Genomic DNA, 57433 nt, shown 5'->3' with positions numbered 1-57433 from the left:
CTCCGCGACGACGCCGTGCGCGAGGCGTCCCGGGGTGGTGAACACGACCGCGGACTCGCCGAGTGCGGGGAGTACGCCGCCGACGTAGTGCACGAACCCCGCACTCGGCCCGACGACGAGCACGCCGCTGCGGGCGAGCCGGTCGCGGTGGGTGTAGAGCAGGTACGCGATCCGGTGCAGCGCGACGGCCGTCTTGCCCGTCCCGGGGCCGCCCTCGATCACGACGGTGCCCGACAGCGGCAGCCGGATGATCTCGTCCTGTTCGGACTGGATCGTGGTGACGATGTCGCGCATGCGGTCCCCGCGCGGCGCGGTGAGCGCGGCGAGCAGTGCCGGGTCCGACGCCGACGCGGGGTCGGCGTCGACCGGGACCGCATCGGTGAGCAGGTCGTCGTGGTACGCGGTGACCCGCTCGTGCGGTGCGGTGCCCGTGACCTCGTAGTGCCGGCGCCGGGTCACCCCCAGGGGCGAGACCGGGGTGGCGCAGTAGAACGGCCGCGCGGCGGGTGCCCGCCAGTCGACCAGGGCGCTCTCGCCGTCGGCGGGGTCGGTCAGCCCGATCCGGCCGACCCGGGTCGGGTCGGCGCCGTCGGCGTGGTCGAGCCGCCCGAAGCACAGGCCGGAGCGGGCGGCGGTGAGCGCACGCACCCGCTCCTGCCAGCGGTGCACCGAGACGTCGCGTTCCCAACGGGCGCTGAGCTCCTCGCCGGCCCGGGTGGCCTGGGCGCCGCGGGAGCGTTCGGTGGCCGCGGTGAGCTCGTCGTCGAGCAGGGCGTGCAGCCGGCGGAGCCGGTCGGTCTCGGCGGCGAGTTCGGCCTCGTACGGGGAGCGCGGACTTGACGGGCGGGGGGCTGGTGTGTCCTTGCCCCTCGTGTTATGGTGAACGTGCACGGATGTGTTCTCGGATTCGAAGCGCACCCCATAGGTTAGCGCGTCTCCGCCCTCCTGTGCACCTTTCTCGCGCGATGGTCGTGTACCAGCGCTGCGGTTGCCGTCAGCGCCGCCCCGGCGGGCGCGGTCGGGGGAGCCCGACCCCATCGGCGGGGCGGGTTACGGTCACCGCCATGACGCTGCCCGAGCCCCGGCGGATCACCGTCCCCGGCACGACGCTGCCCGAGATCACGCTGTCCGTGCACGACACCGGCGGCGTCGGCAGCCCCGTCCTGCTGCTGCACGGCTGGCCGGACCGGGCCGCCCTGTGGGCCCACCAGGCCGCGGCGCTCGCCGGGGCCGGGTACCGCGTCGTCGTCCCGGACCTGCGCGGTTTCGGCGACTCCGACCGGCCCGCCGAGGTCGAGCACTACCGGATGCGGGCACTGGTCGCCGACGTCCTCGGCGTCGCCGACGCGCTCGGGATCGACCGGTTCGCCCTCGCCGGGCACGACTGGGGCGCCTCGCTCGGCTGGGCCGTCACCCTCGCCTCGCCGCGGGTGACCCGCTACGCCGCGTTCTCCGTCGGGCATCCCGCCGCGTTCGCCACCGCGGGGTTCCGGCAGAAGGCGATGTCCTGGTACATGCTCTGGTTCCAGTTCCCCGGCGTCGCCGAGCAGGTGATGCCGGCCGAGGACTGGCAGTTCCTGCGCGGCTGGCTGCACGCGACGCTGCCCGACGGGCACCCGATGGCCGCGCGGCACGTCGCCGACCTGTCCCGGCCGGGTGCGCTCACCGCGTCGCTGAACTGGTACCGCGCCAACGTCGACCCGGCGAGGTTCGTGCCCACCACCATGCCGGAGCCCCCGCGGATCACGGTGCCGACGATGGGGGTGTGGAGCGACGGCGACCTCGCGCTCACCGAGGGGCAGATGCGGGGGTCATCGGCCTACGTCGACGGCTTCCGCTTCGAGCGCGTCGAGGGCTGCGGGCACTGGATCCCGGAGGAGGCGCCGGAGGCCGCGAGCGCGCTGCTCCTGGACTTCCTCGCCGGCGGCCGGGAAGGGTGACCGAGGGGACAGCCGTCCCTCGCTGCGCGGCCGGTAGCCGCGGGCCAGGATGGGTCGGGTACAGCGGCGTCGCAACGACACGGAGGAAGCACTGATGGCGGAGAAGAGCCGGATCGGGGTCACCGGGCTGGCGGTGATGGGAGCCAACCTCGCCCGCAACATGGCCCGCCGCGGCTTCCCGGTGGCGGTGCACAACCGCACCACCTCGAAGACGACCGAGTTCATGAAGGACTACGGCGACGAGGGCGCCTTCACCGGTGCCGAGTCGCTGAAGGAGTTCGTCGACGCGCTGGAGACCCCCCGCAAGATCGTCGTCATGGTGAAGGCCGGCAAGCCGGTCGACGCCGTCATCGACGAGCTCGCCCCGCTGCTCGACAAGGGCGACATCATCATCGACGCCGGCAACTCGCACTTCCCCGACACCGACCGCCGCGCCGCGTACTGCGCCGAGCGCGGGCTGCGCTTCATGGGCATCGGTGTGTCCGGCGGCGAGGAGGGCGCCCTCAACGGGCCGAGCATCATGCCCGGCGGCCCACAGGAGGCCTACGCCGAGGTCGAGGAGATCCTCACCGCGATCGCCGCGAACGTCGACGGCACCCCGTGCTGCACCCACGTCGGCCCCGGCGGCGCCGGGCACTACGTCAAGATGGTGCACAACGGCATCGAGTACGCCGACATCCAGCTCATCGCCGAGGCCTACGACCTGCTCACGCACGTCGCCGGGCTGTCCGCGCCGGAGATCGGGAAGATCTTCGAGGAGTGGAACACCGGTGATCTCGAGTCGTTCCTGATCGAGATCACCGGCATCGTGCTCGCCAAGACCGACGAGAAGACCGGGAAGCCGCTCGTCGACGTCATCGTCGACCAGGCCGAGCAGAAGGGCACCGGTCGCTGGACGGCCATCGACGCCCTCGACCTCGGCGTGCCGCTGACCGGCATCACCGAGGCGGTGTTCGCGCGGACGCTGTCCAATCTGCGCGACGAGCGCAAGGAGGCGTCGACCACGCTCGGCGGCCCGACCCCGGGCTCGGGCGCGAACCGCGAGGAGCTCGTCGAGGACATCCGCCAGGCGCTCTACGCGTCCAAGGTCGTCGCCTACGCCCAGGGCTTCGCGCAGATGCGTGCCGCCTCCCGGGCCAACGACTGGGACCTCGACCTCGGTGCGATGGCTCGGATCTGGCGCGGCGGCTGCATCATCCGGGCCCAGTTCCTGAACCGGATCACCGAGGCCTACGAGTCGCACCCGGACCTGGACAACCTGCTGATGGTCCCGTACTTCACCGAGGCCGTGGCGAACGCGCAGGACGCGTGGCGGCGGGTCGTGGTGACCGCGACCGAGCAGGGCGTCGCGATCCCCGCGTTCTCCTCCAGCCTGTCCTACTACGACGGCTACCGGCGCGAGCGCGGCCCCGCCAACCTCATCCAGGGGCTGCGCGACTACTTCGGTGCGCACACCTACGCGCGCACCGACGCCGAGGGCGCGTTCCACACCCGCTGGAGCCAGGACGGCAGTGAGGTCGCCACGGGCTGACCCCGCGGTCCCCGCCCGGGCTCAGCTCCGGGCGGGGACCGGGACCGCCACGTCGGCCTCGTCGTCGACGTGGTGGTACTTCCCGCCGCGCAGCGCGCTCGCCACCGCGGCGACCAGGCAGGCGACGGCGGCGAACCCGAGGGCGAGGGTCAGCCCGTCGGCGAACGGGCCGGAGATCAGCTGCGGGAAGAACTGCCGTCCGGTCAGGTACGCCGACTGCGTGGGCGTCAGCGCCCCGAGGACCTGCGGGCCGAGCAGCGTCGCGATCGGGTTGTAGCCCAGCAGGGCCGCGAACAGGATCCCGACCGGCGGCAGCGCCGCGACCCGGTCCGCCGCGAGCTCCGGCACGCCCTGGGCCATGAGCCCGTCGTGCAGGGACGCGGGCAGCGTCGTCGACAGGCCCGCGATCAGCAGGGAGAAGAACACCCCGATCGACAGCACCGTCGCGGCGTTCTGGAACGTCGAGGTCATCCCGGCCCCGGCACCGCGCTGGTGTGCCGGCAGCGAGTTCATGATCGCCGCCCGGTTCGGGGAGCTGAACAGGCCCATCGCCAGGCCGTTGAGCGCCAGCAGCACCGCGAACGCCCGGTAGTCGAAGTCCACCGGCAGTGCCAGCAGCGCGAGGAACGTCGCGGCCGCGCCCACCATCCCGACGGTGGCGAAGGCACGGGCGCCGTAGCGGTCGGACAGGACGCCCGACACCGGTCCGGCGACGAGGAACCCGATCGTCAGCGGGACCATGTAGATGCCCGCCCACAGCGGCGTCGTCTCGAACGGGAAGCCGTGCTCGGGCAGCCAGATGCCCTGGAGCCAGATGATCAGGATGAACTGCAGCCCGCCGCGGCCGAGCGCGGCCAGCAGGCTCGCGAGGTTGCCCGCGGTGAACGCGCGGATCGAGAACAGCGAGACGTGGAACATCGGCTCGGCCACGCGACGCTCGATCCAGGTGAACAGCGCCAGCACCGCGATCCCGCCGCCGATCAGGCCGAGGACGAGCGGGCTGGTCCAGCCCATGACGTCGCCGCCGTAGGGCTGGATGCCGTAGGTGATGCCCATCAGGACGGCGACGAGCCCGACCGCGAACGTCAGGTTGCCCCACCAGTCGATCCGCGCCGCGCGACGGGCGCCGGTGTCGCGGAGCCGGGCGTAGGCCCAGACCGTGCCGAACACCCCGACCGGCACCGACACCAGGAACACCAGGTGCCAGTTCACCGGGGCGAGCACCCCGCCGACGACGAGCCCGAGGAACGAGCCGGCGATCGCCGCGACCGAGTTGATCCCGAGCGCGAGCCCGCGCTGGTGGACCGGGAAGGCGTCAGTGAGGATCGCGGTGGAGTTGGCGAGCAGCAGCGCACCGCCGACGCCCTGCAGCACCCGCATCGTGATCAGCCAGACCGCGCCGGCGTCGCCGTGGAGCCAGGTGGCGGCCAGCAGCACCGAGAACACCGTGAAGACGGCGAAGCCCAGGTTGTACATGCGGGTGCGGCCGTACATGTCGCCGAGCCGGCCGAAGCTGACCACCAGCACCGCCGTGACGACCAGGTACCCCATGATCAGCCACAGCAGGTAGTCGATGTCGTCCGGCGCCAGCGGATCGATCCCGATGCCGCGGAAGATGTCCGGCAGTGCGATCAGCAGGATCGACATGTTGATCGTCACGATCAGCACGCCCATCGTGGTGTTCGACAGCGCGACCCACTTGTACCGGTCGACCGGCCCCGTGTTGTTGAGCATCGCTAATGACCGTACTCTCCGGCGCGGGTTCGCGCCACGGTCTCGCCCGGCTCGTCCCGTCCGTCCCGATCCTCCCTCGGGTAAAGGAACTCCCAGGTCGGGCGGGGTCTACAGTCCCCGCATGGCTAACGTCCGGTCCGACGGTCCGACGGCCACGACGCCCGCGGCCCGCCGTACCGAGCAGCTGTTCCGCGTCGCCCTGGTCGTGAAGGGCATCGACGGGGCCGCGGAGCTGCTGGGCGCCGTCGCGCTGGTGCTGGTGTCGGGGGACTGGCTGCACCGGGTCGTCGCGCAGATCCTCGCCCGCGACCTGATCGGCCCGCCCGACGGCACCCTGGCCCGGCACCTGACCGAGGGCGTCGACCGCTTCGCCGGCGGGGACCGCACCTTCGTCGTCGTCTACCTCGGGCTGCACGGGGTGCTCAAGCTCGGCCTGGTCGCGGCGCTGCTGACCCGCTGGCGCCCCGCCTACCCGCCCGCGGTGGCGATCCTGGCGGTGTTCGTCGTCTACGAGCTGGTCCACGCCTGGCACGCGCACTCCATCGTGCTGCCGTTCCTCGCCGCGCTCGACATCGCGATCATCGTGATGGTCGTCCGGGAGTACCGGCTGCTCGGCCGGGAGGCCGACGGGTCAGGCGCCGGTCGCGACGGGTAGCCGCGCCAGGACGTCGCGGGCCGCCGCGCGACCGGCCCGGTCCGCGCCGATCGTGCTCGCCGAGGGGCCGTAGCCGACCAAGTGCACCCGGGGGTCGGCGACGACGCCGGTGTCGAGCGGCTCGCCCATGACGATCCCGCCGCCCGGCCCGCGCAGCCGCAGCGGCGCGAGGTGACCCAACGCGGGTCGCCAGCCGGTCGCCCACACCAGCACGTCCGCGGGCACGCGAGCGCCGTCGGACCACTCCACGCCGTCCGGCACGACCCGGGCGAACATCGGCCTGCGGACCAGCACACCGCTCGCGATCCCGGCCCGCACCTCCGGCGTGCGCGGCAGCCCGGTCACCCCGACGACACTGCGCGGGGGCAGCCCGGCCCGGACCCGCTCCTCGACCCGGGCGACCGCGGCGCGACCCTGCTCGGGCCCGAACGGCGTGTCGGTCCACTCGGGCTCCCGGCGGGTGACCCAGGTCGTCGCGGCCGCGTACGGGGCGATCTCCAGCAGCAGCTGCACCGCGGTGATCCCGCCGCCGACCACGACGACCCGCTTCCCGGTCATCGCCTCCGGGCCCGGGTAGGTGCGGGCGTGCAGGCTCGTGCCGCGGAACGTCGCCAGGCCCGGGTAGGCGGGGACGAACGGGCGGGTCCAGGTGCCGGTGGCGTTGACCAGGTGGTCGGTGACCCAGGTGCCGCGGTCGGTCTCGACGGTCAGCAACCCGCTGGTGTCGGACACCCGGTGGACGTGCACCGGGCGCACGACCCGCAGGTCGAGCTCGCGTTCGATGCGCGCGAAGTAGGCCGGCACGGCGTCCCGCGCGGGCAGGTCGGGGTCGGCGCCGGGGTCGTCGAAGCCGGAGCGGATCCCGGCGACGTCGTGGATGCCGTTCACCGTGCGCATCCGCAGCGTCGGCCAGCGGTGCCGCCACGCGCCGCCGGGGCCGTCCTCGCCGTCGAGCACGACGAACCCGGGGCCCGGTTCCAGCCCGCCGCGCCGCAGCCCGGCCGCCGTCGACAGGCCCGCCTGGCCTGCGCCGATCACCACGACCCCGGTCCGCTCCACGCCCGCGTCAACGCCCCGGACGCACGCGGTCATCCCGCGGTGATCGCCGGTGGTGGAATGTCACGCCCGCCTCGCGGACGCTGCGCTCCACCACCGGTCATCACGGCTGCGCGGCGGCGCGGACCACGTCGGCGACGTCGGCGTTGGCGCCGCAGACCACCAGGGCGAGCCGGGCGTCCGGGTGCCGCTCGACGATCCGGCGGGCGGCCGGGACCAGACAGCCCGCGGCCGGCTCGGCCCAGATCCCGGCGTGCTCGGCGAGGGCGAGGGTGCCGCGGACGGCCTCGGCGTCGTCGACGACGAGGACCTCGTGCACCAGGGCGCGGGCGTGGTCGTAGGTCAGCTGCGACACCGACGGCGCCGAGAGCGTGGTGATCGCGGACGTGATCGTCACCGGGGTCGGGCCGCCGGCCGCCAGCGCCGTCGACATCGACTCCGCGCCGACGGTCTCCACCCCCCAGACCCGGGTGCCGGGCAGCAACGCGCGGACCGCGACCGCGATCCCGGAGACCAGCGCCCCACCGCCGACGGAGACGAGCACGTCGGTCGGCGGCTGCCCCAGGGCGACCGCGTCGTGGGCCAGCTCCAGCCCCACGGTGCCCTGCGCGGCGACGATCACCGGGTCGTCGAACGGGTGCACCAGCGTCCGTCCGGTCCGCTGCAGCTCCCCGGCCAGCGCGAACGCGGCCGCGATGTCCGGGGTGAGCCGCACGTCGGCCCCGGCCGCGCGGGCCGCGGTCACCGAGCGGGCCGGCGCGTTCTCCGGCATCACGACGACGGCGTCGACCCCGGCCGCACCCGCGACCTCGGCGACGGCGAGCCCGTGGTTCCCGCCGGAGACGGCGACGATCCCGGCGGCGCGTTCCTCGCCGGTCAGCGACGCGAGCTTGGCCAGCACCCCGCGCGGCTTGAACGACCCGGCCCGCTGCAGGTGCTCCAGCTTGAGCAGCACCGGGGCGCCGAGGGCCGTGGACAGCCCGGGGGAGGGGACGGTCGGGGTGCGCACCACGCCCCCGGCGATCCGCTCCGCCGCCGTCTCGATGTCTGCGATGCTCACCTGGTCCGCCACCGCCGCAACGTAACCCCGGCCCCTCGGCCCGGTCAGGTGCGGGGGCGGAAGCGGTCGGCGAGCTGCGGGTCGTCCTGCCACCACAGCCGGGACGGGGCGGGCTCCGCGGCGGGGTCGGACCCGGTGACCTCGGCGGCGCGGGTCCGTGCGGCGCCGAGCTCGGCGGCGCGGGCCTCGGCCGCGTCGAGCTCGGCGTCGGTCGCGCGGGCCCGGCGTGCGTCCTCCCGGGAGAACAGCCACAGCGCGACCCCGAGGAACGGCAGCCCGACCACGTCGCCGCCGATCCACAGCACCCCGGCGCCGAGCACCTGGTCGGTGTGCGGGTCCGGCCCCCAGCCGCGGTGCAGCCCCAGGTAGTACGCCGCCGCGAGGGTCGGGCCCAGCCACAGCACGATCCCGAGCACGGCGTCGCCGACCATCTCGGCGATCGTGAGCACCAGGGTCACCGGGTACGGCGTCGACGCGGGCGTCGGGTCGATCCGCAGCCGGGTCCAGAAGTAGACGAACCCGCACACCACGAGACCCGCTCCGACGGCACCGGACACGACGCCGTCGCGCAGGGTCGCGACGTAGAGCGGGGTGAGATACAGGACCATCAGGGGCGCGACGAGCAGTACGGTCGCCGCGAACGGGCCGGTCAGCAGCCGCGCGGCCCGGGAGCGCAGCACCCGGCGCCAGGCCGGCCGCCGATCCCGGGGCACGCTCGCCGCCAGCAGCGTCAGCGGCGCGCCGAGCGCGAGCAGCATCGGTACCACCATGAGCAGCAGCAGGTTCTGCACGGCGCGCACCCAGAACAGCGTGTCGTCGTACACCCCGACGAACGACGACCCGGCCAGCACGGTGACGACCAGCCCGGCGCCGAACGCGACGGCACGGCTCCGGGACCACCCCGGGCGGGACCGGGCGGCGACCCCGTAGCCCACCGCCGCCGCGGCGGTCGTCCCGAGCAGCAGGGGCGCGAACCGCCACGTCGTGAACAGCCGGAGCGCCGTCAGCGGCGGCAGCAGCGCCGCGGCCGTCACCGTGGGATCGCGGGGGAGCGGGTCACGGCGCCATCCTGCGCCGACCCGGCTGCCGGCGGAAGGGACGGTGGGCGGGTCGGCACGCATGCGTCGAACCCGCCCGGGATCCGTTCGGCGACGTTCGCCCGGGTCGTCCCGGCCGCCGCCGCCCCGGTGCCCACGGGCCGTCGTGCCCGGGGCTCAGCCCATCGTCCGGGCGCCGTCGATCGCCTCGCGGATGATGTCGGCGTGGCCCGCGTGCTGGCTGATCTCGGCGAGCATGTGGATCGCGACCCGGCGCACCGACCAGGAGGTGTTCGGCTCGAACCAGGGGGCGACCGGCAGGGCATGTGCGCTGTCCAGGTCCGCGGTACGCAGGACCTCCTCGGTGCGTGCGGCGACCTGCTCGACCCGGGCCCGCAGGTGCTCCAGGGTCTCGTGGTCGGCCAGGACGAACCGGGTGTCCACCCACTGTTCGCCGGAGGCGGACCAGTCGCCGCCGTTGGCGTCGGCCTCGGCGTCGACGGCGTCCCAGTCGACGGAGTCGTTGTAGACGTCGACCTCGCCGAACGCGGCGGCGCCCTCGACGGCGAAGCGGAACCACTGCTCCTCGGTGTCCGCGACGTGCTTGAGAAGCGAGGCGATCGTCAGTGCGCTGACCGTGCTGCGGGTGCGCGCCTGCTGCTCGGTCAGGCCGTCGGCGGTCTGCAGCAGGAAGCCACGGTGGCGCTCCAGGGTGGCGATCAGCTCGGCACGTTCGCCGGTCAGGACCTGCTTCTCGTCGGTGGCGTTCATCCGGGGCCGCCTCTCGGGTCCGCGGACCGGGGCGATCCCGGTCCGACGGGAACGACGATAGGACCGATCGCGGACAGGTCCGGTCCTCGACAGGGCCGTCCGGGGAATCAGTCCGCCAGGTCGCGCAGCGCGGTCTCCCAGCGTTCGCGGCGGGCGTCGTCGTCGAGGTCCCACCAGGGGGTGCCGCGCTCGCCGAGGCCGTGCTTGGCGGCGGACACCCGCGTCCTGGGCGGCGGCGACGCGGTCGTCGTCGCCGTCCGCCGCCCCGCTCCGATCTCGGCGCGGGCCTTCCCGAGGTGCTGCTGCAGCGCGGACCGCACGTCGTCGGGGATCGCCGGGGGGCGCGCCACCGGCGGCCCCGGACGACGATGTACCGCCCGTCCGGGGTCCGCTCGGGTTCGCTCACGCGAGGACGGCGGTGCTCAGCCGACGACCGGGACCACGTCCGGCGCGCCGAGGCGGGCGGCGTCGGCGGTGGCGTCGTCGGGCATCTTCTGGCTCTCCCGCTCGGCCTCGACCCGCTTGACGTAGTGGTCGACCTCGCGGGCGATCTGCTCGTCGTTCCAGCCCAGCACCGGGGCGACCAGCTTCGCGGTCTCCTCGGCGGCACCCACGCCCCGGTCGAAGGTCTCGATCGAGATCCGGGTGCGGCGGGCGAGGATGTCCTCCAGGTGCCGCGCGCCCTCGTGCGAGGCGCCGTAGACGACCTCGGCCCGCAGGTAGTCCTCCGCGCCGGTGAGCGGCTCGGCCAGGGTCGGGTCGGCGATGAGGAGGTCGAGGACCTCGTCGATCAGCGAGCCGTACCGGCCGAGCAGGTGCTCGATCCGCACCGGGTGCAGACCGCTGCGCGCGGCAGCTGGTGGGTCGAGTTGCGCAGCGCCGTGAAGCCCTCGGCGCCGAGCAGCGGGACCTTCTCGGTGCAGGAGGCGGGCACCTTCGCGTCGAGCGAGTGCACGGCCGCGTCGACGGCGTCGCGCGCCATCACGCGATAGGTCGTGTACTTGCCCCCGGCCACGACGACCAGCCCGGGAACCGGGGTGGCGACGGCGTGCTCACGGGACAGCTTCGAGGTCGCCTCGGACTCGCCGTGCAGCAGCGGGCGCAGGCCGGCGTAGACGCCCTCGACGTCCTCGTGGGTCAGCGGCTGCTCCAGCACCTCGTTGACGTGCGCGAGCAGGTACTCGATGTCGGCCGCGCTCGCCGCCGGGTGCGCCTTGTCCAGGTCCCAGTCGGTGTCGGTGGTGCCGATGATCCAGTGCCGGCCCCACGGGATGACGAACAGCACCGACTTCTCGGTGCGCAGGATCAGCCCGGCGTCGCCGCGGATCCGGTCGCGCGGGACGACCAGGTGGATGCCCTTGGACGCGCACCTTGAACTGGCCGCGCTCGCCGGCGAGGCCCTGGGTGTCGTCGGTCCACACCCCGGTGGCGTTGATGACCTCCTTGGCGCGGACGTCGAACCGGTCGCCGGACTCCAGGTCCTGCACGGTCGCGCCGATCACGCGGCCGGAGTCCTTCAGCAGCCCGACGACGCGGGCCGGGTCGCCACGTGCGCGCCATAGGCGGCCGCGGTACGGGCGATCTCCATGGTGTGGCGGGCGTCGTCGACCTGGGCGTCGTAGTACTCCAGGGCCCCGACCAGGGCGTCCTTGCGCAGCGACGGCACGACCTTGCGGGCGCCGCGACGGGTGAGGTGCCGGTGGTGCGGCAGGCCGCGGGCCCGGCCCGACAGCAGCCCGAGCGAGTCGTAGAGCGCGACGCCGGCACCGGCGTAGAAGCGCTCCCACACGTGGTGCTTGAGCGGGTAGACGAACGGCACCGGGCGGACGAGGTGCGGCGCGAGGGTCTGGATCAGCAGCCCCCGCTCCTGCAGCGCCTCGGCCACCAGGCGGAAGTCGAGCATCTCCAGGTAGCGCAGGCCGCCGTGGATGAGCTTGGAGGAACGGCTCGACGTGCCGGACGCGAAGTCGCGGGCCTCGACCAGTCCGGTCGACAGACCGCGGGTGGCCGCGTCGAGGGCTGCACCGGCGCCGACGACGCCACCGCCGACGACGAGCACGTCCAGTTCGCGGTCGCCCATCGCCTGCAGCGCCGTGGTACGGGCCTCCGGGGAGAGCGCCACCGATTTCATGATCAGACCTTCCTGAGTGGTTCGTGCTCGCGGCTGTCCTGCCGGGGGACTACCCGGTGAACACCCGTCCGATCGCGGGTGTGCCCGGTGTCGCCCCCACGTGTGGTGAGGGCGACACCGGGCGGGGGGTCCTACTGGACGTCGACCCAGTCCAGGGTCCGCTCGACGGCCTTCTTCCAGCGGCCGTAGCCCTCGTTGCGCTGCTCCTGGACCAGGTGGGCTCCCAGCGCCGGGCCTCGTTCCAGTTCTCCCGCAGCTCGTCGGTGTTCTTCCAGAACCCGACGGCCAGCCCGGCCGCGTAGGCCGCACCGAGCGCGGTGGTCTCGGCGACGACGGGCCGCGAGACCGGGACGCCCAGCACGTCGGCCTGGATCTGCATGCACAGCTCGTTCTGGGTGACGCCGCCGTCGACCTTCAGCGTCTCCAGGGTCACCCCGGAGTCCTTGGTCATGGCGTCGCTGACGTCGCGGGACTGGTAGCAGATCGCCTCCAGCGTGGCCCGGGCCAGGTGCGCGTTGGTGTTGAACCGGGACAGGCCGACGATCGCGCCGCGGGCGTCGGAACGCCAGTACGGCGCGAACAGGCCGGAGAACGCCGGGACGAAGTACACGCCGCCGTTGTCCTCGACCTGGCGGGCCAGCGACTCCGACTGCGAGGCGCCGGAGATGATGCCGAGCTGGTCGCGCAGCCACTGCACGGCCGAGCCGGTGACCGCGATGGAGCCCTCCAGCGCGTAGACCGGACGCTCGCCCTCGAACTGATAGCACATCGTGGTGAGCAGGCCGGACTCCGAGCGGACCAGCTCGGTGCCGGTGTTGAGCAGCATGAAGTTGCCGGTGCCGTAGGTGTTCTTGGCCTCGCCGGGGGCGAAGCAGACCTGGCCGACGGTCGCCGCCTGCTGGTCGCCCAGGTCACCGGTGATGGGGACCTCGCCGCCGAGGGGGCCGTTCGCGAGGGTTTCCCGAACGCGGTCGCCGACGACGACGGCTTGATCTCCGGCAGCATCTGCCGCGGGATGCCGAAGAAGCCGAGCAGCTCGTCGTCCCAGTCGAGGCTCTCGAGGTCCATCAGCATGGTGCGGCTGGCGTTGGTCACGTCGGTGACGTGCAGCCCGCCGTTGGTGCCGCCGGTGAGGTTCCAGATGACCCAGGTGTCGGTGTTGCCGAAGACCGCGTCGCCGTTCTCGGCGGCCTCGCGGACGCCGTCGACGTTCTCCAGGATCCACTGGATCTTGCCGCCGGAGAAGTAGGTGGCGGGCGGGAGACCGGCCTTGCGGCGGATGACGTCACCGCGGCCGTCGCGGTCGAGTGCGGTCGCGATCCGGTCGGTGCGGGTGTCCTGCCAGACGATCGCGTTGTAGTACGGGCGCCCGGTGCGCCGGTTCCACACGACGGTGGTCTCACGCTGGTTGGTGATGCCCAGCGCGACCAGGTCGGACGCGGACAGTCCGGTCTTGGTGAGCGCCTGCTGCAGGCAGGTGTTGGTGCGCTCGATGATCTCGATCGGGTCGTGCTCGACCCAGCCGGCCTGCGGCAGGATCTGCTCGTGCTCCAGCTGGTGGCGACCCACCTCGTTGCCGCTGTGGTCGAAGATCATGAAGCGGCTGGAGGTGGTGCCCTGGTCGACGGCGCCGACGAACTCGGCCATGAGTTCTCCTGTGTGTCTCGAGCGGGTGGTTCGGGGGTGGGGGCGGGTGCGGTCAGCGCACGTCGCCGACCTCCTGCGGAGCGTCCTCGACGGGGATGTAGCGGTCGATCAGCAGCTTGAACAGGCCGCCGCCGACGAGGGCGCCGACCAGCGGCGCGACGATCGGCAGCCACCAGTACGGCGTGCCGTCACCGTGACCCACGCGGTCTCGTACCCGGTGATCCACGATGCCAGGCGCGGGCCGAAGTCGCGGGCCGGGTTGATGGCGTAGCCGGCGTTCGCGCCCCAGGCCATGCCGATGCCCACGACCAGGATGCCGATCATGAACGGGGCCATGTTGGACAGCGGGCCCTTGTTGCGCGGGTGGACCAGCGCGAAGATCACGAACACCAGGATCGCGGTGCCGACGACCTGGTCGAAGAACGCCGTCGTGATCGTCGTCGGGTCGCCCGGCGAGGTCGAGAAGATGCCCTGGGTGTCGGTCAGGTTCGGGTCGACCGAGCGGATGAAGTCGGCGTAGACGAACCGGACGATCAGCGCGGCGACGAACGCACCGAGGGTCTGGGCCAGCACGAACGGCGCGACCTTCCGCCACGGGAAGCCCTCGTAGACGGCGAACGCGAGCGTGACGGCCGGGTTCAGGTGGGCGCCGGAGATCCGGCCGGCGACGTAGACGCCCAGCATCACGCCGAAGCCCCAAGCCCAGGCGATCGAGTCGTAGCCCGCCCTTCGAGCCGTCGGGTGTGGTGACGACCTGCGCGACGACGCCGACGCCGAAGAGGATCAGGATCATCGTCCCGGCGAACTCGGCGCTCAGCTCGCCGATCAGCGACGGCGCCTTTCGCCGTCGCCGGGGTCGTGCGTGTGGTCGTTGCCGCGGGTGCGGGATCGCCCGCGCTGTTCTCGGAGCTCGTCATCGAACCCCCTCCTGGTGAGTCCCCCTCACGGGACCGGGCGGCCCCGCCATGTGCTGCGCGACGCTAGGAGCGTGCGCGTCGGTGGGCAACGCGATCCGTTCGACGATGCCGAACGTTGCGGGTCGATCGGCCCATGATCGAGTCCGTCGGGCGCCCGGACGGCCTACGATCGCTGCGTGGCACGGGCGATCCAGTCGGTGGAGCGGGCGGCGGCGCTGCTGCGGCTGCTCGGCGGCGCGGGGCGCTCCGCTGGCACTGGCCGAGCTGGCGGCGGCGCTGGATCTGCCGCGCCCGACGGCCCACGGGCTGCTCCGCACCCTGCGGGAGGAGGGCCTGGTGGCGCAGGAGTCGTCGGGCCGCTACCTGCTGGGCGAGGGGCTGGGGCGGCTGGGCACCCCGTGGGACCGGCACGACCTGCGCGCGCGGTCGATGAACTGGGCCGACGCGCTGGCGGCGGGCACCGGCTGCGCGGTCTACCTGGGCGTGCCGTCCGCCGACGGCGCCGGGGTCGACGTGGTGCACCACGTGTTCCGGCCCGACGACACGCCGCAGCGGTTGCGGACCAACACCACCCAGCCGTTGCACGCGACGGCGTGGGGCCGGTGCCTGCTCGCGTTCGCGCCGGCGTCGGTGCGGGCGGTCGAGCCGCTGGCGGCCTGGACCCGGGCGACCGTGACCGATCCGGCGGCGCTGGCCCGCGAGATGACCGCGACGCGGCGGCGCGGCTGGGCGGCCGACGCCGGCGGCTGGGAGCCGGGCGTCGGCGGGCTCGCGGTGCCGGTGCGCAGCGGGGGCGGGCTGACCGTCGCGGCGCTGGGGGTGGCGCCCCGGTGGAGGAGCTGTTCGCCGCCGACGGCCGCGCCCGGCCGGAGGTGGTCGTGGAGCTGGTCTCCGCGGCCGCCGAGATCGCCGACGGGCTGGAGGGGCTGACGTGAGCGGCCTGTCGGCGGGGGAGCGGGTGGTGGCCGCGATCGACCAGGGGACGACGTCGACGCGCTGCCTGCTGTTCACCCGCTCGGGCCGGATGGTCGCGGTCGCCCAGCGCGAGCACCGGCAGCACTTCCCGAGCCCGGGCCGCGCCGAGCACGACGCGTCGGAGATCTGGCGGGCGGTGACCCGGGTGGTGCCCGCGGCGCTGCGCCGGGCCGGCCTGGGCCCGGAGAACGTCGTCGCGCTCGGTATCGCCAACCAGCGCGAGACGACGGTGATCTGGAACCGGCGCACCGGGATCCCGCTGGCGCGGGCGATCACCTGGCAGGACACCCGGACCACCGACATCGTCGCCGGGCTCGCCGCCGACACCGACGCCGCCCGCTGGGCCCGGATCAGCGGGCTCGGTCCGGCGACCTACTTCGCCGGACCGCGGTTGCAGTGGCTGCTCGACCACGTGCCGGGCGCGCGCGAGGGCGCGGAACGCGGTGAGGTCCTGTTCGGGACGATGGAGTCCTGGCTGATCTGGAACCTCACCGGCGGCCCCGACGGCGGCGTGCACGTCACCGACGTCACCAACGCCAGCCGCACGATGCTGATGGACCTGCGCACGCTGGAGTGGTCCGACGCGCTGTGCTCGGCGCTGCGGGTGCCGCGGGGCATGCTGCCGACCATCGTGCCGAACGCGCGCGTCTACGGCCGGTGCGCGGGCCTGCTGGACGGGGTGCCGGTGGCCGGTGCGCTCGGCGACCAGCAGGCGGCGCTGGTGGGCCAGACCTGCTTCGCACCCGGCGAGGCGAAGTGCACCTACGGGACGGGCGCGTTCCTGCTGAAGAACACCGGCTCGCGCATCCCGGGCTCCGAGGCGGGGCTGATCCCGACCGTCGGGTACCTGTTCGGTGACCACCCGGTCTACGCACTCGAGGGCTCCATCGCGATGACCGGCTCGCTGGTGCAGTGGTTCCGCGACGCCCTGGGCATGATCTCCACGGCGGCCCGGATCGAGACGCTCGCACTGACCGTCCCGGACAACGGCGGCTGCTACGTCGTCCCCGCCTTCTCCGGTCTCTACGCCCCGCACTGGTACCCCGACGCCCGTGGCGTGATCGTCGGCCTGACCTCCTACATCCACCGTGGACACCTCGCCCGCGCGGTGCTGGCGGCGACCGCGTGGCAGACCCGCGAGGTGCTCGACGCGATGAACGCCGACTCCGGCCTGCCCGTCACCCGCCTGAAGGTCGACGGCGGCATGACCGCGAACCACCTGCTCATGCAGTGCGTCGCCGACGTCCTGGACCTCACGGTGGAACGTCCCCTGGGCTCGGAGGCGGTGTCGCTCGGCGCGGCCTACGCCGCCGGCCTTGCCGTCGGCTACTGGCCGGACCCGGAGGTGCTGCGCCGCAACTGGCACAGGGCGGCCGCCTGGGAGCCGACGATGGACCCCGGCCTGCGCCGCCGCGAGCATGACAACTGGCGCCGCGCGGTGCAGCGGAGCACGGGGTGGGCGCGGTCGGACTGAGCAGCGACGGTCCGGAGCCCCGGTGTCGTCCCCCCGGGTGCAGTGCCCCCGGTGTCGTGAGACCGGGTGTCGTGCCTCCCGGTGCCGTGTCCCCCGTGCCGCGGGCCTCAGAGCGTGTTTGGAAATTCTAGTGGGTTGAGGGTGTCGTGTGTTTCTGCTGGCGGGTGGCGGGGTATCCACGGGCGATGCGGCGGGTGATGGTGTTGATCGCGGCCCAGCGGATCATGGCTTCGGATGTGGTGGGGTGGCGTTCGTAGTCTCGGGCCAGGCGTCGGTGTGCGGTGAGCCAGGCCAGGGTCCGTTCGACCACCCACCTTCGTGGGAGGACGGTGAATCCGCGCTGCTCGGGTGGCTTGCGGATGATCTCGATCGTTGTCTGCAGGATCGTGGCGGCCCAGTCGAGCAGTCGCCCGGCGAAGCCGGCGTCGGCGTAGACGAACCGCACCCTGGTGCGCAGGTAGAGGTTGAGCAGGATCGGCTTGGCGCCGTCGCGGTCCTGTACCGAGGCCGAGCACACCATCGTGGTCAGCAGCAGACCGAGGGTGTCGGTCACGATGAACCGTTTCCGTCCGCCTGTCTTCTTCCCGGCGTCGTAGCCGCGGGAGTCCTGGCCGACGGTGTCGGCGCCCTTGACCGACTGGGAATCGATGATCCCCGCACTCGGCTCCGGATCACGGCCCTCGGCGATACGTAACTGCCCCCGCACGACCGGGAGGATCTTCTCGGTGACCTTCTGCTGTTCCCACTGGTTGAAGTACCAGTAGACGGTCTGCCAGGGCGGGAAGTCCACCGGCAACGCCCGCCAGGCACACCCGGTCCGCACGACATACAAGATCGCGTCCAGCACGTCCCGACGAGCATGAGCAACAGGCCGCCCCCGCCGCGCGAGCGGCGGTAACAACGGCTCGATCACCACCCACTGGGCATCACTGGTGTCCGAGGGGTACCGGCGCGGTCGTTCCTGCATGCCGACCACGATGGAGCACCCCAGCCGTGTCGACCATCCCGACACACCCACCATTTCCAAACACGCTCTCAGTGTTCCGCGGCCCGCTGCTGGTGCCGCCGTCGTCGGACCCGGTCCCGGTGCTCGCGGTCGCGCATCTCCTGGGTCCGGCGCACGGCGACGTCGAGGAGCCGCCCGGCCACCGGCCGGAACCAGTCGACCCACTCCGCCGGGACGCCGGTCACCATCCGCCGGGCACCGGTGTCGGTGACGTCGTCCCAGAGGATCTCGTGGGCCCGGGTGGTCACCAGGACGAGCAGTCGGCGGCCGTCGTCGGGGTCCGGCTCGCGCTCGATCAGGTCGCGCTCCTCCAGCCGTGCGAGCAGCCGGGTCGTGCCCCCGGTGGCGAGTCCGACGGTCTCCGCGACCTCGGCGCCGGTCATGGTACGGCGGGCGAGCAGCAGCTCGGCGAGCACCGTGTACTCGTGCACCGTCAGCCCGAAGCGCTCGGCGACGGATCGGATCCGGTAGAAGCCGAGCAGCTCCGCCCGGGCGAGGAGCGGTCCGAGCGCCTCCGCGGTCTCGGCTCGCGTCCGTCGGTCCTCCTCCGGCCCGGTGGTGGGGCCGGGGCTCACCGGAGGGGTCTCCCGCCGAACTCGCTTACCGGGTAAGCGAACTCGGTCGGCCTCCTCACCGGGAGGCGGGGTCGGCGGGGGCTCCGCGCCTGGCCGTTCAGTCCCGGCCCCGGCCCCGTGACTGCCGTGGCCGCCGTGGCCGCGTGTGGCGCCCGGATCCGGTGGCGCCCCGCCGTGCGACCAGGGCCCCGGCAAAGTCGTGATGGGTGGGTCCTGAGCTGCGGTGATGTGGGGGGTGGGGGTGGGTGCGGACACAGGCTTGGCGTGATCATGAGGGTGTCGAATCCTTGCTCACGTCAGGAAGCCTGTGTCCGCAGTGTCAGTGTCTCCGATCGTTGCTGCTCTGGAAGGCCTGGAGGTCGGTCCTGACGCGGGGAGAGCCGCGCCGGTCGGTGAGGCGGCGGGGTTGTCGCTGGTGGAGGCCCTGTCGCGAGTGCCGGACCCGCGGAAACCACGCGGTGTCCGCCACGGTGTCCTCGCGGTGTTGCTACTGGGGGCGTGCGCGGTGTTGGCGGGGGCCCGGTCGTTCACCGCGATCGCCGAGTACGCCCATGACGTCGGCCGCGCCGTGCTGGACGTGCTCGGGGTGGGCGCGGTCGCTCCGCACGAGTCGACCATCCGCCGGGTCCTGCAACGGGTCGACGCCTCGGCGCTGGAGGCGGCGTTGCAGTCCTGGGTGTTGCCCCAGCTCAGCGCCCAGCCGGCCCCGGAGGGCACACCCCGGCGAGAACAGCGCCGCGTGCTGGCCTTGGACGGCAAGACCCTGCGCGGCGCCCGCGTCCGTGCCGCCGACGGCAGGGTCTGGCTCCCGCATCTGGTGTCGGTGCTCGACCAGACCAGCGGTGGCGTGCTCGGCCAGGTTCAGGTCGCAGAGAAAGGCAGCGAGATCACCGCGTTCACCGCGCTGCTCGACCCCCTCGACCTCGACGATGTACTGGTCACCGCGGACGCTCTGCACACCCAGCGAGCCCACGCCGACTACCTACACCGCCGCGGCGGGCACTACCTGATGACGATCAAAGCGAACCAGCCCACGCTGCTGGCACGGGTACGGGCGCTGCCCTGGACCCAGATCGGCGTCGCTGATCGTCAACGCGGGCGTGGGCACGGCCGCGTCGAGACCCGCACGATCAGCGTGGTCAGCCTGCACCCCTGTCCCGACCTGGGCGCAGAGTTCTTCCCCCACGCATCCCAGGCGATCAAGCTGGTGCGCCGGCGTCGCCCACTGCGGCCTGGCGGGAAGTGGAGAACCGAGACCGCCTACGCGATCACCAGCCTGACCAGCACCGACGCCGATCCAGGACTGCTCGCCCGCTGGATCCGTGGGCACTGGTCGATCGAGAATCGCCTGCACTGGGTCCGTGATGTCTGCTTCGACGAAGACCGCGCCACCGCCCACACCGGTCACGCCCCGCAGGTCATGTCGGCGTTGCGGAACCTCGCGATCACCGCGCTACGCCTGCACGGCGTCAGCAACATCGCCGCAGCACTCCGCCACCACGCCCGCGACCCCCATCGACCACTGACCACCTACAAGATCATCTAGCGACTTTGCCGGGGCCCTGGCCGTGCGACGGCTCCGGGGACCCTGTTCCCCGAATTCGCTTACCCGGAGGCTTATTCAGGATGATCATGAAGCAAGGCGCTTCCCCAGGCCAGCGTCTCAACGCAGCAGTCTGTTGAGCGTCCCTGAATAAGCCTCCCGGTAAGCGAGTTCGCGGAACAGGGGTGTCCCTCAGGTCCCGGCCGGGTCCGTCGCCTGGTGTGGAGTCGTCGGTGTCGCGGGAGTGGTCCGTGTCGCGCTGCACGGGCGAAGCGGTAGCAGCCCGGTCGGGCCGCCGCGGCGGATTCCGCGTGAGCGGTTCGCGATCGTGGCGCCGATCAGCGGGTGAACGCCCCGGCGTCGGCCGGACGGCGTGACGTGCGCTCAGCGCCCCTTCCGCGGGGTGATGACCCAGGTCCGGTCGCCCGTGAGCTCGCGCAGCTGCGCGACCCTGGCGACGACGTTGCGCAGCTCGACGTAGAGCGGGGAGAGCAGCAGGTACCCCAGGAACCAGCCGGGCCGGCGCAGCTCCGGCGGCGCCGCCCGCCAGGCGAGCAGCGTCTGGCCCGGGCCGACGGCGAGGGTGTAGACCGTCGTCGCGAGCAGCAGCGGCACGACGTCGCCGGGACCGTGGTGGTGCAGGCCGAACGCCAGCACCGGCACCATCGCCAGGGTCACCCACGGGCACAGCTCCCGCCAGCCCAGCAGGAACAGCAGCCCGAGCCGGGCGCGTCCGGGCAGCCCACGGGTGCGCAGCGCGGTGCGCAGGTGCCGGCGCGAGACCTGGAACCAGCCCTGTGCCCAGCGCAGCCGCTGGTGCCACCAGGCGCGCACGGTCAGCGGGGCGAGCTCGCGCGAGAGCAGGCCCGGGTCGACGACGCAGCGCCGCCCGGCCAGTAGCGCGCGGACCGATGCGTCGATGTCCTCGGTCAGCATCTGCGCCTGCATCCGGGTCGCGCGCAACGCCTCGGTGCGCCAGTACCCGTTGGAGCCGCAGAACAGGCCGAACCCGAACAGCCCGGCCCGCCCGGGGTGGCTCACGCCGTAGATGCAGGTGAACTCCACCAAGACCGTCCGGGCGACCCAGGACGCCGTGCCGTTGCGGACGCTGCAGTGCCCCTGCACGACGTCGGCGCCGTGCGACAGCGCCCGCCAGGCCCGGCGCAGCGCGTCGGGTGCCGGGTGGTGGTCGGCGTCGAGGATGCCGGTGACCTCGCCGTCGGCGGCCCGCAGCGCCGCGTTGACGTTCTGTGCCTTCGTGGTCGAGTCCGCCACCTCGACGACGACCAGCCGCGGGTCGGCCGCGGCGAGGGTCCGCAGCTGCGCCTCCACCGGCTGCGGACCGGGGGTGTTGTAGGCGACGACGACGGTCAGCGGGCCGGGATAGTCCTGGGCCAGGGCGTGCGAGACGGTGTCGAGGATGGTCCCGGCCTCGTTCGGCAGGTACGCCGGGACGACCAGCACCGCGGGCGGCCACGGCGCGGCGGGCGCTGCCGGGGGACGGTACGGGCGCAGTGCACGCAGGCCCTCCAGCCACACCGTCGTCGCCGTCATGACCAGCGCCGCGACGACGACCAGGTACGCCGGCCCGGTCAGGTCGGTCCCGAGCCGCCAGGCCGCGTCCAGTGTCAGCAGCGGGAGACCGACCCCGGCCGCGGTCGTCGCGAGGATCTGGACCGGGGTGCGGAGCAGGTCGCGCAGCCGTCGGCGGGCCACGGGCGCCGGCCGGTGCGCCGGGCGCCGGCCGCCGTCGGACGGGACCGGCGAGACCGGCAGGACCGGCGGTGCGGCCGGTCCGGCGGGGCCGGGCGCGGGGAGCGGCGGGTCGGCGGGCCGGTCGTCGAGGGGCGGGGGCATGGCCCGGCCACGCTAGCCGGGAGACACTTTGCGTGATGATCATGTCACGCAGAGTGTGTCCGTGTGGGTGAGCCGGCACTGCTCGGCATCCTCAGATCCTCCCGACTAGCGTCGCGGTCATGAACGACACCGCCGTCGCCGCCGGGCGCCTCGCCCGAGGGCTGGAACCACTGCACTCCCAGGTCTACTTCGCCGCCGAGGCCGAGCCGGCCTACACCGCCGCGGGGCTGGAACCGGGCCGGATGAGCTACTTCGCCCCGCGCGCTGCGCCCATGGGCGCGGTCGGGCCGTCGGTGGTCACCGCGACGTTCTACAACTTCTCCCCGAGGCTGGTCGCGAAGTCGGTCCCGCGGGCCTGGGAGCTGGCGTCCCCCTCGGATCTGCTCGACGTGCGGTTCGCCGTCGCCGACGCCTCGCTGCGCCGCACCCTGGGCGACGACGCCGTCGCCTCGCCCGAGATGGCCGAGGCCGCCGGGCTGGCCCGGACCGCGGCCGAGGCCGTCACCCCCGACGGGCGTCCGCTCGCCGCCGGGCACCTCGACGTGCCCTGGCCGACCGCGCCGCACCTGGTCCTCTGGCACGCGTTGTCGATCCTGCGCGAGCACCGCGGCGACGGGCACATCGCGCTGCTGGTCGAGGCCGGGCTGTCCGGGCTGGAGGCCCTGGTCACCGCGACCGCGACGGGCACCGGGTTCACCGTGGCCTTCGCCCGCGGCAGCCGCGGCTGGTCGGCCGCCGAGTGGAACGCCGCCGTCGCCGGACTCGCCGACCGCGGCCTGCTGCAGCCGGCCGACACGGCCGAGGACGACGCCGTCGAACCGGCCCTGACCGAGGAGGGCACGGCGCTGCGCAAGCGGATCGAGAACGACACCCACCACCTCGGCGCCGCGCCGTGGACGGCACTCGGCGCCGACGGGGCCGCGCGGCTCGGGGACCTCGGCGGGGCGTTCGTCCGGACTGCTCTGGCGAACGGCGCGTTCCCCGCCGAGGGGGTCTTCGCGGCGCGTCCGAAGGGCTGATCGTCGTCCGCGCCCGGCCTCACGACGGGCGCGGTGTCCTGACTGCCCGATATGGTGCGCTCCGCGACCGGCCACCGTGGCCGGTGCGGTGACCTGCAGGAGGACCTCCGGTGCTCGAGATCAGCGGCCTCGAATGGGCCGTCACGATCGGCGTGATCGTCGCGCTGCTCGCGTTGGACCTCGTCCTGGGCTGGCTGCGGCCGCACCGGGTGGGATTCACCGAGGCCACCGCGTGGTCGGTGTTCTACATCGCGATCGCGATCGTGTTCGGGTTGGTGTTCGCGACGATGCACGGCTGGGACTTCGGCACCCAGTACTTCACCGGCTACATCGTCGAGAAGAGCCTGTCGGTCGACAACCTGTTCGTCTTCGTCGTGATCATGACGACGTTCGCGGTCCCGGAGGAGCACCAGCACAAGGTGCTGACCTTCGGCATCGTGCTCGCCCTGATCATGCGTGCGATCTTCATCGCGGTCGGGGCGACGCTGCTCAACCTGTTCTCCTTCATGTTCCTGGTCTTCGGTCTGCTGCTCCTGTGGACCGCGGTGCAGCTCTACCGGCACAAGGACGAGGACCCCGACATCGAGGACAACATGGTAGTGAAGGGCGCGCGCAAGCTCTTCCCGGTCACCGAGGAGTACCACGGCGGGAAGCTGTTCACCCGGGACAACGGCCGCCGGGTCGCGACCCCGATGTTCATCGTGCTGGTCTCGATCGGCGGCATCGACCTGCTGTTCGCGCTGGACTCGATCCCCGCGGTGTTCGGGGTGACGCAGGAGGCGTTCATCGTCTTCACCGCCAACGCCTTCGCGCTGCTCGGTCTGCGGGCCCTGTTCTTCCTGGTCAAGGGTCTGCTGGACCGGCTGGTCTACCTGTCGGCCGGGCTCGCGGTCATCCTCGCGTTCATCGGCGTGAAGCTGATCCTGCACTGGCTGCACGTCGACATCTCGCCGGCCGTGCCCGAGATCCCGACCATGGTCAGCCTCGTCGTGATCCTGGGGATCCTCGCGATCGTCACCGTCGCCAGCCTGATCAAGACCAAGGGCGACCCGACGGCGACCGCGCACGCCGGGTCGCTGCGAGCCCGCAAGGAGTGCCCCGAGCAGCGCGACTGAGCCGGTCCGGCCGGCCCGGCGCTCAGCCGGGCAGGCCGGCCAGACCGGGCCCGCCGAGCGGGGTGACCTCGATGTAGTCCGGCGGCGCGGTGAGCAGCGCCAGCACGTCGCCGAGCCCGCTCTCGCCGATGTCGCGGCTCAGCGCCGCCTCCGACGACGCGGCGTCGGACCACATCTCGGTGACCCAGACGACGTCGGGCTCGTCGGGGGTGGCGTTCACGACGTAGGCGAGGCAGCCGGGCTGGGCGGCCATGTCGTCGGCGACCCGCAGCAGCGCGCCCGCCAGCTCGGTCCCCTGTCCCTCCAGGGCCACCATCCGCACGTACCGGCCGACCGCTCGCTCGTGTCCACGGCGGCGACCGTAGACGGCCGGTCCGGGCACCCCGGGGTCGGGGCGGGCTCGCCGACCCGCAACCAGGACAGGAACCGACCGCGATCGGGGGCACACTGGTCGTCGTGATGGGGACATCGGCGCGGCTGCTGCGCCTGCTCGGGCTGCTGCAGGTGCCGCGCGACTGGACGGGGCCCGCCCTGGCCGAGCGCCTCGAGGTCGACGTGCGCACCGTCCGCCGCGACGTCGACAAGCTCCGCACCCTCGGCTACCCGGTCCACTCCACACCCGGGGTGACCGGCGGCTACCGGCTCGGCGCCGGGGCCGCGCTGCCACCCCTGCTGCTCGACGACGACGAGGCCGTCGCCGTCGCGGTCGGGCTGCGGACCGCCGCGGGCGGGTCGGTCTCGGGCATCGAGGAGACCTCGGTCCGGGCCCTGGCCAAGCTGGAGCAGGTCCTGCCGAACCGGCTGCGCCGCCGCGTCGCCGCGCTGGGCACCGCGACCTCGACACTCGCCGCGCGCGGCCCGACCGTCGACGCGGACGTGCTGTCCGCGCTGGCCGCCGCCTGCCGCGACCACGAGGTCCTCCGGTTCGACTACGTCGCGGGGGACGGGACCGAGACCCGCCGGATCGCCGAGCCGGAAGGGCTCGTGCACACCGGGCGCCGCTGGTACCTCGTCGCCTGGGACACCGGCCGCGACGACCGCCGCACCTTCCGGGTGGACCGGATGCGCCCGAAGCTGCCGGCCGGGCCCCGCTTCACCCCGCGCCCGGAACCAGAGGGCGGGATCGCCGCGTTCGCCCAGCGCGGCATCTCCTCCGGCGCCTACCCGCACCGGGCGCGGATCGTGTTCCACGCCCCGGCGGAGCGGATCGCCGAGCACGTCACCCCGGCGTCGGGGATCGTGACCGACCTGGGCGGGGACCGCTGCGAGCTCGCGGCCGGGGCCTGGACGCTGGAGTCGCTGGCGGTGTGGCTGTGCTTCTTCGGCGTCGACTTCGAGGTGGTCGAACCGGTCGAGCTGGTCGAGCACCTCGACGCGGTCGCCGCCCGCCTCGGCCGGGCCGCGGACCACGCGCGTACGGGCGGCGCGGGCTGACCCGGTGCCCGCGCAGGAGCGGGGGCCGGGGTGTCCCCGGAGCGGGGCGGGCCGCTCAGAGCAGCGCGCGGACCGCGCCTACGGGCGTGCCGTGGCCGAGCACATCGGTGCGGGTCGCCCCGGTGAGCGCGGCCGACCCGGCGCCGAGGAACTCCAGCACCGCGCGGGCGACGACCGGCAGCGGCCGCGGCGACCCGTCCAGCACGGTGACGGCGAACGCCCGCCCGTCGGGCAGCGCCGCCGCCAGCACGCCCTCGGCGCCGTCCTTGGCGACCAGGCCCGGCACCGCCCCGGCGAGCCGGGTCACCGGCCGGTCCGTGCCGCCGACCCACCACGGGTGCGCGCGGACCGCGGCCCCGACCCGCCCCTCGACGGTGTCCGGGGCGGCCGTCGCCAGCGTCGCGAAGGCCCGGGCCAGCCCGGCCGGGGTGCTGCCGAACAGCGGCGCGCCGCAGCCGTCGACGGTGGTGACCCCGACCGGCACCCCGGTCAGCTCGGCGACGGTGTCCCGGACCAGCCGCTGCAGCGGGTGCGCGGGATCGCGGTAGCCGGCCGTCGGCCAGCCCGCGGCCACACAGGCGGCGAGCATCCCGGCGTGCTTGCCCGAGCAGTTCTGCAGCACCGGCGACGGCGCCGTCCCCGCCGCGCGGGCGTCCGCGGCGGCCGCCGCCCCCAGCGGCAGGTCCGGGGTGTTGTCCAGGTCGGTCTCGTCGAGTCCGGCGCCGGCGAGGATGCGCCGCACACCGTCGACGTGGCCGGGCTCGCCGGAGTGCGAGGCGCAGACCAGCGCGAGCAGCTCTCCGTCGAGGTCCAGCCCGGCCCGCAGCATCGCCACCGCCTGCACCGGCTTGAGCGCCGAGCGCGGCAGGAACACCACGTCCGGGTCGCCGCGGCCGGTCACGGTGCCGTCGGGGTGGTGCACCGCCACGGTGCCCAGGTGCACCGACTCGACGGTGCCCTGCCGCTCGACGACGGCCAGCGGGACGGCGGCGGCGACCCCGGGCGGGACGACCATGTCAGCTCGCCGAGCGAGTGTCCTGCCCGCCGAGGGAGTTGAACTGGGGGAGCGGTCGCCGGCACAAGAAGGTGCGGGCGGGCGGCGGGTTGCGCCACTCGGTCGCGGTCTCCACGACCTCGTCGAAGTGGGTGTCGAGCAGGTCGCGCAGCACCCGCACGCGGTTCGGCAGCGCCATCCAGGTGATGATCATGCTCATCACCCCGCCCGGGGTCAGCCGGCGCGCGATCGTCCCCATGACCTGCAGGCGCAGGGTCTGCGGGAACACCGCCCACGGCAGGGTCGAGACGAACGCGTCGACCTCGGTGATGCCGGCCTCGTCGAGGATCCGGTCCAGGTCGGCGACGTCGCCCTGCACGACCTCCAGCCACGGCTTGTGCCGGCGCAGGTGGGCGACCAGCTCCTCGTCGATCTCGATCGCGAGGTAGCGCGCGTGCGGGCCGAGGCGCTCGCGGATCGGCTCGGCGAGCACGCCCGGCCCCGCCCCCAGCTCGACGACGACGCCGTTCGTGCCGCGCGGCACCACCCCGGCGAGCTGGCGGCACAGCCGCCGCCCGGTCAGGAACGGGGTCGCGAGCTGGTCCATCTTCGAGAACGAGCGCTTGAAGAAGACGGCGTGGTCGGGTCGGGCCATGCGCACCATCGTGGCGGCCGCGGGCTCCGCGGTCATGTCGGGGCGACCCGGGTCACTCCGCCGCGGCCGCGGCGACCGTGTCTCCTGCCGTGTCTCCTGCCGTGTGTTCCTGCTGTGTGTTCTGCGGTGTCGGTCCTGTTAAGCGCGACGGCAGGGGCTTTCGTACACGCTGGATCCACCGTATACAGAACGCATGGCATCGGATGACGCGCTGGTCGACGCCCTGCGTCGCGCGATCGTGGAGGGCGTGTATCCGCCCGGTCACCGGCTGGTGCAGGAGGAGCTCGCAGACCGCTACGGCGTGAGCCGCATCCCGCTGCGGGAGGCGCTGCGCACCCTGGTGGGGGAGGGGCTGCTGCGCAGCGAGCCCGGGCGCGGCACCTTCGTCACCGAGCTGGACCTGGCCGAGATCGACGAGATCTACGACCTGCGCCGGATGGTCGAGCCCAGCTTCGCCCCGCACGTCGCGGAACGGGTGTCGCGGCGCGACGTCGCCCGCTTCGACGGCATGGCCGGCGAGATGGACCGGGTCACCGACACCGGTGCCGCCGCCTGGTCGCGCACCAACCTCGCGTTCCACCTGGACATGTACCGGCTCGCCGGGCTGCCGCTGCGCTACGAGCTGATCTCCCGGCTCTACCACCGCCTGGAGCCGTACTCCCGGTTCTACGTGCACGGCACCGGCGCCTACGACCGCGTGCAGGACGAGCACCGCGGGATGGTCCAGGCACTGGCCGACGGCGACGCCGACGAGCTCCGCCGTCTCGTGCTCGCCCACATCGACGGCGGCCAGGACGGCCTGCACGCGGCCTGGTCGGCCGCCCGCGGCGAGCTGTCGGCGTTCTGGGCCGTACGGGACGCGCGGTGATCGCGCTGAACACCGACGTCGGGGAGGGCTTCGGCGCCTGGGTGCCGGACGACCGACCGCTGCTCGACGTCGTCGACGCCGCCAACGTCGCCTGCGGCTTCCACGCCGGCGACCCGGACGTCATGCGCCGCACCTGCGACGACTGCGCGGCCCGCGGCGTGGCGGTCGGGGCGCACGTCTCCTACCGCGACCTCGCCGGGTTCGGCCGCCGCTTCGTCGACGTCGCCCGCGACACGCTGGTCAACGACGTCGTCTACCAGATCGGCGCGCTCTCGGTGTTCGCCGCGTCCGCCGGCACCCGGGTCGGGTACGTCAAGGCGCACGGCGCGCTCTACCACGCCACCGGCACCCACCCCGACCACGCCGACGCCCTCGTCGAGGCGGTCCGGCTCGTCGACCCGGGCCTGCCGTTGCTGTGCCTGCCCGGCACCGAGGTGTGGGACCGCGCGCTCGCGGCCGGTCTCGGGCCGCGCGCCGAGGCGTTCCTCGACCGCGGCTACACCGCGGCCGGGGGTCTCGTCCCGCGCGGACGGCCCGGTGACCTGGTCCGCGATCCCGCCGAGGCCGCCGCCCGCGCCGTCTCGGTCGCCCGCGACGGGACGGTCACCGCTGTCGACGGGACTGTCGTCAGCGTCCGCCCGCCCGGCGGCGCGGTCGCCGCGCTGTGCGTGCACGGCGACACTCCCGGCGCCGACGCACTGGCCCGCGCCGCCCGCGACGCCCTGTCCGCCGCGGGGATCGGCTGCGGTGCGGCCCCGCTGGCCCCGTTCGCCGGGGCGGCCCGGTGACCGCGCCCGCCGTGCACCGCGCCGGCGACCGGTCCTGGATCGTGGACTGCCTCCCCGGGACCGTGCGCGCGGTCGCCGACGGCGCCGTGACCGACGGCTGGGACGCCTGGGTGACCGACGTCGTCCCGGCCGCGGCCACCGTGCTCGTCGTCGCGCGCCCCGGCACCCGGATGGCCGCGCTGCGCCGCCACCTGCGCACCCTCGCCCTCGGCGCGCCCGACGTCACCGCCACCGTCACCGACGCGGGCACCCCCGTCCCGCCGGCCCGGACGGTCGAGGTCGGTGTCCGCTACGACGGCGCCGACCTGCCCGCCGTCGCCGACCGGCTCGGGACCACCCCGGCCGGGGTCGCCCGGGCGCACGCCGCCGCGACCCACCAGGTCGGCTTCTTCGGCTTCGCCCCCGGTTTCGCCTACCTCGACGGGCTCCCCGACGCGCTGCGGCTGCCGCGGCTGTCCACCCCGCGGCCCCGGGTGGAGGCCGGCGTGGTCGCGATCGCCGGGAACCAGACCGTGGTCTACCCGGGTGGGACGCCCGGTGGCTGGCACCAGATCGGCACGACCACGGCGGTCCTCTGGGACGTCGACGCCACCCCGCCCAACCGGCTCGGGCTCGGCGACCGCGTCCGCTTCGTGGAGGTGCCCGCATGACCGCGCTGCTCGACCCGCCCGCCCGCGCCGCCACCGTCCCGCCCGCAGCGGGACCCGGCCCCGGCCCGCGGCTGCGGGTGCTCGACGCCCGGCCGGGCGCCAGCGTGCAGGACCCGGGCCGCCCCGGGCTCGCGCATCTCGGCGTCACCGCGTCCGGTCCGGTCGACCGGGCCGCCTTCGCCACCGCGAACCGGCTGGTCGGCAACCGGCCCGGAGAGGCCGCCGTCGAGGTCACCCTGGGTGGTCTCGCGGTCGTCCTCGACGTGCCGCGCTGGGTCGCGGTCACCGGGGCCCCGGTCCCGGTCACCCTCGACGGCCGCCCGGTCGCCGACCCCCGCTGCGTGCGGGTCCCGGCCGGCGCGCGGCTGCGGCTCGGCACCCCGCCGCGCGGGCTGCGCAGCTACCTCGCCGTCGGCGGCGGGATCCGACCCGCCCCCGTGCTCGGGTCCCGCGCCCGGGACTCGCTGACCGGGCTCGGCCCGCCCGCCGTCGCCCCGGGCGTCGACCTGCCGCTCGGCCCCGTGCCGGGCGAGCCGCCCGCCGTGCCGGTCGAGCTCGCTGCGCCCCGGCTGCCCGGCCCCGCGACCCGGGTCCGGTTCCACTGGGGCCCCCGCGACGGTGTCCTCGGTCCTGCCGACCGCGCCCTGCTCCGGCGCGCGCCGTGGCGCGTCTCCGGGCACTGCGACCGGGTCGGTATCCGGCTCACCGGCGCCACCCTCGCCGTCGGCGACCGGTCGCTGCCCAGCGAGGGCGTGCCGCTCGGCGCCGTCCAGGTCCCGCCCTCGGGCGAGCCCATCCTGTTCCTCGCCGATCACCCCGTGACCGGCGGCTACCCGGTGGTCGGCGTCGTCGCCGACGCCGACATCGACCTCCTCGGCCAGCTCCGGCCCGGGGACCCCCTGCGTCTGGACGCCATCCCGTCCGGGCGCGACACCGAAGGATGAGAGGTACCCCTGTGTCCGCACCGACCACGGAACCCGCCGCGATCGTCACCTCCGTGCGCCCGCCGTTCCACCTGGCGATCCCGGTGGACGACATCGAGGCGGCCCGCGAGTTCTACGGCACCCTGCTCGGCTTCCCCCGCGGCCGCTCCGCCGAGCGCTGGACCGACTGGAACGTCGCCGGCCACCAGGTCGTCACCCACCAGGTCGGCGAGCCGTCGGACACCCCGCGCGCGGGCGTCGCCGGCACCAACCCCGTCGACGGCCACGACGTGCCGGTCCCGCACTTCGGGCTCGTGCTGAGCGTCCCGGAGTTCCGCGCGCTGGCCGAGCGGCTGACCGCCGCCGGCACGCGGTTCGTCATCGAGCCGTACGTGCGGTTCGAGGGGGAGCCGGGGGAGCAGTGGACGATGTTCTTCCTCGACCCCGCGGGCAACGCGCTCGAGTTCAAGGCCTTCGCCGATCCCGAGCAGCTGTTCGCCGTCTGATCCCCACACGGTCGCGGCCCGTCCCCGGACGGGCCCGCGGCCGGGGTCATCGGCGGGATGCCGCCCGCCGATGACCCGCTGTGCCACCGGTGTCGCCGTCTCGCGCGCGCCGGGTCTGCTCCGCCCACCACACCGCGATCACGCCTGCCCGCAGCAGCGGGATCCCCACCGGGAGACACCCATGACCCTATCAAGCGACGCCCCCACCGGGCGGGCCGCCGAGAGCCCCTCCACCCCGTCGCCGAGCCCGGCCCGGTCCCGCCGCGCGGCGCTGGCCGCCGCGTCCGGGACCGCCGTCGAGTACTACGAGTTCGGCGTCTACGGCTACCTCGCCGTCGTCATCGGGCCGCTGTTCTTCCCCAGCGCCGACCCGGTCGCCTCACTGCTGTCGACGCTGGCGGTGTTCGGCAGCGCGTTCCTCATGCGCCCGCTCGGCGGCATCGTCCTCGGCCGGCTCGGCGACCGCCTGGGCCGCAAGCCGGTCCTGGTGTTCACGATCACCGGGATGGGCACCGCGACCGCCCTGGTCGGGCTGCTGCCGACCGCGGCCACCGCGGGCCTGCTCGCCCCCGCGCTGCTGGTCCTCGCCCGGCTCGCGCAGGGCTTCTTCGCCGGCGGTGAGGTGACCGGGTCGGCCACCTACCTCGCCGAGTCCTCCCCGGCGGGCCGACGCGGCTTCTTCGGGTCCTTCACGCCGGTCGGGGTCGCCCTCGGTGGCGGCACCGCGGCGTTGGTCGCGGGGGTCACCTCGACCCTACTGACCGCCGAGCAGCTGAGCGCGTTCGGCTGGCGGATCCCGTTCCTGCTCGCGCTGCCGCTGGTGGTGCTCACCCTGATCGCCCGGCACCGGCTGGAGGACTCCGAGGAGTTCGAGCACAGCCGCGCGGCGGGCGAGCTGCCCAAGGCCCCGGTGCGGGAGGTGCTCACCCACCACCGGCGCGCGCTGGTGACCGTGCTGCTGCTGGCCACCGGGTCGAACGCGGGCTACTGGATCGGCCTGATCTTCATGAACATCTACCTGACCTCGGAGCTGGGCTACCCGAAGTCGAGCACGTTCTGGCTGATGGCCGCGATCGGGCTGTTCGTGGCGTGCCTGATGCCGCTCGCCGGAGCGCTGTCGGACCGCTACGGCCGCAAGAAGCTCATCGTCGCCGGGTTCCTCGGCTACTCCGTGCTGATCCTCCCGACGATGGCGTTGATGGGCACCGGCGACTTCACCCTGGCCGTCCTCGGCATGTTCCTGCTGGCCCTGCCGATGCCGGTCGTGCAGGCCGTCACCTACCCGACCTACGCCGAGCAGTTCCCGACCCGGGTCCGCTACACCGGCCTGTCCCTGGCCTTCAACGGCGGGACGATCATCGGCGGCGGTCTCACCCCGTTCCTCGCGACCTGGCTGACCTCGGTCACCGGCGACCCGCTCGCACCCGGTTACCTGCTGATGGTCGCGACGGTCGTCGCACTGCTGACCCTGCTCACCGTCCGCGAGACCGCCCGCCGGGAGCTGGCCCGGTGACCGCCGCGACGACGGCGCCAGCCACCCCGGCCGAGCTGCGGGCACTGGCCGCCGCCGGGAGCTGGACCGGGCCCACCGCGGGCCTGTTCGGCGGGTATCAGCAGGCCAACCTGGTGGTCGTCCCGCAGGCGACGGCGTACGACTTCCTGCTCTTCTGCGTGCGGAACCCGACGCCGTGCCCGCTGCTCGGCGTCGGCAACACCGGCGACCCGGTCGTCACCGTCGGGGACACCCGGGTCGACGTCCGCACCGACTTCCCGCGCTACCGGACCTGGCTCCACGGCGTCGAGGACGGCGAGCCGACCGACCTGCGCGACCGGTGGCGCGCGGACTCGGTGGCGTTCCTGCTCGGGTGCAGCCACACCTTCGAGGAGCCCCTGGAACGGGCCGGGTCCCGGTGCGGCGCAACCCGCGCTCGTCCGCGCCCGCCGTGTACGTCACGACCCGCCCGACCGTGCCGGCGGGCCGGGTGCACGGACCGCTGGTGGTGAGCATGCGCGCGGTGCCCGCCGCGCTCGTCGACCGGGCCGTCGAGGTGACGGCGCGCTACCCGACCGGGCACGGCGCGCCGGTGCACGTCGGGGACCCCGCCGCGATCGGGATCTCCGACCTGGCCCGGCCGGACTTCGGGCCGGAGCCGGTGGTCGAGGAGGGTGACGTGCCGGTCTTCTGGGCCTGCGGGGTCACCCCGCAGCTGGCCCTGCCCGGCTGTGGTGCCGAGTACGTGTTCACCCACGCGGCCGGGCACATGGTCGTGCTGGACCACTCCGTCGACGCCGCCGCGGGCGCCGCTCCGCACGGATGACGCCGCCGTCCCCCGCTCAGGCCGCGCGGGCGGGGGACGACGGTGCCGCGGGGAACAGTGCCGCGACCCGGGCCGCGGACGCCTGCGCCCGCGCCGTGGTCCCCAGCACACCGAGCACCACGACCACGACGGTCAGCGGCACCACGACCGCCCACGCCGTCGCCACCCCGGCGGCGGTGCTCGCCGCGGTGGCGACCACGGTCCCGCTGATCGCGACGCCGAACGACTGCCCGGCCTGCCTGCTGGTCGAGGCCACCGCTGCGGCGACGCCGGCCCGCTCGGGCGGCATCCCGTTCACCGCCGTGTTCGTGATCGGCGGGTTGAGCAGCGCGAACCCGCAGCCGAACACCCCGTGCGCGACGAGCACGAGCCACAGCGGGGTGGCGGGGGAGAGCTGGGAGAAGGTCAGCGCGACCGCCACCATCGCCGTCCCGCCGAGGACGAGCGGCAGCCGGGCCCCGCGCGCGGCGACCATCCGCCCGGCCAGCGGCGCGACCACCGTCGTCGCGACGGCGGCCGGCAGCAGGGTCAGCCCGGCCTGCAGGGCGCTGAGCCCCCGCACGTCCTGCAGGTAGAGCGCGGACAGGAACAGCAGTGAGCCGAACGCCGCGAACGCGCAGACCGCGATCACCGTTGCCGAGGTGAACGGGGCGCTCCGGAAGAACCGCAGCTCCACCAGGGGTTCGGGATGCCGCCGCTCCCAGACGACCAGCAGGATCAGCGCGCCGACGGCCAGCGCCACCAGCCCGAGCACCCCCGCCGACGACCAGCCCAGCCGCGGCCCCTCGATCACCGCCGCCACCGTCGACCCGAGCAGCGCCACCACCAGGAGCTGCCCCACCGGGTCGGCCCGCCGCGGACGGGCGGCCCGCGACTCCGGGACGAGCCGCGCCGTCAGGACCCACGCCGCCAGTACCACGGGGATGTTCACCCAGAAGATCGCCCGCCAGCCGACGGTGTCCACGAGCAGCCCGCCGAGCACCGGGCCGAGGCCCAGCGAGATGCCGACCATCGCGCCCCACACCCCGATCGCGCGGGCCCGCTCCCGGGCGTCGGTGAAGACGTTGGTGATGATCGACATGGCGACCGGGTTGAGCATCGCGCCGCCGAGGGCCTGCACCACCCGCGCCCCGATCAGCCAGCCGACCGTCGGAGCCAGGCTGCACAGCAGCGACCCGATGCCGAACACGACGAGCCCGGTCCGGAAGACGCGGCGGCGCCCGACCCGGTCCGCCGTCGCGCCGGCCAGCATCAGGAAGCAGGCCAGGACGACGGTGTAGGCGTCGACGGTCCACTGCAGCTCGGTGATCGAGGCGTGCAGGTCCGCGACGAGCGCGGGCAGCGCCACGTTGATGATCGTGACGTCCATCGAGACGATCAGGATGCTGGTGCAGAGCACGGCCAGGATCAGCAGCCGGTGCCGGCGTCCGGCGGGACCGGCCGGTACGACGACGTCGTTCCCCACGGCATCTCCTTGTCCGGAGCTAACGAACTGGGAGCGACGATAGCCTGCCCCGCGGTGCCGGGTGCGGCGGTCGTGCCCGATGCCTACAGGTGGGTGGAGTAGAGGCCGGCGAGCCGGTCGACCGCGGCGTCGACGTAGGTGGGCTCGTCGTACATCTCGTAGTGGCCCGCCCCGTCGACCACCATGAGGTCCACGGGGTTCGGGGCCGTCTCCCAGAGCCGCATGCCGGCCTCGGAGGAGCCGGTGGTGCCGACGCGCCCGGCCAGGACGACCTGCAGGGGTTGGGTCATGAGCGGGTCGACCAGGTGGAACGCGTCGTACCCGAGCAGCAGGGAGTCCCCTCGCGCGAGGCGGCGGTTCGTCGAGTACTCGCTCCCGCCCCGTCCGGTGCGGTAGTACCGGATCGCCTGTGTCGTGTCGATGTCGTCCACTCCGAGCGCGGCGGCCTCCTCGGCGTTGTCGGGGAGCCACTTCTCGCGGGTGAGGTGTCCTGCGCGGTTCTCGGCCGAACGGGCGTCCGCCATGGCGTCGAGTGCGGCGACGGGGCCGTCGGGCGCGCCGCGGCGGAACGCGGTGCCGATGTCCACGGGGACGACCACGCCCACGGCCCTGATGCGGTGGTCGGTGCGGGCGGTGTGGACGGCGTACCCGCCACCGGCGCAGATGCCGAGCACGCCGATGCGCCGGGGGTCGATCCCGGCCGTGGTGTCCAGTGCGTCGAGTGCGTAGCTGATGTCCTCGCCCCGCCGGTACGGGTCCTCGAGGTCGCGCGGCTCGCCACCACTGCGCCCCTGGTGGGCCGGGTCGAACACGAGCGCGGCGATGCCGCGGTCGGCGAGGCGGCGGGCGTACTCGGCGCCGATCTGCTCCTTGACGCTGCTGCCCGGGGGCGACAGCACCACGGCAGGCCGGGGAGTCGACCCGTCGGTGCCGGGGGGCAGGTGGAGATCGGCGGCGAGCCGGATGGGCCCGCGCGGGATCGTGATGTGCTGCAGTGGCACGGGAGCCCCTCCGTCTAGGGTCGACAGCGGTCGAAGTTCGACATGCAGGTAGTTCGACTTCGACTCTGTTCGACATCGTACGGAATGGGAGGTGCTCGTGTCGGTCGACGCCGCGCAGCTGTGGTCGCTGAACCATCGGCTGCTGACCGTCGTGCTGGAGGAGTGCGTCGCCGACCTGGCGGAGCTGGGCCTGGAGACGAAGGAGTTCTTCGTCCTCGCCGAGGTCGCCACGTCCCCCTACCCGGCCCAGCTCGCCGCGACGCTGGTCATCCCGAAGGCGAGCGTGACGGCGTACGTGCGCACCCTGGTCGGCCTCGGTTACCTGCGCCGGGAGATCGACGACGCCGACCTGCGCCGCCACCGGCTCGTCCTGACCGCCGAGGGGGAGGCGGCCCGCGACCGGGCGCTCGCCGCGCTCGCGCGGGAGTTCGACCGCAGGCTCGCGCGGATCCCGCCGCAGGACCGGGCCGAGCTGGCGCGGATCCTGCTCGCCCTGCTCGGGCCGGTGGAGTAGACCGCCGGGGCCTCGCAGGATCTCGTCGGGGGTCGGCAGCCCTGTAGCCCGCTAGCCTCGCAGCTGCCCGGCGACGTCGCCGGGCAGCTCGTCCGGAAGGTCAACGACCGCACGGCGGCGGCCGTCGCGGCGCACCCGGACCGCTTCGCCGCGCTGCCGACGGCCGTGCCGGAGGCCGCCGCGGACGAGCTCGCCCGCGCCGTCGGTGAGCTCGGGTTCGTCGGATCCATGATCAACGGCCGGATCGGGGGCGGGTTCCTCGACGAGCCCCGGTTCGACCCCGTCCTGCGGCGGTCGGCGGAGCTGCGGGTGCCCATCCATCTGCACCCGGGCGTCCCGCCGGTCGAGACCTCCCGGTCGAACTACGAGGGCGGGCTCGACCCGATCGTCACGGCCCGGCTGCAGACGAGTGCCTGGGGCTGGCACGTCGAGACGGGGACCCACTTCCTCCATCTCGTCCTCGCCGGGGTGTTCGACCGGTACCCGGACCTGCAGCTCGTCCTCGGCCACTGGGGCGAGATGGTCCCCTTCTACCTCGAGCGGATCGAGGAGGCCCTTCCGCAGCGGATCACCCGCCTGGACCGTCCGGTCGGGGACTACTTCCGGGAGAACGTCCACATCACCCCGAGCGGGATGTTCAACCAGGCCCAGCTCCGGTTCTGCGTCGAGACGGTCGGGGTGGGCCGGATCATGTTCAGCGTCGACTACCCGATGCTGGGCAACGACGGCGCCCGGGCGTTCCTCCGCGAGGCGGACCTGCCCCCGCTCGCGATGGAGAAGATCGCCCACCTCAACGCCGAACGGCTGCTGGGGCTGCCGGGATGAGCACGGCCGGGAACCGTCGGCACCATGAGCTGGAGGGGACAGGACGAGCTGTGGGGGTAGGACGATGACGTCCTACCCCCACAGAATCGGTGGTGCGCCGTCAGGGACTTGAACCCCGAACCCGCTGGTTAAGAGCCAGCTGCTCTGCCAATTGAGCTAACGGCGCATGTGTACTTGTCCGTCGCACGGCTCTGCTGCTGCAGAATCGGCGACCGGGTGAGTGACGGGACTTGAACCCGCGGCCCCCTGGACCACAACCAGGTGCTCTACCAACTGAGCTACACCCACCATCGCGATCTCCCGGACTCCCGGAAGCGCTGGAGAAACTATAGACCGGGGTCCGCGGGAGCCCTCAGCCGGGGGTCGTACCGGTCTGCGGGGGTGCCGCGACGTGCGCGACCGCGGCCGCCGCGGCCTGCGCCTGCTCGGTCGTCGGACCGGGCGGGGCCACGAACAGCGCCTGCCGGTAGTAGGCCAGCTCGCGGATCGACTCGCGGATGTCGGCGAGCGCGCGGTGCGCGAGGCCCTTCTCCGGCTTGGCGTAGAACACCCGGGGGAACCAGCGCCGTGCCAGCTCCTTCACCGAGCTGACGTCGATCATCCGGTAGTGCAGGTACCCGTCGAGCTCGGTCATGTCCCGGGCGATGAAGCCGCGGTCGGTGGCGATCGAGTTGCCGGCCAGCGGCGCGGACCGGGCGTCCGGGACGTGGGTGCGGACGTAGTCGAGCACCATCTTCTCGGCCTGCTCGACCGTGACCGTCGCGCGCCGGACCTCCTCGGTCAGCCCGGACCGGGCGTGCATGTCGCGCACGACGTCGGGCATCGCGTCGAGCTTCGCGTCGTCGCAGGCGATGACGACGTCCACGCCCTCGCCGAGAATGTTCAGGTCGCCGTCGGTGACCAGGGCTGCGATCTCGATGAGGGCGTCGGACCCCAGATCGAGCCCGGTCATCTCGCAGTCGATCCACACCAGCCGATCGGTCATCGTCACAGCCTAGGCGACATCGGTGCGACGGGCGCGAGCCTCGCCCGCCACCGTCGGGGGTGTGCCCTAGGCTCGCGCCGTGGCTGACGACACACCCGCTCGCACCATCGCCGCCGGATACGTCACCGACGGGGCCGCGCTGGAGCTCGGCACCGTCCTCGTCGACGGCGTGTGCGACCCGCAGGCCAGGGTCCGGATCCCGCTCACGACGCTGAACCGGCACGGCCTGGTGGCCGGGGCGACCGGTACCGGTAAGACGAAGACGCTGCAGGCGCTGGCCGGGCAGCTCTCCGACGCCGGGGTCCCGGTCCTGCTCGCCGACGTCAAGGGCGACCTGTCCGGCATGGCCCGGCCGGGTGAGCCGAACGACAAGGTCACCGCCCGCGCGACCGACACGGGCGACGACTGGGTCCCGACCGCGTACCCGGTGCAGTTCCTGTCCCTGGGCGACGGCGGCGTCGCCGTCCCGGTGCGGGCGACGCTGACCCAGTTCGGCCCGATCCTGCTGGCGAAGGTGCTCGGCCTCAACGCCACCCAGGAGTCCACCCTCGGCCTGATCTTCCACTGGGCCGACCAGCGCGGGCTGCCGCTGCTCGACACCAAGGACCTGCGCGCGGTCATCACCCACCTCACCTCCGACGAGGGCAAGGCCGACCTCAAGGGCATCGGCGGGGTCTCCCCGGCGACGGCCGGGGTCATCCTGCGGGCGCTGGTCAACCTGGAGGCCCAGGGCGGCGAGGAGTTCTTCGGCGAGCCCGAGTTCGATCCCGCGGACCTGATGCGTCAGGTCGACGGGAAGGGGGTCGTCACCCTGCTGGAGCTGGCCGAACGCGCGGCGAACCCGGTGTTGTTCTCCACGTTCCTGATGTGGCTGCTCGCCGAGCTGTACGAGGAGCTGCCCGAGGCGGGCGACCTGGACCGGCCCAAGCTGGTGTTCTTCTTCGACGAGGCGCACCTGCTGTTCACCGACGCCTCGAAGGCGTTCCTCGACCGCATCGAGCAGACCGTCAAGCTCATCCGGTCCAAGGGCGTCGGGGTGTTCTTCTGCACCCAGCTGCCCACCGACGTGCCGAACGAGGTGCTGTCCCAGCTGGGCGCGCGGATCCAGCACGCGCTGCGGGCCTTCACCCCGGACGACCAGAAGGCGCTGTCGCGCACGGTACGGACCTATCCGAAGTCCGAGGTCTACGACCTGGAGTCGGCGCTGACCTCGCTGGGCACCGGTGAGGCGATCGTCACGGTGCTGTCCGAGCGCGGCGCGCCCACACCGGTCGCCTGGACCCGGCTGCGGGCCCCGCGCTCGCTGATGGCCGCCCTGCCCGTCGACGACGTCCGCGCCGACGCCGCCGCCTCGTCGTTGCAGGCGAAGTACGGACAGATGGTGGACCGCGAGTCGGCCTACGAGAAGCTCACCGCGAGCATCGCGGCCGGGCCGGGTGGCGAGGCGACGCCGGTCGGGGCGCCCGCCCCCGCTCCGGAACCGGGCCAGGCCCCGCCACCCCCGCCGCAGGACTCGCCGGGCGGCGGGATCTTCTCCAAGATCGGGGACTTCCTGCAGTCACCGACCGGTCGTCAGCTCACCACCACGGTGACCCGCGAGATCACCCGCAGTCTGTTCGGGACCCGTCGGCGTCGCTGACCCGCGGGGGGACCCGGAACGGCGCGACCGGGTCCGGGGTGACCGCGGCCATGAGCGCGACGGCGTCGGTGGGGTCCAGGTCCAGCACCTGCACCGAGCCGCCGCCCGCGGCGGTGGTCGCCTCCAGCGTCAGCACCCCGGCGCGGCGCTGGAACAGGCTCTGCCGTATCCGCCAGCCGATGACGCCGTCGCGGCGCAGCGCGGTCGTGGTGCGCAGCAGTGACCCGTGTCGGGCGACGAGGTAGTGCTCGTCGAGTCGGTGGCCCAGGGCGCGGTAGCGGTCCAGCGCGAGCGGTACGGCCACCATGACCAGCGCGACGCCGACCACGACCGGCCACACCGCGGCGTCGAACCAGGCGAACACCCCGAGGGCTGCGGCCGGGACGAGCGCGGGGCCGACCGCGCGGACCAGGCGCCGGGTCCGGGCCCGCGGCGGGTGCGCCCGCAGGGGTCCGTCGGTGACCGGGCCGGTCGCGCGGGTGGCCGTCGCGGCGACCGTGTGGGCGTGCGTGCGGCGCACCGGCGGGCCGAGCGCGCCGCTGCCGGAGTCGGCGTCGTCGCCGGCCAGGCCGACGGCCAGCGCCCCGGCCTGGGCGCCGCCACCCAGGGCCCGCACCAGCAGCGGCTCGGACACCGTCACCCCGCGCAGCCGCTGCTCGGACACCGACAGCGAGCGCTTGGTCAGCAGGCCGCGGCGCACCCGCAGCGTGCCGTCGGGCTCGCGGCTGAGCCGGTAGTCCCACCAGCGTTCGACGAACAGCACGATGCTGCCGACCACCATGACCAGCAGCAGCGCACCGACCGCGACGAGCACCGTCGCCCAGACCGGCGCGGTCGCCAGCTCCCCGGCGACGGTGTCGGCGCCGGGCAGCGAGCGCGGGTCGAGACCGGTCTCGTTCAGCAGGTTCCAGCCCGCGCCGGCCAGCGCGCCGATCGCGGCCAGCGAGCTGACCGTCAGCGGGGCATAGCGCAGCGAGGACCAGTCGATCCGGTCGAGCTCCTCGCCGGCGGGCTCCTCCCGGTCCGCCGGGCCGCCGGCGGAGCCGCTCCCGTCGGCATCCCTCCCGTCGACCCCGACGGGCGCCGTCCCGGTCCCGCCGGGGTCGCTCCCGGCGGCGGCCGTCGCCGGGCCGGCCGCCGTGGCGGGCCGGGCGAGCAGTTCGCGGCGCAGCCGTTCGGCCTCGTCGGTGGTGACGGCGTCGAGGTCGAGGCCCGCGTCCGACCTGCTCTGCCCGGATCCGACCTTCACCACCGACAGCCCGACGATCCGGTGCAGCAGCGGTGCGGTCAGGTCGACGGTGCGGATCCGGTCCCGCGGCACCGAGCGGCGCTGCCGGATCAGCAGCCCGCTGTGCAGCTCGACGCGCTCGTCGGTGATCCGGTAGCGGGTCGTGCGCCACCGCACGACACCCGCCGCGACGGTGACGACGACCGCCGCCCCCGCGATCCAGACCTGGGTCGAGTTGCCGCTTCCCGCGCCGAACAGGACGAGCACGACCAGCGCGGGGGCCAGACGCAGCAGCGCGGTGGCCGGGCCGACGAGCAGCATCTGGACCGGCAGCCGCCGCCACTCGACCTCGTCGGGGGGCGTGCCGGTGCCGGTGCCCGTGGCGGGTGCGTCGGGCTCGGTCACGTCGCGTCCCCGCTGTGCCGCCCGGTCGTCTCGGTGAGCCGTCGGGCGAGCTCGGCGGCGGCCTCGGCGTCGAGCCCGGCGATGCGGACCGGGCCGCGGGCCGACGCGGTCGTGACGGTCACCGTGGCCAGACCCAGCGCCTGCTGCAGCGGCCCGTGCTCGGTGTCGACCGTCTGCACCCGGGGGATCGGCGCGATCCGCCACTCCCGGACCAGCCAGCCGGACCGGGTGTAGACGGCGTCCTCGGTCACCTCCCAGCGGTGCAGCCGGTACCGCAGACCGGGTACGACGAGCGTCCCGACCAGCAGCCACAGCACGGTCAGCACCCCGGTCGCGATCAGCAGCCCGTGCCACGGGACCGCGGGCAGCAGGAACCACGCGACGACCTGGCCGACGAGCAGCACGAGCGGGACCGGCACCGCCGAGAGCCGCCACCACCAGATCGCGCGGGGATCCAGCCGGTTCGCGGGTGGGCGCAACGGGAGCGGCAGCGCGTCGGTCGGGATCCCGGGTCCGGGGTCGCCGGTGCGGGGGCCGGTGGCGGTCATGGCCCCACTCTGCCGAACGGAGCGCGCCGGGAGCATCCGCGCGCGCCGTCGGGGCAGCACACTGTGGCCGAAAGTGGGGTGCAGCCGAGTGGCACACCAGCTGCACCCGTCGACCGGTGACGGGTACCTGGTGTGCCACTCGGCGAGCGGCGACGGTCAGTGGGTCTGCGCGGACAGGTCGTAGACCGTGGTGCCGTCGACGGTCGTCGCGGTGTAGTCCTGCGCGACCCAGGCGGTGATCTCCGCCCCGGTGCCGCGAGCGCCGCCGGGGCCGCCCCGCTGGCCGCCGCTGACGAAGTACCGGATGTCGCCGTTCGCGACGTACTGCCGGAACTGGTCCAGGGTGGGGGAGGGGTCGCTGCCGGAGAAGCCGCCGATCGCCATGACCGCGGTGTCCCCGCCCGCGGCGAGCATCATCGACGCCGCGCCCTGGGAGCCGATCGTCGCCGCGGCCCAGCGGGCCGGACCCGCGTCCCGTAGCAGCGCGACGAGCTGCGGGCCGGTCCGCTCGGTCCCCGGACCACCCCCGAACATCCCGCCCGGCCCACCCGCACCGGTCTGTCCCGCACCGGTCTGTCCGGTACCGGTCTGTCCGGTACCGGGTTGCGCGGCACCGTCCGGGAGACCACCACCGGCGTCGGCCGGGGCCCCGGTGGCCCCGGGCGCGGCCGTCCCGGCACCGTCGGCCCGGTCGCGATCGCCCCGCCCGTCGCGGAACCCGCCCGGGCCCCGGTCGGCCCCGGCGACCTCCGGCCCCGCGGTCGGGATGGAGCCCTCGTGCGGGGTCGCCACGGTCTGGACGGCGTAGGCCGCCGGCGCGGCCACACCGCTCAGGATCGCGACGCCGACGGCCACGGCGAGCCACCGCCGTCCCCGCGCGGGGGCCAGCAGCGCCGCACCGGACACGACGCCCGCCACCAGCACCACCCAGCGCAGCCAGGGCAGGAACTGCGGCGACCAGCCGAGCAGCACGAACGCCCAGACCGCGGTCCCGACGGTGGCGACGGCGAGCACCCCGCGGACCCACCGGAGGTCACGGTGTCCGAGCAGCTCGCGGCCGCCGACCGCGACCAGCGCCGCGATCCCCGGCGCCAGCGCCACCGTGTAGTACGGGTGGACGATCCCCTCCATGAACGACAGCACCAGCACCGTCACCAGCGTCCAGCCGCCCCACACGAGCAGCGAGCCGCGGACGGCGTCGGTGCGCGGTGCGCGTCCACGCAGCACCAGTGCCGCGACGAGCAGCAGCAGCGCCGCCGGGAGCAGCCAGGAGACCTGGGTGCCGAACGACGTCCCGAACATCCGCAGGAACCCGGCCTGACCGCCGAAGACCGCGCCGCCGGGACCGCCCGGGGGCATGCCGCCACCGCCGGGGGCGCCACCCGGGAACGGACCGCCCGGGAACGCGCCGCCGGGGAACGCACCGGCCGCGGCGTCGCGCGCGGTGTCACCGCCCCGGCCACCCTCGCCGCCGACGATCCGGCCCAGCCCGTTGTAGCCGAAGGCCAGGCCGAGCGGGGTGTTGTCCCCGGACCCGCCGATGTACGGGCGGGCGTCGACCGGCCACAGCGCGACGGCGAGCAGCCACCAGCCGGCACCGACGACGATCCCGGCACCCCCGACGAGCAGCTGCCACACCCGTCGCCACGGACGGCCGGGCGCGGCCCACAGCCAGGCCAGGGCCAGACCGGGCAGCACCAGGAACGCCTGCAGCGACTTGGCCAGGAACGCGAACCCCAGCACCAGTCCGACCGCGGCGATCCACCGGGTCCGGCCGTCCTCCAGGCCCCGGACCAGCAGGTACGCCGCCAGAACGAGCAGCAGCGTGAGCATCGCGTCGGGGTTGTCGAAGCGGAACATCAGCGCCGCGACGGGCGTGAGCGCCAGCAGCGCCCCGGCCAGCAGCCCGGCGCCGTGCCCGGACACCCGGCGGACCGCGGCGTACAGCAGCCCGACCGCCGCGACGCCCATCAGCGCCTGCGGCACCAGCAGGCTCCAGGACGAGAACCCGAAGATCCGTGCGGAGATCTCCATCGGCCACAGCGATGCGGGCGGTTTGTCGACGGTGATCGCGTTCTCCGGGTCGAGGGACCCGAAGAAGAACGCCGTCCAGTCGTTCGCCCCGGCCTGCACCGCGGCGGCGTAGAAGGAGTTGGCCCAGCCCGAGGCGGCCAGGTTCCACAGGTAGAGCGCGCCCGTCGCGACGAGCAGCGCGACGACCGAGACGGGTCGGGTCCAGCGGCGCGGACCGTCGGACGGGGGCGGAGGAGCGTCGGACCGGGTGGGGAACCGGTCGAGGGTGCTGGTCACGCGGCGGTCGCCTTCTCGAGCTGGGAGGGGGTGGACCGGGTGCGGAACACCCAGGAGCGGAACAGGACGAAGCGCAGCACCGTCGCGACCAGGTTGGCCGCGACGATCACCGCGGCCTCGACGGCCAGGTGCGCGCCGGGGGCGATGGCGCCGAGCACGGCGAGGGCGCCGGTGGTCAGGACGAGGCCGAGCGCGAACACGATGAGGCCCTGGAACTGGTGGGTGACCGCGCGGTCCCGACCACGGACGCCGAAGGTGAACCGCCGGTTCAGCGCGGTGTTGGCGACCGCGCAGACCAGCAGCGCGACGACGTTCGCCGCGATCGGTCCGAGCGTCCCGCGCAGCGCCAGGAACAGCAGCAGGTTCGCCACCGTCGACGCGACGCCGATCGCGGCGAAGCGGGCCAACTGGAACGGCATCGCCCGCGGCACCCCGGGGACCTCTGGCGGGGCCAGCGGCGCCCGCCCGAGCTGCGCGCGGACCTCGGCCAGCGGCAGCGCACCCGTCGCCAGTGCTCGGCCGACCCGCCACACGCCCTTCAGGTCCGCGACGGCCGTCGCCACGATGTCCACACTGGAGTTCGGGTCGTCGACCCAGTCGACGGGCACCTCGTGGATGCGCAGCCCGGACCGCTCGGCCAGCACCAGCAGCTCGGTGTCGAAGAACCAGCCGGTGTCCTCGACCAGCGGCAGCAGCCGCCGGGCCACGTCGGAGCGGATCGCCTTGAACCCGCACTGGGCGTCGGAGAAGTGGGCCGAGAGCGCGCCGCGCAGGATCAGGTTGTAGCTGCGCGAGATGAACTCCCGCTTCGGTCCGCGCACCACCCGTGACCCGCGACCCAGCCGGGTCCCGATCGCCAGGTCGGAGTGCCCGGACACGAGCGGGGCGACCAGCGGGAGCAGCGCGCCGAGGTCGGTGGAGAGGTCGACGTCGCAGTAGGCGAGCACGTCGGCGTCGGAGCCGGACCAGACGTGGCGCAGCGCGCGGCCGCGGCCCTTCTGGTCCAGGCGCACCGTGGTGACCTCGGCGATCTCGGCGGCGAGGCGCTGCGCGATCTGCGGGGTGGCGTCGGTGCTGGCGTTGTCGGCGACGGTGATCCGGAACGTGTAGGGGAACCCGGAGGAGAGGAACTCGTGCAGGCGCCGCACCGAGGACTCCAGGTCGCGCTCCTCGTTGAAGACGGGGACGACGATGTCGAGCACGGTCCGGTCGCGGTCGGACGGACGCGCTCCGGGGCGTCCCGGGTGGGTGCCGGTTGCGGGGCCGGTGACGACTGTGGTCATGGGGTCGACGATCGGGTCCCGGGCTGTCGTGGCGGTGTGATCGACCTGTGCGTCGGCTGTGAGCCGGGCGTCCTGTCGTGGGATCACGACGCGCCCAGGTCGTAGAGGGTGACGCCGTCGACCGTGTGGGCCGGGAACGTCGCCGCGACCCACTCGGCGATGAGGCGCGCGTCGTCGCTGCCACCGGAGGCGGTGGAGATCATCCCGGTGCCCGCGGAGCCGATGAACCAGTGGATCCGGTGCTGCGCCACCATCTGCTGGAACTGCGCGAGCGTCGGGTAGGGGTCGGTGCCGTTGAACCCGCCGACGGCGAGCACCGGAGCCCCCGACGCGAGCTGGTAGCCCGCCGCCTGCATCGAGGTCACCGTGGCCGCGGCCCAGGTGAAGCTGCCCGCGCCCGCCGAGATCAACCCCGTGACCTGCGACGACGGCGTGGGCGCGCTGAGGATGCCCCCGGGGCCGCCGCCGCGCCCGCCGGCGCCGCCCGGCCCCCGGGTGGGTCCGCCACCGGCCCACCGGGCGCCCGGCCCGCCCGGCCCGCCCGCCGTCGCGGCACCCGGTGCGCCCGCGGTCCCACCGGTCCCGGCCCCGGTCGCGCTGGCGCCCGCGGCCGCTCCGCTCTGCCCGGCCGCTCCGCCGGGCCCGGTCGCGCCCGGTGCCCCGGCGGCCCCACCGGTGATTGCTCCGGCCGCACCGGATGCGCCGCCCGGGGAGCCGGCCCACGGCCCGCGCATCGTGCCGTGACCACCCCGGACCCCGCCCGGGCCGGACGCGTAGCCCGCCGGCCCGGAGCTCGGGATCGCCCCGGTGTGCGGCGTCGCCGCCGTCGCCAGCGCCCAGGCGGTCGTCCCGCCGGCCCCGGCCAGCAGCGCCGCGGTGAGCACCCCGGCCGCGAGGACCCGCGGCATCCGGTGCACCCCGAGCAGCGCGAGCGCCGCGCCGAGCCCGACGACGAGCACCGCGGGGCGCAGCCACCAGAGCCATTCCGCGGGCAGCAGCGCGTACGCCCACACCGCCGTCGCCGCGACCGCAGCGGCCAGCCACCACCGGGCGGCCGCGGACGCACGGTCGTGCCACAGCGTCGCCCCGCCGATCCCGACCAGCGCGGCGACCGCCGGGGCGAGCGCGACGGTGTAGTAGCTGTGCACGATCCCGGCCATCAGGCTGAAGGTCAGCCCGGTGACCAGCAGCCAGCCGCCCCACAGCACCGTCGCGGCGCGCAGCGGATCGGTGCGCGGTGCCCGCCGGGTCCGCCACAGCAGCACCCCGAGCAGCACCAGCGCCGCGGGCAGCAGCCAGGACGCCTCCCGGCCCATCTCCGAGCCGAACAGCCGCAGCAGCCCGGTCTCGCCCCAGCCACCGGCGCGTCCGCCCGCGCCTCCCCCGACGGAGCCGACCTCGTCGCCGGTGAGCCGGCCGACGCCGTTGTAGCCGAGGACCAGCTCCAGCACGCTGTTGCCCTGGGAGCCGCCGATCCAGGGCCGGTCCGCGGCGGGCCACAGCTCCACGACCAGCACCCACCAGCCCGCCGAGACCAGCAGCGCGACCCCGGCGGCGAGCAGCGCCCGGATCCGCGGCCACCAGGCGAGCGGGGCGGCGAGCAGCCACACCGCGGTGAACGCCGGCAGCACCAGGAACGCCTGCAGCATCTTGGTGAGGAAGCCGTAGCCGACCAGCAGGCCGACGAGCACCAGCCACCGGGTGCGGCCCTGCTCGACCGCCCGGGTGAGGGCGTAGGCGGCGCCGGTCAGGACGAGCACGAGCATCGCGTCGGGGTTGTCGAAGCGGAACATCAGCACCGCCACCGGGGTGAGCGCGAGCGCGGCCCCGGCGAGCAGACCGGCCCCGGCCCGGCGACCCGCCGCACCGTGGCGTGCAGCAACGCGACCGCGCCGACGCCCATCAGCGCCTGGGGCACCAGCACGCTCCAGCTCGACAGCCCGAACAGCCGCACCGCCAGCCCGATCGGCCACAGCGCCCCCGGCGCCTTGTCCACGGTGATGCCCCCGGCCGCGTCGGAGGCGCCGAAGAACCACGCCGACCAGCTCTGCCCACCGGCCTGCGCGGCCGCGGCGTAGAACGCGTTGGCCCAGCCCGAGGCCGACAGCCCCCACAGGTAGAGCGCGGCCGTCGCGGCGAGCAGCACCGCGAGCGGCAGGTGCCGCCACCGGCGGGTCGGCGGGGGAGACGGGGTGGGGGGGCGGGCCGGGGCCGGGACAGGGTGCTCGTCACCCGGGGGACGCTGCTCCGCCGCGCTGTGCGGAGCCGGTGATCGACCTGTGAACCACCTGTGCCGGTCCGTCCCGGCCCGTCGATCAGTACATGTGGGCGGTTCGTCCGTGCTGCGACAGCCCTCAGAGCGTGTTTGGAAATGGTGGGTGTGTCGGGATGGTCGACACGGCTGGGGTGCTCCATCGTGGTCGGCATGCAGGAACGACCGCGCCGGTACCCCTCGGACACCAGTGATGCCCAGTGGGTGGTGATCGAGCCGTTGTTACCGCCGCTCGCGCGGCGGGGGCGGCCTGTTGCTCATGCTCGTCGGGACGTGCTGGACGCGATCTTGTATGTCGTGCGGACCGGGTGTGCCTGGCGGGCGTTGCCGGTGGACTTCCCGCCCTGGCAGACCGTCTACTGGTACTTCAACCAGTGGGAACAGCAGAAGGTCACCGAGAAGATCCTCCCGGTCGTGCGGGGGCAGTTACGTATCGCCGAGGGCCGTGATCCGGAGCCGAGTGCGGGGATCATCGATTCCCAGTCGGTCAAGGGCGCCGACACCGTCGGCCAGGACTCCCGCGGCTACGACGCCGGGAAGAAGACAGGCGGACGGAAACGGTTCATCGTGACCGACACCCTCGGTCTGCTGCTGACCACGATGGTGTGCTCGGCCTCGGTACAGGACCGCGACGGCGCCAAGCCGATCCTGCTCAACCTCTACCTGCGCACCAGGGTGCGGTTCGTCTACGCCGACGCCGGCTTCGCCGGGCGACTGCTCGACTGGGCCGCCACGATCCTGCAGACAACGATCGAGATCATCCGCAAGCCACCCGAGCAGCGCGGATTCACCGTCCTCCCACGAAGGTGGGTGGTCGAACGGACCCTGGCCTGGCTCACCGCACACCGACGCCTGGCCCGAGACTACGAACGCCACCCCACCACATCCGAAGCCATGATCCGCTGGGCCGCGATCAACACCATCACCCGCCGCATCGCCCGTGGATACCCCGCCACCCGCCAGCAGAAACACACGACACCCTCAACCCACTAGAATTTCCAAACACGCTCTCAGGGACCGGTCGTGCCGCGCGACGGGGACGGTGCGGTGGTGGGGCGCGCGTTGCGCACCCGGACACGACGGACGGCCATCGGTACGCACCTCCCCGCTCGCACCGCGCGATCCTGCCGCGCCACCGGTCCCTCCGGCCGGTCGTGACCCTGCCGGACGCCGCCCCGGCCCGCCACGGGTTTTCCACGCCGCCGGCCGACGGCGGCCGCCACGCGCGCCGGCCGGGCCCCGCGCCGGGCCGGGCCGTCACGGCCGGGCCGTCACGACCGGGCCGTCACGACCGGGACCATCACGACCGGGACCGGCACGACCGAGGGCCGGCACGGCGGGCGTGTGCCCGGCTCCGGGATCCGGGCTCAGGCCGGGATGACGAGATCGAGGTGGTTGCCGTCGCGTTCCACCAGGTGCCCCGCCCGCCGCGCGATCCGGGCCACCGCGCCGGCGTCGGCCGGCTCGGCCCGCGAGGTCGCCAGCAGCCGCGCCAGGCCGCCCTTGTGCGACTTGTTGTGGTGGCTGACCACCGAGCGCGACCCGTCCGGGCGCTGGGCCAGCACGTTCACCGTGACCGCGCCGGGGACCGTGCCGAGCGCGGCGTAGCCGCCCGAGCGCAGGTCGACGACGAGCTCGCCCTCGGCGATGCGCGCCAGCAGCGGGTCGAGCACCGGGCGCCAGCGCGCCGCGAGCGTGCCCGAACCGGGCAGCTTCGAGCCCGCCGAGAGCCGGTAGGGCGGGATCGGGTCGTCGGCGGAGAGGAGCCCGAACAGCGCCGAGCACACCGCGAGCCGGGACCGGGCGCGGTCCCGGGTGGCGCGGGTGAAGGACCCGGCGTCGAGGGCGTCGTAGAGCACCCCGGTGTAGCGGTCCAGCGCCGGCAGGGTCGGGTTCGTGCGCAGCGCGGCGTGCGGTCGATCTCGGCGTCCTGGCGCTGCGAGACCCCGAGCGCGGCACGCGCGGCCGGACGGTCACCGGCCAGTGCGACGAGCTCGTCGCAGAGCTCCGCGCGGACGGGGCCGAGGTCGGCGTCGTGGGAGAGCGCGGTGAGGTCGAGCGGCGGGCCGTCGCCGCCGTCACGCTTGGTCTCCGAGGGCGGCAGCAGGACGAGCACGGCGCCACAGAGTAGTGATCACCGCGGACGGCCGTTGTGCCCGCCGGGGGACCGCACTACGTTCGGGTGTGTGACCTGCCTGGTGGCGCGCATCCACGTCGACTGCATGCGGATCACGAGCGCGTCCTGTCGCCCCTGTCGCTGACCCGCGCTCGTCCGAGGGCCCACGTACGCGTCCGCCCCGCCACAGTCCTGTAGCTACCCCTGTAGCCGCCGCGATCGACCGACCCGGGCACGGCCCGCCTCGGCACGCTCACACCGGCGGTCGACCCGAAGAGGAGTCCCACCGTGACCGACCCCGACATCACCGCCAACTGGTCGTTCGAGACCAAGCAGGTGCACGCCGGCGCCGCACCCGACCCGACCACCAATGCCCGGGCGACGCCGATCTACCAGACGACGTCCTACGTCTTCCGCGACACCGACCACGCCGCGAACCTGTTCGGGCTCGCCGAGTTCGGCAACATCTACACGCGGATCATGAACCCCACCCAGGACGTGCTGGAGCAGCGCGTCGCCGCGCTGGAGGGCGGGGCCGCGGCCCTGGCCGTCGCGTCCGGGCAGGCCGCGCAGGCACTGGCGATCCAGAACATCGCCGAGGCCGGGGACCACATCGTCTCCAGCGCCTCCCTCTACGGCGGCACCTACAACCAGTTCCACTACACCTTCCCGAAGCTGGGCATCGAGGTCACCTTCGTCGACGACCCGGACGACCTGGAGGAGTGGAAGGCCGCGATCCGGCCGAACACCAAGGCCCTCTACGGCGAGACGCTGGGCAACCCGCGCGGCAACATCCTCGACATCGCGGCCGTCGCCGGCGTCGCGCACTCCGCCGGGGTCCCGCTGATCGTCGACAACACCGTCCCGACCCCGTACCTGGTGCGGCCGATCGAGCACGGCGCCGACATCGTCGTCGAGTCCCTGACCAAGTTCCTCGGCGGCCACGGCACGTCGGTCGGCGGCATCATCGTCGACTCCGGGAAGTTCGACTGGGTCGCCAACAAGGACCGGTTCCCGGGCCTGACCAGCCCCGACCCGAGCTACCACGGCGCGGTGTTCACCGACGCCGTCGGCCCGATCGCCTACATCATCAAGGCCCGCGTGCAGCTGCTGCGCGACCTCGGCCCGGCGATCTCCCCGCAGAACGCGTTCCTGATCCTGCAGGGCATCGAGACGCTGTCGCTGCGCATCGACCGGCACAACCAGAACGCCCAGGCGCTGGCCGAGTGGCTGGAGGGTCGCGACGAGGTGGAGAAGGTCCACTACGCGGGCCTCCCGTCGAGCCCGTGGCACGAGCTGCAGAAGAAGTACCTGCCCAAGGGCGGCGGCGCAATCGTGGCGTTCGAGCTGCAGGGCGGGGTCGAGGCGGGCAAGAAGTTCGTCAACGCCCTCGAGCTGCACAGCCACCTCGCCAACATCGGCGACGTGCGCAGCCTGGTCATCCACCGGCGTCGACCACGCACAGCCAGCTGTCGGCCGAGGAGCAGATCGCGTCCGGGGTCACCCCGGGCCTGATCCGGCTCTCGGTCGGTCTGGAGGGCATCGAGGACCTCAAGGCCGACCTCGACGCCGGGTTCCGCGCCGCGAAGGGCGCATGAGCGCGGATCTGATTACCTGGTGTCCGTGAACGACATCGAGCCCCCTCCCGCCAGCGGTGCCTGGCGGGAGGGGGACGACCCCGGCCGCCGCCGGTTCCTCGACCTGCCCGCGCCGCTGAAGCTGGCGGCCGGCGGGGAGCTTCCCGGCGTGCGACTGGCCTACGAGACCTGGGGCGAGCTCGCGCCGGACGGCTCCAACGCCGTCCTGGTGCTGCACGCCCTCACCGGCGACGCGCACCTGGAGGGCCCGGCCGGCCCCGGGCACCCGACGCCGGGCTGGTGGCCCGGGCTGATCGAGCCGGGCGGCCCGCTGGACCCGGCGCGCTGGTTCGTCGTGGCGCCGAACGCGGTCGGCGGCTGCCAGGGCAGCACCGGCCCGGCGTCGCGGGCCCCGGACGGCCGGACCTGGGGCAGCCGGTTCCCGACGGTCACCGTGCGGGACACCGTCGCCGCCGAGCAGTACCTGGCCGACGCGCTCGGCATCGACGCGTTCGCCTGCGTGATCGGCGGCTCGATGGGGTCCATGCGCTCCCTGGAGTGGGCGGCGACCGAGCCCGACCGGGTACGGCGGCTGTTCCTGCTCGCCGGGCCCGCGGCGTCGTCGGCGGACCAGATCGGCTGGGCGAGCCCGCAGATCCAGGCCATCACCTCCGACCCGCACTGGCACGGCGGCGACTACCACGACACACCCGAGGGGCCGTGGCGCGGACTGGGCGTCGCCCGGCGGATCGCGCACCTGTCGTACCGGTCGGGCGTCGAGCTGGCGACCCGCTTCGGCCGCGACCCGCAGGCCGGCGAGGACCCGCTCGACGGCGGCCGCTACGCCGTGGAGTCCTACCTGGACCACCACGCGGACAAGCTGGTGCACCGCTTCGACGCCGCGTCCTACGTGCGGCTGACCCAGGCGATGAACCACCACGACGTGGGACGCGACCGGGGCGGGGTGGCGTCGGCGCTGTCGCGGGTGAGCGCCCGCACCTACGTCGCCGGTGTCACCTCCGACCGGCTGTACCCGCTCGCCGAGCAGCAGGAGCTGGTCGACGGGATCCCGCGCGCCGACCCGCTGAAGGTGATCGACTCCCCGTACGGGCACGACGGGTTCCTGGTGGAGACCCCCACGGTCGCCCGGCTGCTCGGGGAGCTGGGACGAGGCGGTCTGAGGCCAGCTCAGGCCGGGGTGTGCGAGAGCGCCAGCGCACCCCCGTCGATCGGGTAGACCCCGCCCGTCATGTAGCTCGACGCGTCGGAGGCCAGCAGCAGCGCGAGCCCCTTCAGCTCGTCGGTGTGCCCGATCCGGCCCAGCGGCACCGTCTCGCGCCACACCGCCTCACCCGGGTCGAAGCCCGCACCGATGTTGGTGCGGAACGGGCCGGGCGCGATCACGTTGACGGTGACGCCGGACCCCGCGAGGTCGAGGGCGGCCTGCCGGCCGAGGCTGACCACCGCCGCCTTGGTGGCGGTGTAGGAGTAGGCGACCATCGGGTCGGTGCGCAGGCCCGCCGTCGAGGCGGTGAGCACGATCCGGCCCCGCCCCCGCGGGCGCAGGACGGCGGCCGCGGCACGCAGGGTGTGCAGCACACCGTCGAGGTTCACCGCCCGCACGGTGTCCCAGGCGTCGATCGGGAACTCCTCGACCCGCCAGCCCGGCTCGGTGAAGCTCGCGCCGACCGAGATGCCGGCGTTGGCGAACACCCCGTCGAGACGGCCGGCATCGGCCTCGGCCGCGCGGACAGCCGCCGCGACGGCGTCGCCGTCGGTCACGTCGACGACGTGTCCGGTGACCTTCCCCCCGCGCTCGCGCAGCCGGGCGGTCTCGGCCTCGACCCGGCCGGGGTGCAGGTCGAGCAGCGCGACGTGCGCGCCGGAGTCGGCGAGCACCTCGGCCACGGCCAGGCCGATGCCGGAGGCGCCACCGGTGACGGCGTAGCCGCGACCGGTGACGTCGAACAGGGAAGCGGCGACACGGTTGTCGGACATGGGGTTCCTCTCGGGGCAGGGACTCAGACGGTCACGTCGACGAGGGTCTTCACCACGTCGTCGGTGCCGTGGCCGGACAGGGCGGACACGGCGTCGGCCAGGGCGACGCGGCGGACCGGGAGCGCGGCGACCGCCCCCGCCCGGCGGCCGACCAGCGCGGCGGCGGTCGCGAACTCGGCCCCGGTGCAGCAGCTCGACCCGAGCACCGCGACCTCCTTCGCGGCGAGCAGCCCGGTGTGCACCGGACCGGCGGCGGAGGTCAGCCCGACCGCGACGACCGTGCCGCCGGCCCGTACCAGGTGCAGCGCGGTGTCGAGGACGGCCGGGACGCCGGTGGCGTCGAGCACGACGTCGGGCCCGTCCGGGCCGGCGAACGCGCCGACCTCGGCGACCAGCGCGTCCGGGTCGGTGGTGGTGGTCCGGCGACGCCCCACAGCGCGCCCGCCCGCACCCGGGCGGGCGACGGGTCGACCAGGAGCGTCTCGACCCCCGCGTCGGCCAGCACCAGGCACACCCCCTGCCCGACGCGCCGCCGCGCCCCGAACACGACCGCCCGGTCGCCGGGCCGGACCCGCCCGCGGGCGACGGCGTGCACCGCCACCGACACCGGCTCGACGAGAGCGGTGACCCCGGGCTCGACATCGCCGACCGCGACGACGTTGGCCGCCGGGACCGCGAGCGCCCCGGCCAGCCCGCCGTCGAGGTGCACCCCGATCACGCGCAGGGCCGGGCAGGCGTTGACCGTGCCCGCGGAGCACAGCCGGCAGGCCCGCAGGACAGCAGCGGCCACACCGCGACCCGGGTCCCGGCGGCGAGCCGGCCGGACGGGTCGTCGAGCACCTCGGCGGCGATCTCGTGGCCCTGGATCCGGGGCAGCCCGCGCTCGGCGCCGGACAGGGCACCGGCATCGCCGTCGAACAGGTGCAGGTCCGAGCCGCAGACCCCCACGACGAGCGGGCGCACCAGCACCTCGCCCGGGCCGGGGACCGGGTCCGGGACCTCGGTCACGACGAGCCGTCGCGCGTCGGTGGTGACGGCGGCGATCATGGTTCTCCTCTGGGCCGACGGCGGTGTCGGCCGTAACGTAGGTCCGCCGATCGCCGAGCGACATGGCGCGCAGCGCAGCGCACCCGGCAATCCGCGCAGGGCGAGCGGCCGTGGTACGAGGAGGTACGACGGGCGATGAGGATCGACACGACCGCGTTCGAGCCGCACCGGCAGGCCCGGCACTGGCAGTCGGTGATCAGCGACGTCTACGTCCCGCTGGAGTTCCGGCCGCACACCACCGGCTCGTTCGCCGCCGAGCTGGAGGTCCACCGGGTCGACGACCTGGAGGTCAGCACACTGCGGGCGGACCCGCACGCCGTCGTCCGGGCACCGGACCGCGACGCCGCGACGATCTTCGTGATGCTGCCCCGCTCCGGGGCGCTGCACGTCGAGCAGGACGGGCGCACCGCGCTGCTGCAGCCGGGCGACCTCGCCTCCTACGACGCGTCGCGGGCCTGCCTCATCGAGTCCCGCGAGCCGTTCGACCTCAAGGTGCCCGCGGAGCGGTTCCGCACCGCGGGCTTCGCCGTGCCACCGACCTGGTCGACCGCGGTCCGCATCGGCGCCGAGAGCCCGGTCGGGTCGCTCACCGCGCCGTACGTGCAGCGGCTGGCCGAGCTCGGCGGGCGCACGACCGGATCGGGGTGCGGGCGTCGACGATCGCGCTGCTCGCCGCCGCGCTCGGCTCGGCGGGGGAGGACCCGCGCGACGCCCGCGCGGTGCTGCGCGCCCGCGCCACCGCGGTGCTGCGCGACCGGCTCGGCGACCCGTCGCTCGACCCGGCGCGGATCGCGGCCGCACTGCACGTGTCGCTGCGGACGCTGCAGGTCGCGTTCGCCGAGGTCGGGTTGTCGCCGGCGCGCGAGCTGCTGGCCGCGCGCCTGGATCGGGCGGCCGATCTGCTCGCCGACCCGGCCGGCCGCACCGTCACCGAGGTCGCCCACGCCGTCGGGTTCGGCGACCCGTCGCAGTTCTCCCGCTCGTTCAAGGCCCGCCACGGCAGCTCGCCGCGGGACTGGCGGGACGCCCTGCGCGAATCCGCAACCGCTCCTGCGCGCACGCACATGTGAGCCGGGCCACCTGCTGCCTACGTTCTGCCGGTCCCGTACGCCAGGGCCCCGATGCAGAGACGCAGGGAGTCACCATGACCCAGCTGTTCGACCCGACCACCACACCCGACACCGCCCCGGCAGGCCCCTACCCGGCGTCGCGGCTGGCGATCACCCGGGAGTTCGAGGTCCCCGACATCCACGTGCCGCCGTCGGAGGAGGCCTCGCCGTGGGTCCCGTGGGGCGACAACGCCGCGATCCGGCACCTCGCCTTCGACGTGCGCAACAACAAGTTCTCCAACGTGCTGTGGGTCAAGGGCGGCGGCCGGCTCGGGGTGCACCGGCACTCCGGCGCGGTGCGCGGGTTCTGCCTGGAGGGCTCCTGGCGCTACGAGGAGTACGACTGGGTCGCCACCCCCGGCGCCTACGTCCACGAGAACCCCGGGGTGCAGCACACCCTGGTCTGCGACGACCCGAACGGCATGAAGACGCTGTTCTGGATGGAGGGCACGCTGGAGTTCTACGACGACGCCGGCGCCTCGACGAGCTGATGGACGTCTTCTGGTTCATCGAGCACTACGTGACGTACTGCCGCGCCCACGGCATCGCCGTCAACGACGCGCTGTTCGTGTGAGGCCCGGCCGATGACCTCCACCTCTCCCACCCCGCCGCTCCCGGTGCGCTCCGAGGCCGACGTCGTCGAGGCCATCGAGGCATCCCGCGGCACCACCGGCCGGATGCGCTGGGTCTGGGTGCTCGCCCTGGGCGGCATCTTCTTCGAGGCCTACTCCAGCGCCGCGCTCGGCTCGGCCCTGGACGCGCTGAACCGCCAGCTCGCGCTCACCCCGCTGGAGCTGTCGGTCGTCACCAGCACGTCGATGCTGGTGGCACTGCTGCTGTGCCCGGTCGCCGGACGCCTGTCCGACCGGTGGGGCAGGCTGCCGATGATCCTGGCGGCCAAGGTGCTCGCCGTCGTCTCGACGGTGCTGGCGACCGTCTGGCCGTCGTTCGAGCTGCTGGTCGTGTCCCGGGTGCTGGCCGGTGCCTCCTGGGCGCTGGACTTCGCCGTCGTCATGGCCTACATCGCGGAGTGGCTGCCGCGCCGCCACCAGGGACGGCTCAACCGCTGGCAGGGCATGTGGTACGTCGCGACGACGTCGAACCTGCTGCTCACCGTGGCCGTGTACGCCCTCGGCGTGGGCGACGACATCTGGCGCTGGTCGCTCGCCAGCGCCGGCGTGATCGCGGCCCTGCTGGGCGTCGCGCAGTGGTTCCTGCTGCCCGAGTCGCCGCGCTGGCTCGCGTCCCGCGGCCGGGGTCCGCGAGGCCGCCCGGGCGCTGCGCACCGTCTACCTCGTCGACGTCGAGCAGCCCGACGCGGACCTGCCGCCGGCCCGCGACGTCGTGCAGGTCACCGGCATGCAGGGGCTGGCCGAGATGTTCGGCGGGCGCTACCGGCGCCGCACCCTGCTCGCGTCGATCACCTTCATGATGCAGGTCTGGAGTACTACGCGATCGGCTGGTACCTGCCGATCATCGCCCTGGCGCTGTTCGGGGAGGGGTTCGTCGCGGCCACGCTCGGCGCGGTCCTGTTCAACCTCTTCGGCATCATCGGCGGCTTCGGGTCGACCCCGGGTCGCCCCGCGCTGCGGATCCGGCGGTCGATGCAGATCGGCTCGCCGGCGTGACCGTGCTGCTGGGCCTGTTCTTCCACACGCTGCCCACCTGGGCGGCCATCGCGATCCCGGCCCGCGTTCCTGCTGCTGCACTCGGCCGGACCGGCGCCGGGCGGCGCGAGCCTGGCCGCGCTGGCCTACCCCAGCCACTGCGGGCGCTGGGCTCCGGTGTCACCAACACCGCGGGCAGCACCGGTGCCGCGATCGGGCTGTTCGTGTTCCCGCTGCTGCTGGCCCACGGTCGGGCCGCAGGGCGCGATCCTGGCGACGGGCGATCGCCCCGGCCATCGGGTTCGTCGCCTCGACGGTGCTGCGC

At 74.1% G+C, this 57433-nt stretch carries 47 protein-coding genes, 2 tRNA genes and 10 pseudogenes (1 of these 59 cut by a window edge); 29 read left to right on the top strand and 30 right to left on the bottom strand.

Going from position 1 to position 57433, the window contains the following annotated elements:
• Positions 1-891, bottom strand: the start of a protein-coding gene (locus tag KPL57_RS13375) for a UvrD-helicase domain-containing protein (RefSeq protein ID WP_226351853.1). The gene continues 1413 nt to the left of window position 1, outside the view; 891 of the gene's 2304 nt are visible here — the first part of the coding sequence; the start codon lies at positions 889-891; its stop codon lies beyond the left edge, outside the window.
• A gap of 173 nt (positions 892-1064) precedes the next feature.
• Here KPL57_RS13375 and KPL57_RS13370 point away from each other — a divergent pair, with 173 nt between their 5' ends.
• Complete coding sequence (locus tag KPL57_RS13370; RefSeq protein WP_226351852.1) at positions 1065-1940, top strand: alpha/beta fold hydrolase; 876 nt, start codon at positions 1065-1067, stop codon at positions 1938-1940.
• 94 nt (positions 1941-2034) lie between these two features.
• The gene (gndA, locus tag KPL57_RS13365; protein WP_226351851.1) at positions 2035-3471 is read left to right on the top strand and encodes an NADP-dependent phosphogluconate dehydrogenase; all 1437 of its coding nucleotides are present in this window, start codon (positions 2035-2037) and stop codon (positions 3469-3471) included.
• A gap of 21 nt (positions 3472-3492) precedes the next feature.
• Here gndA and KPL57_RS13360 read toward each other — a convergent pair whose 3' ends face one another.
• Positions 3493-5205, bottom strand: a complete 1713-nt coding sequence (locus KPL57_RS13360) for an MFS transporter (protein ID WP_226351850.1) — start codon at positions 5203-5205, stop codon at positions 3493-3495.
• Between the two features lie 121 nt (positions 5206-5326).
• On the opposite strand from KPL57_RS13360, the gene KPL57_RS13355 reads away from it, so the two are divergent.
• Positions 5327-5860 carry a DUF2127 domain-containing protein gene (locus tag KPL57_RS13355; protein ID WP_226351849.1) on the top strand — a complete coding sequence of 178 codons (534 nt, stop codon included), beginning with the start codon at positions 5327-5329 and terminating at the stop codon, positions 5858-5860.
• On the opposite strand, the gene KPL57_RS13350 is transcribed toward KPL57_RS13355, so the two are convergent.
• From KPL57_RS13350 to KPL57_RS13315, 8 genes and pseudogenes are all read right to left on the bottom strand, one after another.
• Positions 5837-6952: an NAD(P)/FAD-dependent oxidoreductase gene (locus KPL57_RS13350; RefSeq protein ID WP_226359936.1), complete on the bottom strand. Its 1116-nt coding sequence runs from the start codon at positions 6950-6952 to the stop codon at positions 5837-5839. The two genes, KPL57_RS13355 and KPL57_RS13350, sit on opposite strands and share 24 nt — an antisense overlap.
• Positions 6953-7019: 67 nt before the next feature.
• Positions 7020-7976, bottom strand: a complete 957-nt coding sequence (locus KPL57_RS13345; protein WP_226351847.1) for a threonine/serine dehydratase — start codon at positions 7974-7976, stop codon at positions 7020-7022.
• Between the two features lie 44 nt (positions 7977-8020).
• Positions 8021-9010 (bottom strand): cytochrome c oxidase assembly protein, encoded by a 990-nt coding sequence (locus tag KPL57_RS13340; RefSeq protein WP_226351846.1) that lies wholly within the window; start codon positions 9008-9010, stop codon positions 8021-8023.
• 180 nt (positions 9011-9190) lie between these two features.
• Positions 9191-9784 carry a DinB family protein gene (locus tag KPL57_RS13335; RefSeq protein WP_226351845.1) on the bottom strand — a complete coding sequence of 198 codons (594 nt, stop codon included), beginning with the start codon at positions 9782-9784 and terminating at the stop codon, positions 9191-9193.
• Positions 9785-9891: 107 nt separating this feature from the next.
• The gene (locus KPL57_RS13330) at positions 9892-10134 is read right to left on the bottom strand and encodes a hypothetical protein (protein WP_226351844.1); all 243 of its coding nucleotides are present in this window, start codon (positions 10132-10134) and stop codon (positions 9892-9894) included.
• A 72-nt stretch (positions 10135-10206) separates the two neighbouring features.
• A pseudogene (locus KPL57_RS13325) lies at positions 10207-11915 on the bottom strand (glycerol-3-phosphate dehydrogenase/oxidase).
• Between the two features lie 131 nt (positions 11916-12046).
• Positions 12047-13562: pseudogene (glpK, locus tag KPL57_RS13320) on the bottom strand (glycerol kinase GlpK).
• A gap of 52 nt (positions 13563-13614) precedes the next feature.
• Positions 13615-14355, bottom strand: a pseudogene (locus KPL57_RS13315) (MIP/aquaporin family protein).
• Positions 14356-14527: 172 nt separating this feature from the next.
• Here KPL57_RS13315 and KPL57_RS72090 point away from each other — a divergent pair.
• From KPL57_RS72090 to glpK (KPL57_RS13305), 3 genes and pseudogenes are all read left to right on the top strand, one after another.
• Positions 14528-14773 (top strand): annotated as a pseudogene (locus KPL57_RS72090) (hypothetical protein); the annotation flags it as partial.
• A gap of 42 nt (positions 14774-14815) precedes the next feature.
• A complete protein-coding gene (locus tag KPL57_RS66405) occupies positions 14816-15409 on the top strand; it encodes an IclR family transcriptional regulator C-terminal domain-containing protein (RefSeq protein WP_308252865.1) in 594 nt (197 codons plus the stop codon).
• A 1-nt stretch (position 15410) separates the two neighbouring features.
• A complete protein-coding gene (gene glpK / locus KPL57_RS13305) occupies positions 15411-16928 on the top strand; it encodes a glycerol kinase GlpK (protein ID WP_226351842.1) in 1518 nt (505 codons plus the stop codon).
• Between the two features lie 111 nt (positions 16929-17039).
• On the opposite strand, the pseudogene KPL57_RS13300 reads toward glpK (KPL57_RS13305), so the two are convergent.
• Positions 17040-17949 (bottom strand): annotated as a pseudogene (locus tag KPL57_RS13300) (IS5 family transposase); the annotation flags it as partial.
• A 14-nt stretch (positions 17950-17963) separates the two neighbouring features.
• Positions 17964-18509, bottom strand: coding sequence for a MarR family winged helix-turn-helix transcriptional regulator (locus KPL57_RS13295; RefSeq protein WP_226351841.1), 546 nt, complete (start codon positions 18507-18509; stop codon positions 17964-17966).
• Positions 18510-18831: 322 nt separating this feature from the next.
• Here KPL57_RS13295 and KPL57_RS13290 point away from each other — a divergent pair, with 322 nt between their 5' ends.
• A complete protein-coding gene (locus KPL57_RS13290; protein ID WP_226350739.1) occupies positions 18832-20055 on the top strand; it encodes an ISAs1 family transposase in 1224 nt (407 codons plus the stop codon).
• A gap of 381 nt (positions 20056-20436) precedes the next feature.
• Here the strand turns inward: KPL57_RS13290 and KPL57_RS13285 are convergent, their stop codons facing one another.
• Positions 20437-21909, bottom strand: coding sequence for a glycosyltransferase (locus KPL57_RS13285; protein ID WP_226351840.1), 1473 nt, complete (start codon positions 21907-21909; stop codon positions 20437-20439).
• A 119-nt stretch (positions 21910-22028) separates the two neighbouring features.
• On the opposite strand from KPL57_RS13285, the gene KPL57_RS13280 reads away from it, so the two are divergent.
• Both KPL57_RS13280 and KPL57_RS13275 read left to right on the top strand, forming a co-directional pair.
• A complete protein-coding gene (locus KPL57_RS13280; protein WP_226351839.1) occupies positions 22029-22928 on the top strand; it encodes a hypothetical protein in 900 nt (299 codons plus the stop codon).
• Positions 22929-23038: 110 nt separating this feature from the next.
• Complete coding sequence (locus KPL57_RS13275; RefSeq protein ID WP_226351838.1) at positions 23039-24043, top strand: TerC family protein; 1005 nt, start codon at positions 23039-23041, stop codon at positions 24041-24043.
• Positions 24044-24065: 22 nt separating this feature from the next.
• Here KPL57_RS13275 and KPL57_RS13270 read toward each other — a convergent pair whose 3' ends face one another.
• Positions 24066-24359: a putative quinol monooxygenase gene (locus KPL57_RS13270; RefSeq protein ID WP_218622273.1), complete on the bottom strand. Its 294-nt coding sequence runs from the start codon at positions 24357-24359 to the stop codon at positions 24066-24068.
• 140 nt (positions 24360-24499) lie between these two features.
• On the opposite strand from KPL57_RS13270, the gene KPL57_RS13265 reads away from it, so the two are divergent.
• Positions 24500-25477, top strand: a complete 978-nt coding sequence (locus KPL57_RS13265; RefSeq protein ID WP_226351837.1) for a YafY family protein — start codon at positions 24500-24502, stop codon at positions 25475-25477.
• A 55-nt stretch (positions 25478-25532) separates the two neighbouring features.
• Here KPL57_RS13265 and KPL57_RS13260 read toward each other — a convergent pair whose 3' ends face one another.
• Both KPL57_RS13260 and KPL57_RS13255 read right to left on the bottom strand, forming a co-directional pair.
• Complete coding sequence (locus KPL57_RS13260) at positions 25533-26492, bottom strand: asparaginase (protein WP_226351836.1); 960 nt, start codon at positions 26490-26492, stop codon at positions 25533-25535.
• 1 nt (position 26493) lies between these two features.
• Positions 26494-27162: a class I SAM-dependent methyltransferase gene (locus tag KPL57_RS13255; protein WP_083702270.1), complete on the bottom strand. Its 669-nt coding sequence runs from the start codon at positions 27160-27162 to the stop codon at positions 26494-26496.
• Between the two features lie 157 nt (positions 27163-27319).
• Here KPL57_RS13255 and KPL57_RS13250 point away from each other — a divergent pair, with 157 nt between their 5' ends.
• The 8 genes from KPL57_RS13250 to KPL57_RS13215 all read left to right on the top strand — a co-directional run bounded on the left by KPL57_RS13250 (position 27320) and on the right by KPL57_RS13215 (position 33179).
• A complete protein-coding gene (locus KPL57_RS13250) occupies positions 27320-27994 on the top strand; it encodes a GntR family transcriptional regulator (RefSeq protein ID WP_226351835.1) in 675 nt (224 codons plus the stop codon).
• Positions 27994-28782, top strand: a complete 789-nt coding sequence (locus tag KPL57_RS13245) for a LamB/YcsF family protein (protein ID WP_226351865.1) — start codon at positions 27994-27996, stop codon at positions 28780-28782. The genes KPL57_RS13250 and KPL57_RS13245 overlap by 1 nt, the downstream gene beginning before the upstream one ends.
• Positions 28779-29432: a carboxyltransferase domain-containing protein gene (locus KPL57_RS13240; RefSeq protein ID WP_226351834.1), complete on the top strand. Its 654-nt coding sequence runs from the start codon at positions 28779-28781 to the stop codon at positions 29430-29432. The genes KPL57_RS13245 and KPL57_RS13240 overlap by 4 nt, the downstream gene beginning before the upstream one ends.
• Complete coding sequence (locus KPL57_RS13235) at positions 29429-30376, top strand: biotin-dependent carboxyltransferase family protein (RefSeq protein ID WP_083695674.1); 948 nt, start codon at positions 29429-29431, stop codon at positions 30374-30376. The genes KPL57_RS13240 and KPL57_RS13235 overlap by 4 nt, the downstream gene beginning before the upstream one ends.
• 11 nt (positions 30377-30387) lie before the next feature.
• Entirely contained in the window at positions 30388-30861 is a 474-nt protein-coding gene (locus tag KPL57_RS13230; RefSeq protein WP_226351833.1) for a VOC family protein, read from the top strand.
• Positions 30862-31042: 181 nt separating this feature from the next.
• Positions 31043-32374, top strand: a complete 1332-nt coding sequence (locus KPL57_RS13225; protein ID WP_226351832.1) for an MFS transporter — start codon at positions 31043-31045, stop codon at positions 32372-32374.
• A complete protein-coding gene (locus KPL57_RS69665; RefSeq protein WP_226351831.1) occupies positions 32371-32865 on the top strand; it encodes a hypothetical protein in 495 nt (164 codons plus the stop codon). The genes KPL57_RS13225 and KPL57_RS69665 overlap by 4 nt, the downstream gene beginning before the upstream one ends.
• The gene (locus KPL57_RS13215; RefSeq protein WP_226351830.1) at positions 32772-33179 is read left to right on the top strand and encodes a D-glutamate cyclase family protein; all 408 of its coding nucleotides are present in this window, start codon (positions 32772-32774) and stop codon (positions 33177-33179) included. The genes KPL57_RS69665 and KPL57_RS13215 overlap by 94 nt, the downstream gene beginning before the upstream one ends.
• A 16-nt stretch (positions 33180-33195) precedes the next feature.
• Here the strand turns inward: KPL57_RS13215 and KPL57_RS13210 are convergent, their stop codons facing one another.
• Together KPL57_RS13210 and KPL57_RS13205 are read right to left on the bottom strand one after the other, a co-directional pair.
• Positions 33196-34644, bottom strand: coding sequence for a DHA2 family efflux MFS transporter permease subunit (locus KPL57_RS13210; RefSeq protein ID WP_226351829.1), 1449 nt, complete (start codon positions 34642-34644; stop codon positions 33196-33198).
• Between the two features lie 83 nt (positions 34645-34727).
• Positions 34728-35645: an alpha/beta hydrolase gene (locus KPL57_RS13205; RefSeq protein ID WP_226351828.1), complete on the bottom strand. Its 918-nt coding sequence runs from the start codon at positions 35643-35645 to the stop codon at positions 34728-34730.
• 91 nt (positions 35646-35736) lie between these two features.
• Here KPL57_RS13205 and KPL57_RS13200 point away from each other — a divergent pair, with 91 nt between their 5' ends.
• On the top strand, positions 35737-36159 hold the full coding sequence (locus KPL57_RS13200; protein WP_226351827.1) for a MarR family winged helix-turn-helix transcriptional regulator: 423 nt from the start codon (positions 35737-35739) through the stop codon (positions 36157-36159).
• A gap of 63 nt (positions 36160-36222) precedes the next feature.
• A complete protein-coding gene (locus KPL57_RS13195) occupies positions 36223-36984 on the top strand; it encodes an amidohydrolase family protein (protein WP_226351864.1) in 762 nt (253 codons plus the stop codon).
• A 90-nt stretch (positions 36985-37074) separates the two neighbouring features.
• On the opposite strand, the gene KPL57_RS13190 is transcribed toward KPL57_RS13195, so the two are convergent.
• From KPL57_RS13190 to orn, 3 genes are all read right to left on the bottom strand, one after another.
• Positions 37075-37150: transfer RNA gene (locus KPL57_RS13190), tRNA-Lys, on the bottom strand.
• Positions 37151-37199: 49 nt separating this feature from the next.
• Positions 37200-37272, bottom strand: a tRNA-His gene (locus KPL57_RS13185).
• A gap of 64 nt (positions 37273-37336) precedes the next feature.
• Positions 37337-37969: an oligoribonuclease gene (orn, locus tag KPL57_RS13180; protein WP_043280303.1), complete on the bottom strand. Its 633-nt coding sequence runs from the start codon at positions 37967-37969 to the stop codon at positions 37337-37339.
• Between the two features lie 79 nt (positions 37970-38048).
• Here orn and KPL57_RS13175 point away from each other — a divergent pair, with 79 nt between their 5' ends.
• Complete coding sequence (locus KPL57_RS13175; protein WP_226351826.1) at positions 38049-39608, top strand: helicase HerA-like domain-containing protein; 1560 nt, start codon at positions 38049-38051, stop codon at positions 39606-39608.
• Here KPL57_RS13175 and KPL57_RS13170 read toward each other — a convergent pair.
• From KPL57_RS13170 to KPL57_RS13145, 5 genes and pseudogenes are all read right to left on the bottom strand, one after another.
• Positions 39571-41241 (bottom strand): PH domain-containing protein, encoded by a 1671-nt coding sequence (locus KPL57_RS13170; RefSeq protein ID WP_226351825.1) that lies wholly within the window; start codon positions 41239-41241, stop codon positions 39571-39573. The two genes, KPL57_RS13175 and KPL57_RS13170, sit on opposite strands and share 38 nt — an antisense overlap.
• Positions 41238-41789 carry a PH domain-containing protein gene (locus KPL57_RS13165; RefSeq protein ID WP_020627359.1) on the bottom strand — a complete coding sequence of 184 codons (552 nt, stop codon included), beginning with the start codon at positions 41787-41789 and terminating at the stop codon, positions 41238-41240. Before KPL57_RS13165 ends, KPL57_RS13170 begins: the two co-directional genes overlap by 4 nt.
• Positions 41790-41945: 156 nt before the next feature.
• A complete protein-coding gene (locus KPL57_RS66400; protein ID WP_308252864.1) occupies positions 41946-44099 on the bottom strand; it encodes a glycosyltransferase family 39 protein in 2154 nt (717 codons plus the stop codon).
• Positions 44096-45382, bottom strand: coding sequence for a bifunctional glycosyltransferase family 2/GtrA family protein (locus tag KPL57_RS13150; RefSeq protein ID WP_226351823.1), 1287 nt, complete (start codon positions 45380-45382; stop codon positions 44096-44098). Before KPL57_RS13150 ends, KPL57_RS66400 begins: the two co-directional genes overlap by 4 nt.
• 83 nt (positions 45383-45465) lie before the next feature.
• Positions 45466-47540: pseudogene (locus KPL57_RS13145) on the bottom strand (glycosyltransferase family 39 protein).
• A gap of 213 nt (positions 47541-47753) precedes the next feature.
• Between KPL57_RS13145 and KPL57_RS13140 the strand changes: the two are divergent.
• A pseudogene (locus KPL57_RS13140) lies at positions 47754-48663 on the top strand (IS5 family transposase); the annotation flags it as partial.
• Between the two features lie 358 nt (positions 48664-49021).
• On the opposite strand, the pseudogene yaaA reads toward KPL57_RS13140, so the two are convergent.
• Positions 49022-49770: pseudogene (gene yaaA, locus KPL57_RS13135) on the bottom strand (peroxide stress protein YaaA).
• Positions 49771-50058: 288 nt separating this feature from the next.
• Here yaaA and KPL57_RS13130 point away from each other — a divergent pair.
• Both KPL57_RS13130 and KPL57_RS13125 read left to right on the top strand, forming a co-directional pair.
• A pseudogene (locus tag KPL57_RS13130) lies at positions 50059-51368 on the top strand (bifunctional o-acetylhomoserine/o-acetylserine sulfhydrylase).
• A 25-nt stretch (positions 51369-51393) separates the two neighbouring features.
• The gene (locus KPL57_RS13125) at positions 51394-52584 is read left to right on the top strand and encodes a homoserine O-acetyltransferase (RefSeq protein WP_226351863.1); all 1191 of its coding nucleotides are present in this window, start codon (positions 51394-51396) and stop codon (positions 52582-52584) included.
• On the opposite strand, the gene KPL57_RS13120 is transcribed toward KPL57_RS13125, so the two are convergent.
• The 3 genes from KPL57_RS13120 to KPL57_RS13110 all read right to left on the bottom strand — a co-directional run bounded on the left by KPL57_RS13120 (position 52536) and on the right by KPL57_RS13110 (position 54392).
• Positions 52536-53345: an SDR family NAD(P)-dependent oxidoreductase gene (locus KPL57_RS13120; protein WP_226351822.1), complete on the bottom strand. Its 810-nt coding sequence runs from the start codon at positions 53343-53345 to the stop codon at positions 52536-52538. The genes KPL57_RS13125 and KPL57_RS13120 overlap by 49 nt on opposite strands.
• 23 nt (positions 53346-53368) lie before the next feature.
• Positions 53369-53779 (bottom strand): zinc-binding dehydrogenase, encoded by a 411-nt coding sequence (locus tag KPL57_RS13115; RefSeq protein ID WP_226351821.1) that lies wholly within the window; start codon positions 53777-53779, stop codon positions 53369-53371.
• Positions 53780-54059: 280 nt separating this feature from the next.
• Entirely contained in the window at positions 54060-54392 is a 333-nt protein-coding gene (locus KPL57_RS13110; RefSeq protein ID WP_264198056.1) for an alcohol dehydrogenase catalytic domain-containing protein, read from the bottom strand.
• A 135-nt stretch (positions 54393-54527) separates the two neighbouring features.
• Between KPL57_RS13110 and KPL57_RS72085 the strand changes: the two are divergent.
• The 5 genes and pseudogenes from KPL57_RS72085 to KPL57_RS13085 all read left to right on the top strand — a co-directional run.
• Positions 54528-54971: pseudogene (locus tag KPL57_RS72085) on the top strand (hypothetical protein); the annotation flags it as partial.
• Positions 54972-55036: 65 nt separating this feature from the next.
• Positions 55037-55462 carry a helix-turn-helix transcriptional regulator gene (locus KPL57_RS69655; protein WP_226351820.1) on the top strand — a complete coding sequence of 142 codons (426 nt, stop codon included), beginning with the start codon at positions 55037-55039 and terminating at the stop codon, positions 55460-55462.
• A gap of 74 nt (positions 55463-55536) precedes the next feature.
• Positions 55537-55992, top strand: coding sequence for a 2,4'-dihydroxyacetophenone dioxygenase family protein (locus KPL57_RS13095; RefSeq protein ID WP_226351819.1), 456 nt, complete (start codon positions 55537-55539; stop codon positions 55990-55992).
• Between the two features lie 93 nt (positions 55993-56085).
• Complete coding sequence (locus KPL57_RS13090) at positions 56086-57129, top strand: MFS transporter (RefSeq protein WP_226351818.1); 1044 nt, start codon at positions 56086-56088, stop codon at positions 57127-57129.
• Positions 57126-57433, top strand: a 308-nt coding sequence (locus KPL57_RS13085) for a hypothetical protein (protein ID WP_226351817.1), incomplete at its 3' end; no start/stop codon positions are given. The genes KPL57_RS13090 and KPL57_RS13085, both read left to right, overlap by 4 nt.

The organism is Pseudonocardia sp. ICBG601, assembly GCF_020496245.1.
This window is presented reverse-complemented; position numbering and strand designations above follow the sequence as displayed.

Excerpts from the sequence above, each read along its gene's own strand:
- KPL57_RS13095 (WP_226351819.1), top strand. The coding sequence starts at position 55,537 with ATGACCCAGCTGTTCGACCCGACCACCACACCCGACACCGCCCCGGCA.
- KPL57_RS13355 (WP_226351849.1), top strand. The coding sequence starts at position 5,327 with ATGGCTAACGTCCGGTCCGACGGTCCGACGGCCACGACGCCCGCGGCC.
- KPL57_RS13150 (WP_226351823.1), bottom strand. The coding sequence starts at position 45,382 with ATGACCACAGTCGTCACCGGCCCCGCAACCGGCACCCACCCGGGACGC.
- KPL57_RS13255 (WP_083702270.1), bottom strand. The coding sequence starts at position 27,162 with ATGACCGCGGAGCCCGCGGCCGCCACGATGGTGCGCATGGCCCGACCC.
- KPL57_RS13235 (WP_083695674.1), top strand. The coding sequence starts at position 29,429 with ATGACCGCGCTGCTCGACCCGCCCGCCCGCGCCGCCACCGTCCCGCCC.
- KPL57_RS13360 (WP_226351850.1), bottom strand. The coding sequence starts at position 5,205 with ATGCTCAACAACACGGGGCCGGTCGACCGGTACAAGTGGGTCGCGCTG.
- KPL57_RS13280 (WP_226351839.1), top strand. The coding sequence starts at position 22,029 with ATGAACGACACCGCCGTCGCCGCCGGGCGCCTCGCCCGAGGGCTGGAA.
- KPL57_RS13250 (WP_226351835.1), top strand. The coding sequence starts at position 27,320 with ATGGCATCGGATGACGCGCTGGTCGACGCCCTGCGTCGCGCGATCGTG.
- KPL57_RS13335 (WP_226351845.1), bottom strand. The coding sequence starts at position 9,784 with ATGAACGCCACCGACGAGAAGCAGGTCCTGACCGGCGAACGTGCCGAG.
- KPL57_RS13165 (WP_020627359.1), bottom strand. The coding sequence starts at position 41,789 with ATGACCGCCACCGGCCCCCGCACCGGCGACCCCGGACCCGGGATCCCG.
- KPL57_RS13120 (WP_226351822.1), bottom strand. The coding sequence starts at position 53,345 with ATGTCCGACAACCGTGTCGCCGCTTCCCTGTTCGACGTCACCGGTCGC.
- orn (WP_043280303.1), bottom strand. The coding sequence starts at position 37,969 with ATGACCGATCGGCTGGTGTGGATCGACTGCGAGATGACCGGGCTCGAT.
- KPL57_RS13225 (WP_226351832.1), top strand. The coding sequence starts at position 31,043 with ATGACCCTATCAAGCGACGCCCCCACCGGGCGGGCCGCCGAGAGCCCC.
- KPL57_RS13090 (WP_226351818.1), top strand. The coding sequence starts at position 56,086 with ATGACCTCCACCTCTCCCACCCCGCCGCTCCCGGTGCGCTCCGAGGCC.
- KPL57_RS13285 (WP_226351840.1), bottom strand. The coding sequence starts at position 21,909 with ATGCCCCCGCCCCTCGACGACCGGCCCGCCGACCCGCCGCTCCCCGCG.
- KPL57_RS13370 (WP_226351852.1), top strand. The coding sequence starts at position 1,065 with ATGACGCTGCCCGAGCCCCGGCGGATCACCGTCCCCGGCACGACGCTG.
- KPL57_RS13270 (WP_218622273.1), bottom strand. The coding sequence starts at position 24,359 with ATGGTGGCCCTGGAGGGACAGGGGACCGAGCTGGCGGGCGCGCTGCTG.
- KPL57_RS13110 (WP_264198056.1), bottom strand. The coding sequence starts at position 54,392 with ATGATCGCCGCCGTCACCACCGACGCGCGACGGCTCGTCGTGACCGAG.
- gndA (WP_226351851.1), top strand. The coding sequence starts at position 2,035 with ATGGCGGAGAAGAGCCGGATCGGGGTCACCGGGCTGGCGGTGATGGGA.
- KPL57_RS13260 (WP_226351836.1), bottom strand. The coding sequence starts at position 26,492 with ATGGTCGTCCCGCCCGGGGTCGCCGCCGCCGTCCCGCTGGCCGTCGTC.
- KPL57_RS13350 (WP_226359936.1), bottom strand. The coding sequence starts at position 6,952 with ATGACCGCGTGCGTCCGGGGCGTTGACGCGGGCGTGGAGCGGACCGGG.